Source organism: Marinactinospora endophytica (assembly GCF_054780875.1).
In genome coordinates, this window is sequence record NZ_BAAGVM010000003.1 from 57672 (window position 1) to 115342 (window position 57671).

The following is a 57671-nucleotide window of genomic DNA, read 5'->3' on the forward strand; positions in this document are numbered from 1 at the left end:
AGCTGCACGACCTGATGGCCGGGGCCGCCAACGACTACACCCGGCTGGCCGAGCTCGACGCCGAGCTCAAGACGCTCACCGCCGAGCGTGAGGAGCTGGAGGATCTCTGGCTCATCGAGGCGGAGAAACTGGGCGAGTAGCCCGCGGGGCGGCCCGGTGCCGGGCCGCCCCGCCCCGTCCTCCCCGCGCCGCGCGCTACGCCGGCTCAGGTCCCTTCGAGCGTGTCGGCGAACGTCCGGGCGATCCGCTCGGCTCCGGAGGGGCGGGGATGGATGTCCGGCCCCACCCCGATGTCGCACATCCAGGTGGTGTCGCAGATCAGTTGCGCGTTGGCGGGCAGGCCGGTCTCGCTGTCGGCGGGGACCTGGAAATCGTCGGAGTCGAAGGCCGCGGCGACGTCGGCGACCTCGATCCCCGCGGAGGCGTAGGCGTCGGTGAGCGTCGCGTTCAGCTCGGCCACGACGTCCGCCGAGTAGCGGGCGAGTTCCCCGGGGGCGCGCCCCTCAGCCAGGGGTGGGGCCGCCGTCCCGGCGCCGTCGAGCAGCAGGACGGCGAGGAACGGGTTGTAGTAGGTCATGCCGACGATGGGGACGTCCTCGCCGGCCGCGGCGCGCAGCCGCTCGGCGATCTGCGGGACATTGCGTTCGACGGCCGACAGCCCCTCGCGGACGCAGGTCTCGTCGATGCGCGCGGACGAGAGCCCCTCCGTCAGGGAGGCGCAGCGCATGACGTCGTTGGCGCCGATGTCGATCGTCACCAGCGTGGTCCGGTCACGGTGCTCGCGGAGGAACCCCTCGGCCGCGGCGAGCTGGGACCCGGCCGGGTGGTCGCATCCCGGCGCCCCTCCGCCGAGGAAGCTCGCGCTGTCCTCTCCCGAGCACCCCAGCCGCTCGTGTTCCAGGGAGGGGAGGCGTTCCCGCAGGGTGCGCGCGAGCACGTCGGGGTAGCCCTCGTCGGTCTCGACCAGGCCGCCGGTCCCGTCGGGGCGGGCCCCCACGGCCAGCGAGTCTCCCAGGGACAGGTAGTGACGCGGGAGGTCGGAGGGCGCCGTGGACGGACCTTCCGAGGCGGCGGTGCATCCGGCCAGGAGGGTCAGGGCGGCGGCGGCCATGGCGGAGGCCCATCTGCGTGGGGTCACGTCTGCTCCTCGGGACGTCCGGGCACAGGCGGTCGGGACGGCCGCGCCGGGACGCGCCCGTCCACGGTCTCAGGTGCGCTGGCGGGGGTCGGGCTCGTCGAGGGGGGACAGCAGGGACCTGAGCAGGGCGGCGAGCCGGCGCCGCTCCGAGGCGGGCATCGCTCCCAGGATCGTCTTCTCGTAGTCCAGCAGCGCGGTCAGCGCGCCGTCGACCCGCTCCCGGCCCTCATCGGTCAGGCGGACCAGGACGCCCCGCTTGTCGGCGGGATCGGGGAAGCGGCGCACCAGGCCGGCCGCGGCGAGGCGGTCGATCCGGTTGGTCATGGTGCCGGAGGTGACGAGCGTGGCGCGCAGCAGGCGGCCCGGGCTCAGCTCGTAGGGCGGTCCGGAGCGGCGGAGCTCGGCGAGCACGTCGAACTCCCACGGCTCCAGGCCGTGTTCGGTGAACACCGTGCGTCGTGCGCGGTCCAGGTGCCGGGCCAGGCGGGAGACCCGGCTGAGGACCTGGAGCGGCTCGACGTCGAGGTCGGGGCGTTCCGCCCGCCACGCCTCGACCAGCCCATCAACCTCGTCGCGCATGGCCACAGCTTATCTCTCGATATCGAGATAGTGCGGTCGGAGAGCGAGTTCCCCCTCAACCGATCCGGCGGCGCGGCTCCGGCCGGCAGGGGCACCCGGCGGCACGGCGCCGTTACGCGCTCTCCAGCCGCGGTTTGGGGTCCAGGCTCGACAGGCCGTTCCAGGCCAGGTTGACCAGGTGCGCGGCGACCACCTCGCGTTTGGGCTTGCGCACCTCCAGCCACCACTGTCCGGTGAGGGCGACCATGCCCACCAGCGACTGCGCGTACAGCGGGGCGAGCTTGGGATCGTAGCCGCGTGACTTGAACTCCTCGGCCAGGATGTGCTCGACCTGTGAGGCGATGTCGCTGATGAGACTGGCGAAACTCCCCGTGGCCGACGCGGCGTGGGAGTCGCGGGCCAGGATCCGGAAACCCTGGCTGCTCTCCTCGATGTAGCGCAGCAGTGCCAAGGCCGCGCGCTCCAGCTTGGTGCGGGCGTGGTCACCGATCAGGGCGTCGCTGACCATGCCCAGCAGCCGCTGCATCTCACGGTCCACGACGACGGCGTAGATGCCCTCCTTGCCGCCGAAGTGCTCATAGACCACGGGTTTGGAGACGCCCGCCCGAGCCGCGATCTCCTCGATCGACGTACCGTCGAAGCCGCGCTCGGCGAACAGTTCCCGCCCGATGTCGAGAAGTTGTTCTCGACGTTCCTTGCCGGTCATGCGCTTCCTGCGGGACCGGGGTTTCTGCTCGCTCACGGCTTCCATGATCGCCAATCAGATCAGACGCTGACGCGTTTGGCGGCGAGACGTTCCGCGTTGGGCCAGCGCACCTTGGTGGCCCAGCCCAGCTTCTCGAAGGCCCAGATGACGCGAGCGGAGATGTCGATCTGACCCTTCAGGACGCCGTGCCGGGCGCAGGTGGGGTCGGCATGGTGGAGGTTGTGCCAGGACTCCCCGAACGAGGGAATCGCCAGCCACCACACGTTACGCGAACGGTCGCGGACTTCGAAGTTCTCCTCACCGATCGTGTGGCAGATCGAGTTGACCGACCAGGTCACGTGGTGCAGCAGGGCCACGCGCACCAGGCCGCCCCAGAAGAAGGCGGTGAAGGCCCCCCACCAGGACATGGTGATCAGACCGCCGATCACGGCCGGGGCCAGGAGCGAGAACAACACGATCGCGCCGAACCAGCGGTCGATCTTGACGAGGTCCTTGTCCTTGAGCAGGTCGGGCGCGAAGCGCTTGGGAGAGGTCTTCTCCTCGCTGAGGAACATCCAGGCCATGTGCGCGTAGAACAGGCCCTTGGCGACCGAACGCCAGTCGTCGCCGAAGCGCCACGGCGAGTGCGGGTCGCCCTCGGCGTCGGCGTACTTGTGGTGACGGCGGTGGTCGGCGACCCACTTGATGACGCCGCCCTCGATGGCGAGGCTGCCGGCGATGGCCAGGGCGATGCGCAGCGGGCGCTTGGCCTTGAAGGAGCCATGGGTGAAGTGCCGGTGGAAGCCCACGGTGATGCCCAGGCCGCCGATGACGTAGAACACGGCGCCGATGGCGATGTCGAGCCAGGTCAGTCCCCACCCCCAGGCGAAGGGGACGGCCGCGATGAGAGCGAGCAGGGGGACCAGGACGAAGAAGAAGACCGTGATCCGGTTGCCGAGTGACTGGCCCTCCGGGTCCAGCTCCGGCTCGGGCGTGCGTTTCGTGGAGTCGAGAGCGGTCTCGGGTGCTGTGGTCATCTGCCCACCTCGTTCAAGGCCGTTGTGTGAATCGTCGCGTCCTCGCCGGGTAGGGGCGAGGACGCGACGCCCGGACGACGGCCGCGTAACCTATACCTACGTAACCGTAACCTACGCAGCCGTAGGTTTGGCAAGATGTGAGCGGGAAAACAGGCGGCAAAGTCCCGCTCGCGACAAAAGGGGAGAGGAGCGTGTCACCTCGGCGCGGCCTGACCGCGACATATGGGTGTGCTCTGGTGGGGACGACCCGCTATCGTTTGCCTCAGCGGTCGAACCCCGATCGGAAGCGACGTCGGTCCGGGTGTGCTCTGATCGCGGTCCCGGGTGGTGTAATCGGCAACACCGGCGGTTTTGGTCCGTCTGTTCTAGGTTCGAGTCCTAGCCCGGGAGCCCTTCAGGTCCGCCTCGCTGCGGGGGTAGCCGATCTCACAGGCGGCGCGCCGAGCGGGCCGCCCACGGCCCCGGCCTCCGACGGAGCCGGGCGCGGCGTCCCGTCCTCCGGGTGGGACCGCCCCCACCGTCGCATTGCCCCGGATGTATGCTGCCCATGTCGGCCCGGGCTCTTCTCTGTTCGCGCGCCCGCAAACTGCCGTCAGTTTCGCCGACACGTCACGTCGGCTTCGTGGGTTCGATCCCGTCGTGCGCCGACGCACAGATCATCCGCCAGCGACATGAGGAGTCTCCGCCAGTGAGCGTGAGCCGCCCGGCTGCCGTCATCGTCCTCGCGGCGGGCGAGGGCACCCGAATGAAGTCCCGGCTTCCCAAGGTCCTGCACGAGATCTGCGGCCGCAGCATGCTAGGCCACGTCCTGGCCGCGGCCGCCGAACTCGACCCCGAGCGCACCGTGGTCGTCGTGGGCCACGGGCGCGAGCAGGTCGTCCAGCACCTCCAGCATGTGGCCCCCGGAGTCGGCACCGCCGTCCAGGACAGCCAGAACGGCACCGGCCACGCCGTCCGCATGGCGGTGGAGTCGCTGCGTGAGCAGGGTGTCGAGCTGTCGGGCACGGTCGTGCTCGCCTACGGCGACACGCCGCTGCTGCGCGGCGCGACGCTGGCCGGGCTCGTCGCCGCCCACGAGGAGGCCGGGAACGCCGTCACCGTGCTCTCGGCCCGGGTCCCCGACCCCGCGGGGTACGGCCGGATCGTCCGCGACGCCGATGGCGTCTTCACCGGGATCGTCGAGCACGCCGACGCCGACGAGGCGCAGCTCGCCATCGACGAGATCAACTCCGGCATGTACGCCTTCGACGGCGCCCTCCTCAGCGACGTCGTCAAGCGGCTGTCCACGGACAACGCCAAGGGCGAGGAGTACATCACCGACGCCGTGGGGATCCTGCGCGGCGACGGTCACCGCGTCGGCGCGGCGCTGGCCGGCGACTGGGTCGAGATCCAGGGGGTCAACGACCGCGTCCAGCTCGCCGAGGCCCGCCGGCTGCTCAACGACCGGCTGCTCACCGCTCTCATGCGCGACGGCGTGACCATCGTCGACCCCGCCACCACCTGGGTCGACGCCGGGGTCCGCGTCGGCCGTGACGCGGTCATCGAACCGCAGACCCAGCTCCAGGGGCGCACCGTCGTCGGCGAGGGCGCCCACATCGGTCCGGCCACGGTCCTGCGTGACACCGAGGTCGGCGCCGACGCGGTGGTGTCGATGACCGTCGCCCACGAGGCGCTCATCGGCCCCGAGGCGACCGTCGGTCCCTATGCCTACCTGCGTCCCGGCGCGGTGCTGGACCGCAAGGTCAAGATCGGCACCTACGTCGAGGTGAAGAACGCCAACATCGGCGAGGGGACGAAGGTTCCGCACCTGACCTACGTCGGCGACGCCGACATCGGCCGTGGGGTCAACATCGGCGCCTCGTCGGTGTTCGTCAACTACGACGGTGTCACCAAGCACCGCACGACCATCGGCGACCACGCCCGCACCGGCAGCGACAACATGTTCGTCGCGCCCGTCCGGGTCGGGGACGGCGCCTACACCGGCGCCGGAACGGTGGTCCGCGAAGACGTCCCACCCGGCGCACTGGCGGTCTCGGCCGGTCAGCAGCGCAACATCGAGGGGTGGGTACAGCGCAAGCGCCCTGGGACGCCCGCGGCCGAGGCCGCGCGACGGGCGGACGAGAACAGCGCTGCGAGCGACTGATTGTGGGGGAAACAGCAGTGACCGGCATGAAGGCCGCAGGTCAGAAGAAACTCATGCTCTTCTCAGGGCGCAACCACCCTGAGCTGGCAGGACAGGTGGCCGAACAGCTCGGTATCGACGTGGCGCCGACGAAGTTCCAGGACTTCGCCAACGGCGAGATCTTCGTGCGTTACCTGGAGTCGGTGCGCGGCTGCGACGCTTTCGTGTTGCAGTGCCACTCCGACCCGATCAACGAGTCCATCATGGAGCAGCTCATCATGGTGGACGCGCTCAAGCGGGCCTCGGCCAAGCGCATCACCGTCGTGACGCCCTTCCTGGGCTACGCCCGGCAGGACAAGAAGCACCGCGGGCGCGAGCCCATCTCCGCCCGGTTGATGACGGACCTGTTCTACACCGCGGGCGCGCACCGGCTCATGGCGGTCGACCTGCACACCGACCAGATCCAGGGCTTCTTCGACGGCCCGGTGGACCACCTCTTCGCGTTGCCGATCCTCGCCGACTACGTCGCCTCGCAGGTCGACGTCGCCGACGCCACCGTGGTCTCTCCCGACGCCGGACGCGTCCGCACCGCGGACCGCTGGGCCGACCGGATGGGCGCGCCGCTGGCGATCATCCACAAGCGGCGCGACCCCGACGTCGCCAACGAGGTCAAGGTGCACGAGGTGGTCGGCGAGGTCGAGGGCCGCACCTGCATCCTGGTCGACGACATGATCGACACCGCCGGCACGATCGTGAAGGCCGCCGACGCGCTGTTCGAGCAGGGCGCCTCGAAGGTCATCGCCGCCGCCACGCACGGCGTGCTGTCGGGGCCGGCCGCGGAGCGCCTCCAGAACTCCCGGATCTCCGAGGTCGTCATCACCAACTCGCTGCCGGTGCCCAAGGAGCGCTCCTTCGACAAGCTGACCCAGCTGTCGATCGCCCCGCTGCTGGCCCGGGCCATCAACGAGGTCTTCAGCGACGGCTCGGTCACCAGCCTGTTCGAGGGCGCGAGCTAGTCCCACGACGCAGGCCCGGGAAAGGATCGCGTCCCGGGCCTGCCGCCCGTGTCCGGAGTCGTCCCGCGAGCCGGTAGACTGAAATGAGTGTCCCCGCGTCTGTGGGGCTCGTCCCCGCGGTCGCGTGGGCTCTCTGGGTGGCGCGGCGCGGTCGTGTTCCCCGTGAATGCGGGTCTCCCCGCCCCATGCGGGAGTGGTTCTACAGAAGTCGTGTTTCCCCGCCATTGCGGGGGTGATCCCGAGGAGTTTCGTCGTGTCCGAGGTACGCATCGCTGCCGAACCGCGCACCGAGTTCGGGAAGGGTGCCGCTCGTCGCGCCCGCCGCGCGGGTAAGGTGCCGGCCGTCCTCTACGGCCACGGCACCGAGCCGCGCCACATCCACCTGCCGGGCCACGACCTGATGCTCGCCCTGAAGACCCCCAACGTCTTGCTGCGTGTCGACGGCATCGAGGGCAAGGACAACCTGGCCCTGCCCAAGAGCGTCCAGCGCGACCCGATCAAGGGCTTCCTCGAGCACGTCGACCTGCTGGTCGTCAAGCGGGGCGAGAAGGTCGCGGTCGAGATCCCGGTGAACCTCACGGGCGAGATCGCCAAGGACGGTGTGCTCAACCAGGAGCTCGTCCAGGTCGAGGTGCTCGCCGAGGCCACCCACATCCCCGAGGGCGTCGAGTTCAACGTCGACGGCCTTGAGGTCGGCGCGCACGTCACCGCCGGCGACCTGAAGCTGCCCTCCGGTGTGGAGCTGTCCACCGACGCCGAGACCATCCTCCTCACCGTCGCCGCCGAGCGCACCGAGGAGGAGATCGAGGGCGAGGGCGCCGAGGCCCCTGCGGGCGAGGCCGCTGACGCCGAGGTCGCCGAGGCTCCCGCCGGGGAAGCCGAGTAAGCCCCGGAACGGGTCTTCCGCTGATGATGCGCGGTCTCCTGCGACGCCTGTCGGGGGGCCGCGCATTCGTGTCGGAGGACCGCTCCCCCGAGGCGCATGGGAGTGACGTGAACACCGAGAGGTGGCTGATCGTGGGTCTGGGCAACCCCGGACCCAACTACGCGGGGCATCGGCACAACGCCGGGTTCATGGTCGTCGACACGCTGGCCCGGCGTGGGGGCGAACGCTGGAAGTCCCACAAGGCGAACGCCCAGGTGGTCGAGACCCGGCTGGCGGGGGTCCCGGTCGTGCTGGCCAAGCCGCGTTCCTACATGAACCTGTCCGGTGGCCCGGTCGCCGGGTTGTGCTCCTTCTACAAGATCCCGGTCGAGCGTGTTCTCGTCGTACACGACGAGCTCGACATCCCCTACGGCACGCTCAGGCTCAAGCGCGGCGGGGGCGCCGGTGGCCACAACGGTCTGCGTTCGATCTCCGCGTCGCTGGGCGGCCCCGACTACGTTCGGGTGCGGTTCGGCGTGGGCCGGCCGCCGGGGAGCATGGACCCGGCCAAGTACGTGCTGACGAACTTCTCCTCGACCGAGGCCAAGGAGCTGGACCTCAACGTCGAGCTGGCCGCCGACGCCGTCGAGGCGGTGCTCAAGGACGGCCTGGAGCGGGCCCAGAACGTGTTCCACACCGCGCGCTGATCCGCGCCGCGGCCGACGAGGGGCCTTCCGCCCGAGCGGGAGGCCCCTCGTCGTCTGCGGGGTGGTGGAGAACTTACAGCCATCCGTTATCCGCGCTGCTCAGAGGGCTTTTCTGATTACGATCCGTCACGTCACGCGACAGAGTGATCACGTTTAGCTACTCTTTACGGGTCAGAGCGCATTCCGCGCCCCCTGATCCCCACCAATGAGACCGGCTCCGCCGTTGTGTGACGTCGTTGTGCGTGGAAACAGGGGGTCCCCGTCGAAGGTGGGAGTTTATGGCCGTATTGAGTGGCGTGCGGACCGACGTCAAACGGATACGGACCGTCGCGACGTCACCGTCCCCGGGATGGACACGTTCCTACGTTCGCGCCCTTCTCGCGGTTGACATGGGGGCGGCCGCGGTCGCCGGGCTGGGCGTGGCACAGACCCGCTTCGCCGACGTGGTCCCCGCGCCGGCGACGTCCCCCTACGTGATGCTGTCCCTCGCGCTGCCGTTGCTGTGGGCGGCGGTGATCGCGGTGGCCGGCGGCTACGAGCGCCGCTTCATCGGGGTGGGGACCGAGGAGTTCCGGCGGGTCCTGACCGCCGGGGCCATGCTGACCGCGACCGTGGCGATCACCGCCTACGCGAGTCAGACCGACGTCGCCCGCGGCTACGTGCTGGTGGCCCTGCCGGCCACCACCCTCCTCAGCCTGGTCCTGCGCTACGCGCTGCGCAAGCGCCTGCACCGCATGCGGACGAGGGGGGCGTGCATGCGGCGGGTCGTGGTCGTGGGGCACCGGGAGGCCGCGCGGGAGCTGATCCGGCAGTTCCGCTCGGAGCCCTATCACGGGATGAACGTCGTGGGCGTGTGCCTGCCCGGCTCCTGGGACGACTCCGGCGTCACCGATGTGGACGGTTGTCCCGTCTACGGGGACTTCTCGATCATCCCGGCCGTGGTGGGGGTGGTCCGCGCGGACACGGTGGCGGTGCTGTCCTGTCCCGAGATGGACGGGGTGGAGCTGCGCCGGCTGGCCTGGGAGCTGGAGAAGAGCGGCACCGACCTGACGGTCGCGCCCGCCCTGATGGAGGTGGCCGGTCCCCGGACCACGATCCGCCCGGTGGCGGGGTTGCCGCTGCTCCACGTGGAGCACCCGGAGCTGGCCGGTGTGCGCCGCCTGGTGAAGGGGCTGTTCGACCGGGTGGCCGCGGCGTGCGCGCTGGTGCTGCTGTCCCCGTTGTTCGTGGTGCTGGCCCTGCTGATCCGGATGGGGGGACCCGGACCGGCCCTGTTCCGGCAGACCCGCGTGGGCAAGGACGGGGCCGAGTTCACCGTCTACAAGTTCCGTACGATGGTGGTCGGAGCGGAGGCGCTCAAGGCGGTGCTGCGCCCCCGCAACGAGCACGACGGCGTGCTGTTCAAGATGCGCAAGGACCCGCGGGTCACCCCGCTGGGGGCCTGGCTGCGGCGCTATTCGCTGGACGAGCTGCCGCAGCTGTTCAACGTCTTGCTGGGGCACATGTCCCTGGTGGGGCCGCGGCCCCCGCTGCCCGAGGAGGTGGCCCGCTATGGTCACGACGTACGGCGGAGGCTCGTCGTGAAGCCGGGAATGACCGGGCTGTGGCAGGTCAGTGGACGTTCCGACCTCTCCTGGGAGGAATCCGTCCGGCTGGATCTGAGGTACGTGGAAAACTGGTCGTTGACCCTCGACGTCCAGATCCTGTGGAAGACGTGTTCAGCGGTGATCCGCGGGGCGGGAGCATACTGAGTCTGGTGAGCAGCATCCGAAACGACCACGAGGTGGCGCGCGACCTCGCCACCGAAGCCGGGCAGCAGTTGCTCCGGCTGCGGGACCGGCACGGCTTCGAGGAGCCCGACGTCCTGCGCACCCTGGGAGACCGACTCTCCCACGAGTTCCTCTTCTCCGCGCTGGGACGCCTGCGCCCCAGTGACGCGGTCCTCTCCGAGGAGGGGGTCGACGACCCCGCCCGATTGTCGGCCCGGCGCGTGTGGATCATCGACCCGCTCGACGGGACGCGTGAGTTCGCCGAGGCGGGACGGGGCGACTGGGCGGTGCACGTCGCGCTGTGGGAGAACGGCGACCTGGTGGCCGGGGCGGTGTCGCTGCCGGCCCAGGGCAGCACGCTGTCCACGGTCGACCCGCCGTGGCTGCCCGAGGAGCGTCCGGCCGACCAGCGACTGCGCATCACCACCAGCCGGACCCGGCCACCGGAGTTCGTGCAGCGGCTCGCGACCCGGCTCGGCGCCGAGGTCGTCCCGATGGGGTCGGCCGGCGCGAAGATCTGCGCGGTGCTGTTGGGGATCGCCGACATCTACCTGCACGCCGGTGGACAGTACGAGTGGGACAGCGCGGCCCCGGTGGCCGTGGCGCGGGCCGCCGGCCTGCACGCCTCGCGAATCGACGGCTCGAAGCTGACCTACAACGAGACCGATCCGTCGCTCCCCGATATCCTTGTATGCCGACCGGAATTGTCGAGTATGTTGTTGGCCAGTATCCGCAACGTCGCGGATCTGGACAGCGCCGGACCACACGCGGGGGGCTGAGGACTCCCGCGTCCGGAAGTGACGCGAGCGAGGCGGTTTCATGAGTCAGTCGGCGGCCCTGGGGCGTTACCAACTCTCCCAACTCGATTTCCTCGAAGCCGAGGCGATCTTCATCATGCGGGAGGTGGCCGCCGAGTTCGAGCGGCCGGTTCTGCTGTTCTCCGGCGGCAAGGACTCCATCGTGATGCTCCGTCTCGCGGAGAAGGCGTTCTGGCCGGGACCGATCCCGTTCCCGGTCATGCACGTCGACACCGGACACAACTTCCCCGAGGTCATGGAGTACCGGGACCGCCGGGTGGCCCAGGCCGGGGTCCGCCTGGTCGTGGCCTCGGTCCAGGAGCAGATCGACGCCGGCAAGGTCACCGAGCCCACCGGGCGCTGGGCCAGCCGGAACCGGTTGCAGACCGCGGCCCTGCTCGAAGCCATCGAGGACAACGGCTTCGACGCCGCGTTCGGCGGGGCGCGACGCGACGAGGAGAAGGCGCGGGCCAAGGAGCGGGTGTTCTCCTTCCGGGACGAGTTCGGCCAGTGGGACCCGAAGAACCAGCGGCCCGAACTGTGGAACATCTACAACACCCGCATCAACCGCGGCGAGCACATCCGCGTCTTCCCGTTGTCGAACTGGACCGAACTCGACGTGTGGGGCTACATCGCGCGCGAGCGGCTGGAACTCCCCTCGATCTACTTCGCGCACCGGCGCCGGGTGTTCGAGCGCGACGGGATCCTGCTCGCCGACAGCCCGTTCATCTCCCGGGACGACGACGAACCGGTGTTCGAGGCCATGGTCCGCTACCGCACCGTCGGCGACATGACCTGCACCGGCGCGGTGCGCTCCTCGGCCACCGAGCTGGACGAGGTCATGGCCGAGATCGCGGCGACCCGCATCACCGAGCGCGGACAGACCCGCGCCGACGACCGCGCCAGCGAGGCGGCCATGGAGGACCGCAAGCGCGAGGGCTACTTCTAGACCCGCCCGGCGGGACGCCCTCTCCCGCACCCCACGCTCCACCGCCGCGCCCTTATCGACCCCTGGGGACACCTGCACATGAGCACTGACATCCTGCGATTCGCGACGGCCGGGTCCGTCGACGACGGCAAGAGCACACTGATCGGCCGCCTGCTGTACGACTCCAAGTCGATCTTCGAGGACCAGCTCGACGCGGTCGAACGGACCAGCCGCACCCGAGGCGAGGAGCAGACCAACCTGGCGCTGCTCACCGACGGCCTGCGCGCCGAACGCGAGCAGGGCATCACGATCGACGTGGCCTACCGCTACTTCGCGACGCCGCGCCGGACCTTCATCATCGCCGACACCCCCGGCCACATCCAGTACACGCGCAACATGGTCACCGGGGCGTCGACGTCGGACCTCGCGATCATCCTCGTCGACGCCCGCAAGGGGCTCCAGGAGCAGAGCCGCCGCCACGCCTTCCTGGCCACCCTGCTCCAGGTCCCGCACCTGGTGCTCGCGGTCAACAAGATGGACCTGGTCGACTACGACCAGGCGCGCTTCGAGGAGATCAAGCGCGAGTTCTCGGCCTTCGCCACCAAGCTCGACGTCACCGACCTGACCTTCATCCCGATCTCCGCGCTCCACGGGGACAACGTGGTCGAGCGCTCCCTCAACATGCCGTGGTACGACGGCCCCTCGCTGCTGCACCACCTGGAGAACGTGCACATCGCCTCCGACCGCAACCTCATCGACGTGCGGTTCCCGGTGCAGTACGTGATCCGGCCGCAGCGCGCCGACGACCCCCGGCTGCACGACTACCGCGGGTACGCCGGTCAGGTCGCCGGAGGCGTGCTCAAGCCGGGCGACGAGGTCGTCCACCTGCCCTCGGGCCTGCCGACCCGGATCTCCCGCATCCTCACCGCCGACGGGGAGGTCGAGGAGGCGTTCGCGCCGATGTCGGTCACGCTCCTGTTGGAGGACGACATCGACATCTCCCGAGGCGACATGATCTGCCGGCCCAACAACCAGCCGGCCGTCACCCAGGACATCGACGCGATGGTGTGCTGGATGTCGGAGGCGCGCGACCTCACCCCGCGTTCCCGGCTGATCGTCAAGCACACGACGCGCACGGCCAAGGTGATGGTCCGCGACCTCCACTACCGGCTCGATGTCAACACCCTCCACCGGGACGAGGCCGCAGACCGCCTCTCCCTCAACGAGATCGGCCGGGTGCGCCTGCGCGCGACCCAGCCGTTGTTCGCCGACGAGTACAAGCGCAACCGCCTCACCGGCGGGTTCGTCCTCATCGACGAGGGGACGAACACGACGGTGGGGGCCGGCATGATCGTCCAGACCGGCTGAGCCGACCGTGGGCCGGGCGGCCACGGCCACCCCTTCGGACGAGGGGTCCCGCCCGTCCGGCCCGACCCGGTTCGCCGGCGGCCCCGACGGCCCGCCCTCGCCGCGAACGCTACCGAGCGTGGCAGTATGGCTACCCATGGACAACTTCCGGCTGGTCTTTGTGGGGGGCATCGGCCGCTCCGGGTCGACCCTGATCGAACGGCTTCTCGGCGAGCTTCCCGGTGTGTGCTCGGTCGGCGAGGTCGTGCACCTGTGGCGGCGTAGCCTGGTGGACGGTGAGCCCTGTGGGTGTGGGGCGCCGTTCCGCGACTGCGGCTTCTGGCGTGAGGTCGGCGTCGAGGCGTTCGGCGGTTGGGAACGCCTGGACCCGTCCGAGGTGCTGGCGCTGAAGGACTCGGTGGACCGTACGCGCTTCGTCCCCCGGCTGCTGGGGCGGGACCTGCCCGAGGGGATGGCCGAGCGCGTGGCGCGCTACACGGCCCTGTACGACCGCCTCTACGCCGCGGTGGCGGCCGTGAGCGGCTGTGAGGTCGTGGTCGACTCCAGCAAGCACGCCTCACTCGCGGCGTGCCTGCGCCGACGCTACGGCGGCGGGCTGCGCGTCCTGCACGTCGTGCGCGACCCGCGTGCCGTGGCCCACTCCTGGGGCAAGCGGCTGCCGCGTCCGGAGGCGACCGCGAGCAGCCTCGAACAGGAGATGGCGCGCTACTCCCCGCCGCGCGCGGCGGTGCAGTGGATGGCGCAGAACACGGTGTTCGCGGCGCTGGCCCGCGCCGGCGTCCCCACCCGCCGGGTGCGCTACGAGGACTTCGTCGCGGCGCCGGCGGCGGAGTTCCGCGCGATCGCGGAGTTCGCCGGTCACCGCGGGGACGTCCCCGTCGCCGTGGACGGCACCGTGCGGCTGTCGGAGTCCCATACGGTCTCGGGCAACCCCATGCGCTTCACCACGGGGCCCGTCGAGGTGCGGGCGGACACCGCGTGGCGGAGCGGGCTCGCCGTCCGGCACCGGGTCGTCGTCTCGGCGCTGACCGCCCCGGTGCGGCGGCGGTACGGCTACTGAGTCGGCGCGGGGCCGGGCGCCGTCACGGCCCGTCCGGCGGGTCTGGACCCGACCGGCGCATGGGTGGCCGGCGGCGCCGGCCGGCCTCGTCGACGTCCTCGGGGAACCCGGCGGCCCGTGTCCGATCAGGGCGAGGGGCGGCGGATCGCGCCGCCGGCGATGGCCGACGCCCCGTGCCCCGTCGCGGCCCCGGTGATCCGTGGGCGGCGCGCCCGGACCGGGAGGGACGCGGGCGCGACCACGCGCGCTGTGGGGCCGCGGGGGGCGATCGCCGGTAGAACGTGACCCGGGCTATGCCGATGGTCCGCAACTCGCCGTTTTCCGTTACTTAGCGTTACGAGAAGTGTTCATATGGTAATCAGTTGTGTATGCGCGGAAAAGATGATTCCGCGAAGACGGGGGGATCGGGCAAAGGGACGGGCCGGGTTCGGCCAGGTCGCCAACGGCACCGGGCCGCATGGTCCGGCGCCCTGTTCATCGCGGTGACACTGTTCGTCACCAGCTGCGGCGACTACACCATACGGCCCGCGAACGTGCACGACGACCCTTCGGATTCGCCCACCTACGAACCGTCCACGACCATCGGAGGGCACGACGCGCCCTCCCCGACCCCGTCACATCCGGCGCTCTCCCTGCCGCCCGGTTACGGTACGCCCTCGCCGCGGCCCTCGATCGTTCCCTCTCCCGGGACCGATCCCGACTGCCGCGTCGACGAGATCCTCGAACCGTCGTGCGGCGTCTGGTGGGGAGCCAGCCCGTGGCGGGGCAACGTCTACCCGCTGGAGGAGGCCAGCGGGCGCCGGATGGACATCGTCTACACCTGGCACGGGGTGGACCAGCACGAGCTGCCCAACGAACGGGAACGGCACCTCGCCGCCGAGGGACGCTTCATCCACGCCAACGTCGAGGCGCGCAGGTTCACCAGGAAGGGCCATCCCGCGGTGGACTACAGCGACATCATCGAGGGACGCTTCGACGACTCGCTGCGCTCCCAGGCCCGGGGCGTCGCCGAGCTCGGCGCGCCCGTGTTCATCACCTTCGACCACGAGGCCGACGCCAACCGCCGCTACAACAAGCGCGGCACCCCACGGGAGTTCGTCCAGGCGTGGCGGCACATCGTCGACCTGTACCGCGACAACGGCGCGGACAACGCGATCTTCGTGTGGAACGTGACCGGCTGGCCGCACAACTTCGACCGTCTGCCGGGCCTGTGGCCGGGCAACGACTACGTCGACTGGATCAGCTGGGAGGCCTACAACATGACCGGCTGCGAGCTGCAGCCGCGATGGGACCACGTCCTGTCGTTCGAGGAGGCCCTGGCGCCCATGTACGAGTGGGTGCAGACCGAGGGCGAGCGGCACGGCATCGACCCGGACAAGCCGGTGATGATCGGCGAGGCCGGGACCGTGCCGATCCCCGGCGATCCCGACGCAACCGCCCAGTGGTACGCCGAGATCCCCGAGACCCTGACCAAGTACGAGCGGGTCCGGGCGGTGCAGATCTGGGATGACATGACCGCTCCCACCTGCGACTTCCGGGTGCTGAAGAACGAGGCCGCCCGCGAGGGGTTCGTCGAGGCCAGCCGGCACGACTACCTCAACATCCCCGACGAGGCCCGTGAGGCGATCCTGGAGGCGTTGGAGCTCGTCGACAAACTGAAGGGGATCGGCGACGATCCCCGCCAGGAGCGCGACTGACCGCTTCCCACCCCGACCGACCCGGCCATGGGCCGGTCGGGGGACGCCCGCGACGGTCGGCGGGGAACTAGGGAAGGGGGTCGAGCCGCCCGATCCGGATCCCGATCGCCGAAGGGGGCGCGCAGGCCGCAGTCGATGCCGTAGGGGCGCCGGAGCGGCGGATCGGTGAACTCCACGCCCCGTTCGAGCAGCTCATACGTCTTCCGGCAGTCGTCGGTGGCCAGGATGAGCCGGCCGCCCATGGCGCCCTTGGCGACCATCTCACGGACCTGCCGCGCCGTCGCCTCGTCCATGGCGGGGGCTCCGGCCGCTCCAGCGGGATCTGGCGGGAGGGGCCGCCGGGGGCGTGGACGGTCAGCCGGCGCATGAAGCCCAGGTCGGCCTCGGCACCCACCTCAAGACCCAGTTCGCCGACGTGGAAATCGAGTGTCTCGTCCTGGGCCAAGACGAAGATCTGAGACCGCGCGATCGCGGTGAACACGGTGACGACGCTAGTCGTCTACCGCCGGGGCGGCTGCTCCGAGACTGCTCGGTCTCATCCAGGCCATCGCGAAACAGTTCGGCACGGCGGGCAGCGGGCCGCGCAGCCGGTAGGCACCCGGGGACTCCCCGACGATGGCGCGGAACGTGCGGCCGAACGTTCCCAGGCTGTTGAAACCCACGTCGAAGCAGATCTCGGTGATGCTGTGCTCGGTCGTGCGCAGCAGGAACATCGCGCGCTCCACCCGACGCCGTTGCAGGTAACGGTGGGGCGTCTCACCGAAGGTGGCGCGAAACGTCCGGATGAAGTGGGCCTCGGACACGTGAGCGATCCGGGCGAGGGCGGGGATGTCCAGAGGGGCACCGTAGGCGCGGTCCATCGCGTCCCGGGCGCGCAACATCCGCCGGTTGGTCTCCTCGATGGCGCGGTCCATCCGGACATGACACCACGGCGGTGTGACAGCGCACCGGTGGGGCCGCGCGACGGGACCGGGCCGTGAAGACCGGCCCGGTCCCGCGGTCACACCCCTTTGCCCCGCAGGTGCAACGCGCGCAGGACGGCGTTGGGGGACACCCCGCACGCCACTGCCAGGGCGAGGTAGGCGCGCGGCTCCCGTGGCCGGGCGCGCAGCGTGGCGGCGGCCCACGCGAGCGCGGCGCGCCGGCGACCGGCCGCCGCCTCGGCGAAGGCGATCTGTCCCGCCACCCGCGCGTAACCGGCCCGGACCAGCCGGAATTCCGGGTACTCCGTCAGCAGCCAGCGCAGGGCCGTCGAGATCGTCTGCCAACGGCCGGTGAAGTGGGAGCGTGGATGCCACAGCACCCGGACCCCCACCTCGGGGACGTTGCGGATGGCGGCCCTACGGGCCAGGCGCAGCAGCAGCTCGTAGTCCTCGCCGTAGCTGCCGGGGATCTCCTCGCTGACCGTCCCGCAGCCGTGCACCATCGCATCGCGGCGGATCACGAAGGTGGAGGGGTGCAGCTCGGTCAGCCGGGAACGCAGAAGGTCGGCGAAGGTGATCGTGGTGCGCTCCAGGATCCGATCGGCCTCGGTCGCCTCGTAGGCGACCCGGATACCACAGCACACGATCTCGGTCTCGGGCTCCGCCAGCAGCACCTCGACCTGGCGGCGCAGTTTGCTCGGCAGCCATGTGTCATCGTCGTCGCAGAACGCGACGAGGTCGGTCTCGGCGGCGAGCACTCCGGTGTTGCGCGCACCGGCGAGGCCGGGGCTGTGGGTGTTGGTCACCACCCGGACCGGCCGGTCGCCGCCGTCCTCGGCGAGGGAGTGGTCGGGCTCGTCGTGGTCGTAGACCACCAGTGTGACGATCCGGCCGGGGTAGTCCTGTACGGCGATGGCGCGCAGCGTGCGGCGCAGCAGCTCGGGCCGGTCGCGGGTGGGCACCACGACGGTCACGTCGGGCATCTCGGTGTGCTCGGCGGGCGGCGGGAGCGGGCGGTCGACGGGCCCCCGCTCCGCGGTGACCAGCAGGTCGATGAGCGAACCGGCGCGCCGGACCACGTCGGGCCGCTCGCCCTCGGTCTCCCCCAGCACGAAGTCGTCCGGCTGTTTGAGCGCCTTGTCCAGGGTCGCCCACAACTGTTGGGAGCTCGCACAGGACCGGATCATCCCCGCCTCGTCCAACCGGGCCACGAAGCGGAGCTGGTGATCATCGACGTGCTCGCCAAGCTCGGGATCGCGGGCCACCGAGATGGGCAGCCGGCCATGCCGGCGAACCTCGGTGATCGTGGCCGGGCCGCCGTGCGTGACCACGGCGGTGGCCCGCCGCATCGCGGAGTCCAGCCACTCGCGTTCGAGGAAGGCGATGCCCTCGGCGATCGAGGGGGCGCGTGTCGCACCGTGCTGGACCAGGACGCGGATGCCGGGGTGCTGCTCGGCGTAGGCGTCGATCCAGTCGATGAGCCGGTCGAAGGGATGGTGGTCGGTGCCGACCGTGACGAGGATGAGCGGCCGGGGATCGGCCTGGATGCGAAGCTCGGTCATAGCAGCGGCCCTACGGTGATCGCGGTTGGCATGAACGCGCGCTGTTCCTCCCACTGGGCGAGGAACAGGCGGGTGAACGGACGGCACAGCCGAGCGGTCAGGGTCGGGGTGTCGATGCGGTCGTAGACCTCGATGTAGACGGTGGGGATCCGCAGCAACCAGGCCAGTGCGAAGAACGGCAGGGCGACTCCGGCGCCCGTGCTGACCACGACCGAGGGTCGCGTGCGCGCGAGCGTGCGCGCGGCCAGCACCGTGTTGCGCACCAGGTTGCCGAGGTGGCGGGTGGTCGGGTGGTAGGCCCAGCGCACGTCCTCGCCGGCGAGTGCGGACTCCGCGTCGGGGGTGCGGAACGTGACCCAGGCCCGTTCTCGTTCCTCCCACCACGGCCGCAGGGCACACAGTTGGGCGAGGTGTCCCCCGCTGGACGCGACGAACAGAACAGGGGCGGAAGACATGCCGCCATGATCTCATAACAGTGAGTAATTTAAACGTCACTTCACGTGATGTCGCGTCGTCGTGGACGTGACCGCCTCGCCCCTTCCCCGCAGAGGGGCCCGTAGACCGTCCAGCGCGAGGGGGACGCGCAGCCGCCACAGGGACACGGCGTGCCCGGCGCCCCCCACGGCCAACGCCACGGCCAACGACACCACCCCGCCCCCCAGCAGCGCCTGGAGGGCGAGGGGGACCGCCCCGAACCACCACAGGCACACCCCGGCCGCGAGCGGCCACGCCCGGCTCCACGGATGCAGCCCCCGCGAACCGGCGAGCTGGACGATGGGCGCGAGGTTGCGCAGCACGATCGCCGCCGACCAGGCCAGCGCGCCGCCCACGGCCCCCCACATGGGGACCAGGAGCAGGCACAACGCCACGTTCACGGTGAGCGAGGCGAGATTGTTCAGCAGGTTGCGGCTCGTGCGCCCGGCGGTCATCAAGACGAGGTCGCCCATGCCACAGCCCGAGGCCAGCAGCATCGTCAACGTGATCACCACGAGCACCTCGGCCCCGGCCGCGTAATCCGCGCCGAACAGGCGCAACAGCAGGGGCGCGTACACCACCGTCAACAGGTACAACGGCCAGGCCAGACAGATCAGCCACGCCGTACTCGCCTGGTAGAGCCGGTTCGCGCCGTCCCGATCCCCCACCGCCAGGAGCTCGGCCAGCCGGGGCTGGACGGCGAACTGGATCGCCTGCGCGCCGAACTGGCCGACGACCATGAACCGGGTCGCCGCGGTGAACAACGCGGCGTCGGCCGCGCCGCGCAGGGCCGCCACCAGCACGATCCCGCTGCGCTGGTTGCCGATCTGGGCGATGTCGGCCAGCGAGCGGGGAAGCGCGAACGACCACAGCTCACGGCGGGCGACCGGGCGTGGGACGACGGCCCCGGCGTCGTCGGCCGACGGTCCGGCGGCGGGGCCGCGCGCGATGCGCCGCATCCACCACCAGGCCAGGACCGCGGCCGGCAGGTAGGGGCCGGCCCACGCCACCGCGAGCAACGCGGCCCCGCCGGAGGCCGTGACCGCGCCGAGCAACGCCAGCTGGGCCAGAGGGCGGGCCACCTTGTCCAACAGGGCGCTCGCCCGCATGTCGCGGAACCCGCGGGACACCGCCAGCGCAGCCTCCATGCACACGGCGAACGGCAGGAAGGGCGCGAGCAGCCGCAGGTAGGTGGCTGCCTCGGGCACCCCGAGCCAGGCGGCGAAGTCGTCGGCGAGGACGGCCAGGACACCGGCGAGCAGCACCGCGACCGCGGTCGCCGGCCCCAGGGCCGCCCGCAACAGCGCCGGCACCCGTCCGGCCGCGCCGAGCGCCCGCGATCGAGCGGTGAAGTGGACCAGCGCGTTGGGCGTGCCCAGGCCCGCGACCGCGACGACGATGAGGAACACCGAGGTGGCGGAGAAGAAGGCCCCCGCGGTCTCCTGGTCGAAGGCGCGGGTGACCGCCACGACGAGCGCCACGTTCAGCGCGGCACCCGCCGCCGCGCCGGCCATGCCAACCGCGCCGCCGCGGGCCACCCGGCCCAGTCCGGTGTCGCCGTCGCCTCCGTGCCCCATCGTCCCCTCCCGGATCTCGCCACCGCCGTGCGGCCCTCGTACGCGCCGCGGGTCAGCGCCGCCACGACGGGGTGCGCCCCCACCAGTGGGCCAGGCGCTCGTCGTGCGGTTCGAAGTACTCGGTCAGCCGGGCGCGCAGAACGGGGTCCATCCCCGCGCGGGGGCGGGCGTTGTGCCGTTCGAAGCGGATGTCGGAGTGGTGCGGCAGGCCGAGGAAGTCCTCGATCCGCGCGAACGTCTCCTCGGGCCGTTCGAAGAACTCCTCGCTGTCCACGACGTGCATCCGGCCGCGGCCCAGGTGCTTCTCCAGGCGCGCCAACTGGTCGGCGTAGCGGCCACGGGCCAGGTAGCCGTGGTGCTGGTGGCTGTGGGAGTAGGCCCAGGGCTCCGCGCGCAGCCGCTCCTCCTCGCCGCGCAGCCGCTCCTCCTCGAGCTCGAGCGCGCGCTCGAACGGCTCGGTCTCGAAACCGCGCGCGCTCTCGTGCACGTGGGCGGAGTAGGCGCGTTCGACCGGGTCGCGCAGGGCCACGATGACCTTGATCCCGGGCAGGCCGCGGGCGATCCGCTCGGCGGCCAGCGGGTGGAACATGTAGTAGGGGCTGGACTCGCCGACCTGCCGGTCGCGGGCCCGCGACCGGGTGGGGAAGTGACCCCGGTACCAGGCCGATCCCCGGTCGTAGCCGGTGTCGAAGTAGTGCACCCCCTTGCGGAGGGTGGGCCCCAAGACGTCGGGGTGTTGGAGCAGCGCCTTGAACAGCGACGTCGTCCCGCAACGCTGCGCGCCCACGATGAGGAAGGTGGGAAGCACGCGCATGGACCGGGTGGCCTGGCCGAACAGCCCCGAGGCGGATCGCGCGGTGCGCTGCAACGGGGCGCCGATCGCCGGCGGGATGGACAAGGTGGCGGACATGGGTTGGTTGCTCCTGGTTGTGAGGACCGCGTCCAACGGACGGGTGCGCGGCGGTGGATGGGACCGCCCGCCGGTGGGCGGGCGGAGCGAGGGCACGCGGGTCAACAGGACAGGCGTGCCTCGTGGGCGGCCCGCTCCTCCAGTCCGGCCAGCGCCGGGAGGAGCCAGTCGTCGATGGCGGCCAGGCGACCGCCGGCCTCGGCCTGACGGTCGCGCAGGTAGCGTGTTGCCAGGTCGATCAGGTAGAGCGCCATCACGGTGGAGACGGAATCGGGGCGCACCCCGGCACCGCTCATCAGGGGGTCGCGCAGCAGCCGCGCCCCACTGTCCAACCAGCGGTGGACCCCCGGGTGGACGCCGGCCTGCACGCACTCGTTCAGCTCGTAATGGAGCACGTCAAAACCGATGGGGACACCGAAGGTCAACCGCTCCCAGTCCCACACGAACGCGCGCCGTGGCGTACAGGCGAGATTCCACCGGGTGAGGTCGCCGTGCCAGGCCCCGAACGGCAGACGCACGTCGGGCAGTCCCTCCAGCGCGGCGCGCAGCGCCGGGGCCTCGGCGCGGTCGCCGATCTCGGTGATGCGTTCGGCCAGGGTGTGACGGTAGGCGCAGGCCGACAGGTGTTCCTCGCGCAGGGGCTCCAGCTCCGCGATCTCCAGCGCGCAGCGCAGGAGCTGGCGGCGTGTGGGGCGGTCGGTCTGGTCGCCGACCGGCAAGGGCTCTTGGACCAGCAGGGGTCGGCCGTTCCACGTTCCGGTGTGCAACGGCCGGGGCACGGTGATGCCGCTGAAACGGGTCTCGGCGAGGAGGCGCAGCGCCTCGGACTCGGCCGACACCAGTCGCGAGGTCAGCGGGTTGACCCCCACCTTGGCGTAGCCGATCGTCCGTCCGCCGGGGGTGAGCAGCAACAGCACCGGTTTGCGGTTGGCCCGCGGGGGCCCGACGTGGATCGCGATCACCACCTCGCGGTCCAGCGCGGCCGACAGGGCGTGTTCGATCGCGTGCCCCGACGCCACACGCAGCCGGTCGCGCAGGAGGAGGGGCGCCACACCGCTGGCGAACGCGCCGGTGAGCAGGACGAGGCGGACCCGGTCGCGCAGCGAGTGCCGTTGGGCGAACGCCGCCACGCCGCGCGCGGCGGCGTGGCGGTTGGCGACGGGCAGGATGATGCGCGGATTGTGCGCCGAGGGCACGGGAAGGTACTCGCGGGCCGCTCCCGACCTGAGGGGGACGGCGCCGTTGAACGGGGAGTCGTCGCGGCCGCGGCCCAGTGTGCCGCCGCAGGGCCACAGGATCTCGGCGAGCTCGGTCAGATAGGCGGCTTCGCTGGTCATCGCCCAACCCCCTCGGGAGTCGCGACGGCGCCGGGGGCGGGCGTGGACCTGCGCCACAGAAGGGCGACGGCGGTCAACGACAGGGCCAGCGGCGCCGTGAGCGCGACGTAGAAGAACATGTACCAAAACAGCAGCAGGACGGTCAGCAGCGCACCCGAACCCACCAGGGACACGTCGAACCGGTGCCGCCACACCGCCTGGGCGAAGAAGCCCAGGAAGAACGCGGTCCCGACCCACCCGTTCGCGATGAGGAGGAGCCACAGCTGGCCGTTGTTGCCGATGACGTGGTTGCCACACTGGGGGCATTCGGGGGACTTGCCGATGGCGATGGAGGTGCCGCTGCCCAGGGCTTCGCGGGTGGAGCCCCAGCCGATGACGGGGGAGTCCATCGCGGCGCGCACGGCGGCGGCGCTGGCGACGGCCCGGCCGTCGTCGCTGTGCGGGTTGGCGGCCCGGTCCTCGACGATCCCCATCAAGGGGGAGAGCAGGAGGGCCCCCGCGGCGAGGAGGCCCGCCAGGCAGCACAGCCCCACCTCGACGATCCGGCCCCGGCGCGCCAGCTGCACCAGCGCGAACAGGATCGACAGGGCCAGCCCCACCCACAGACCCCGGTTGAGCGAGTAGACGATCGGCACCACGGACAGCGCCAGCGCCAGGCAGGCGGTCCACCGCCGCCATCCCCGCCCACGGCACACCCAGCCGATGACCAGCCAGATGACCAGCAGCGACAGGTTGTTGCCCCAGGAGTTGGTGTACTCCCACGGCGCCTTGGGCCGGGGTGCCTCGTACCCCAGGACGTCCATGACCTGGGCCGCGGCGGGATGGATGAGCGTCTGGAGGTAGGGGTCGCGGGCCAGGGGGCCGGGCAGCAGCAGCTCCAGCGGCGCGGTGAACTCGAAGTAGGGCGCGAACGTGCCCAGCAGCCCCCCGGCGACGGTCGCCAGGCACAGCCAGCCCAGGGCGCGCGCGACGGCGCCGTCGGAGAACTCGGCGCGGGAGAGGTTGCCGACGTAGAGCAGCAGCACCGTCAGGGCGAGGTAGGTGAGGACCCGGACGAGCGCGCCGGCGAGTCCGGCGCTGCCGGGCAGCGCGCCGGGCGGGGTGAGCCCGAGCAGCGCCAGACCGGCCACCGACCACACCAGGAACAGCGCCCACAGCGTGAACCCCGGGGGCAGCCGCAGCAGGCCCGCGCGTTTGCGGCGCCACAGGTGCAGCGCCATGGGCAGCGCGAATACCCAGAAGGCGAACTGGCCGAGCCCCAGGGCCCACCACAGGGGGTAACCGGCGAACAGCGCGACGAACGGCCATCCGGCGGGCCAGGAGGTGAACCGGGACGGAGTAGTGGCGGTCGGGGAGAGGGACGCGGGCGCGCCCGACGTGGAGGAGACGTCCATCAGCGTCGCGAGGCCAGGTCGGCGTCGTCGCTGCCGACGTTCGTGGTGGCGTCGGGAAGGTCGTCGCCGGCGGGCTCCGACCGCGCGGGGGCCGCCGGTGACGGGGCGGCCGGGGCTGAAACGGCCTGGCGGGGCAGGACCACCGTGCCCAGCAGCCCGGTACCGCTGCCGTCCAGGCGCCGCGCGCCCTGGGTGAGGTCGGCCACGTGGGTGTGCCCCAGCTCGACCACGACCAGAACGGCGTCGGCCACGCAGGCCAGCGCCGCGGCGTCGGCCCGTTCGGACATGGGCGCGGTGGCGATGACGACGTGGCGGGTGTCGGCGCGCAGGCGCCCGACCAGGCTGGTCATCGTCTCGCGCTGGAGCAGCTCGGCCGCGCGGGAGGGGTCGTCGCCGGGAAGGAGAACGCGCACGCCGGGAAGGGCGGCCGGGCGCCGCTCCAGCGTGGTGGGGTCGGCGGCGTCGGCGAGGACCTCGGCGAGCCCGGGGCCCGCAGGCAGGTTGAGGACCCTGGTGGCGGAGGTGCCGTCGGGGTCGGCGCAGACGAGGAGGACGTCGGCTCCGGTGCGGGCCAGGGCGGCGGCGAGGTTGGCGGCCACGGTGGTCCCGGCGTGGCCGGTCGAGGCACCCGTCACCACCACGGTGCGGCCGTCCTCGCCGAGCGCGGCCCCCAGGGCGTGCGCGAGGCCGTTGAAGGCCTGACCGGTCCGGGAGCCGGACGACGAGAGCCCGATCCGGCCGCCGCCGTGGCCCTCACCGGTCAGGTCCAGCAGGAGCGCCGGCGCGTCGGCGCGCTGGAGCTCGCGGACGGTGTGCAGCCGGGGGTCGCCGCGGTCGACGAGGTAGGCGACGGCCAGTCCCAGGACCAGTCCCAGCAGGGCACCGCTGCCCAGCCACAGGTGGGGGATGGGCGAGCTGGGGGATTCGGGGGCGACCGCGGCGGTGATGATCCGGCCGGGGTCGAGGGAGTCGGCCAGCGCGGCGAGCGGGTTGATCCGCGCGTTGAGCTCGGAGATCTCGTCTTGAACCGAGGTGAGGCGGGATTCGGCGCGCAACTGGGTGGCGCCGGTGCCCGAAGCGGCGCGCTCGGCGAGCTCCTCGAGCTCCTCGTAGCGTTCGTCGCGGTCGGCGCGTAGCGCCTTCAACCTTCCCTCGATCTGGCCGCCGACCTGTTCGGCGCGGTAGTCGAGATAGGCCTCGGCGAACGCGGTGGAGCCCTCGCGGGCGTGTTCGGGGGAGCCGGCGGAGTAGGAGATCTCCAGGACGCTGCTGTTCGGCGGGACCGTGACCTCGACCCGTTCGCGGACCTCGGTGACGTCCTCGCCGGTGCCCAGCCGGGCCACCGCGGTGTCGGCGACCTCGGCGGAGCGGACGACCTGGGCCTCGGTGTCGAGGTTGACCTCGCCGTTGGTGCGGCCGGACCGTTCGCCGGTGAGTTCGGCGATGCCGGTGGGCAGGACCTGCACGGCGGTCTCGGCGGTGTAGGAGCGTGGCACGAGGAACAGGGCCGTGGTGGCCACGACGACGCCGGCCGCGGTACCGGCGGCGACCACCCACCAGCGCCGTCGCAGCAGGGCGGTGTAGTCGGCGAGCTCGGGTCCGGGGGCGGCGGTGTCCATGGGGTGCCGATCCTTTCTGGGAGGGGGCGGGGGCCGGTCACGGTCCGGAGGACGGTAATCACCAAGGGTAGTCGTTCGGGTGCGTTCCGTGGTTTACCTTGCACAGGGTTTTCGGCGTGCATGTTGAACCGGGGCTGCCCGTCTCTTTCCCGTGGCGTGGTCGAGGGCGATGGCCGTTCGCCCCTGGACGAGGACCTACCGTGGGGGTATGCGGATGACGGCTTTCACCGACCTCTCGCTGCGCATCGTGATGCGGCTTGCGGTGGCGGAAGAGGAGGAGCTGCTGACCACGCGCAGGGTCGCGGACCTCCTGGTGGTGCCCTACAGCCATGCCGTCAAGGTGGTCGCCCGCCTCTCCGACATGGGCATGGTGGAGGCCCGTCGCGGCAGGGGCGGCGGGTTGCGGTTGACCGAGGCCGGGCGGCGCGCCTCGGTCGGGATGATCGTGCGCGAGCTCGAAGGGGGCGGGGACGTCGTCGGCTGCGAGGACGACCCGCCCTGTCCGTTGCGGTCGGCGTGTCGCCTGCGCGGGGCCCTGCGTGCCGCGCAGGAGGCCTTCTTCGCCTCCCTCGACGGGGTCAGCGTCGAATCGCTGGTCGCGCCCCCGACCGGGCCGGTCCTCCACGCGCTGCGGCCCCCGGGAGACGGTCTTCCCGTCTGAAACGGGGTAAGCGGGACCCGGATGGGGGAGGCCGCGTGGGCGTCTTAATATGCATTTCAGATTCCTATTTAGGCGTCGTGTTCCGCGCCGAAGGAGGCCCAGCATGCTGTCCGCTGAATCCGCCGAACTCGTCCGCCGGACCCTGCCCGTCGTCGGTGCGGCCCTGGACGAGATCACCGCTCGCTTCTACGACACGATGTTCGCCGAGCACCCCGACCTGCTCGACGGCATGTTCAACCGGGGTAACCAGGCCAATGGCGAACAGCGGCGGGCCCTCGCCGGCTCCATCGCGGGCTTCGCCCGAGCGCTGCTGGACCACCCCGACGAGCGTCCCGACGCCCTGCTCTCCCGCATCGCCCACAAGCACGTCGCCGTCGGAGTCACCGACGACCAGTACGTCATCGTCCACAAGTACCTGTTCGGCGCCATGACCGAGGTCCTCGGCGACGCCCTGACGCCCGACGTGGCCGCCGCCTGGGACGAGGTCTACTGGCTCATGGCCGGCGCCCTCATCGCCGCAGAGGCGCGCCTGCGCGCCGTCGCCGGGATCCAGGACGGCGACGACGTGTGGCGGACCTGGACGGTCGTCGAACGTCGCCAGGAGACGCCCGACGCGGTGTCGTTCCTCCTGCGCCCCACCGCCGGCCCCGCCCCGCTCCCGCCGGCCCGGCCGGGCCAGTACGTCAGCGTCCGCGTGCGCATGCCGGACGGCCTGCACCAGCTCCGCCAGTACACCCTCTCCGGCGGCACCGGCGGGGACACCCGGCGCATCACCGTCAAGCGGGTCCGCGAGCCCGGCGCCCCCGAGGGAGAGGTCTCGGCCCTGCTCCACGACACCGTGGACGTCGGAGCCGAACTCACCCTGTCCGCCCCGTTCGGGGACGTCGTCCCCGACCCCGGCGACACCCCGCTGCTCCTCGTCTCCGCGGGCATCGGGATCACCCCCATGGCCGCGGTCCTGCACGACCTCGTCGACAGCGGCTCGCAGCGGCCCGTCCTCGCGCTGCACGCCGACCGCTCCCCCCGCACCCACGCGCTGGGCGAGGAGGTCACCGGCCTGATCGACCGGCTGCCCCGGGCGCGCGGCGTCGTCTGGTACGAAGACCCCGGGGACAGTGACGCCCGGCCCGGGCGCATGGACCTGACCGGCCTGGACATCCCCGCCGACGCCGAGGTCCTGATGTGCGGGCCGCTCCCCTTCATGCGGGCCGTCCGCGCCGACCTGCTCGCCGCGGGGATCTCCCCGCGCTCCATCCACTACGAGGTGTTCGGCCCGGATCTGTGGCTGCCCCAGGACGCCTGAACACACGGCGAGGCCCCGCGGGGCCTCGCCGTGTGACGGGTCAGGACCTGGTCGAGGCCCCGGCCAGGTCCGGCTCGAAGATGGCCTCGACCAGATCGCTGCACCACTTCAGCAGCTCCAGGTCGCGCAACGGACGGCCGCCGAGCCCCCCGGACTTGGGCGCGGGGACCAGCAGCGTGCTCGTGGCCTCCTTCAACAGCGACTTCGGATACAGCCGCCGCAACCGCAACTGGCGGGACTCCGGCAACTCCACCGGCGCGAAGCGGACCTGGTTGCCCTGCAAAACGACGTCGCTCAGTCCGGCGCTGCGGGCCAGCACGCGGAAGCGGGCCACGGCCAGGAGGTTGTCGACCGGCTGCGGAGGCTCACCGTAACGGTCGGCCAGCTCCTCGCGCACCGCCACGATGTCGTCGAGGCCCGACACGCTCGCGATCCGCTTGTAGGCCTCCAGGCGCAACCGTTCGCCGGGCACGTAGTCGTGCGGGATGTGGGCGTTGATCGGCAGCTCGACCTTGGTCTCGACCTCTTCGGCGGCCGAGGCGTCGCCCTTGAGCTCGCGGACCGCCTCGCCGACCATGCGCACGTACAGGTCGAAACCGACCCCGGCGATGCTCCCGGACTGCTCGGCGCCGAGGATGTTGCCCGCGCCGCGGATCTCCAGGTCCTTCATCGCCACGTACATGCCCGCGCCGGTCTCGGTGTGCTGCGCGACCGTCGCCAACCGCTCGTGCGCGGTCTCGGTCAGCGGTTTCTCGGGCGGGTACAGGAAGTAGGCGTAGGCGCGTTCGCGGCCCCGCCCCACCCGGCCGCGGAGCTGGTGCAGCTGCGACAGGCCGTAGGTGTCGGCGCGGTCGACGATGAGGGTGTTGGCGTTGGGCACGTCCAGCCCCGACTCCACGATGGTGGTCGAGACCAGCACGTCGAAGTTCTTCTCCCAGAAGTCGACCATGACCTTCTCGAGCTGCTGCTCGTTCATCTGGCCATGGGCGTAGGCGACCCGGGCCTCGGGGACCAGCCTGCTCAGGGACGCGGCCACGCGGTCGATCGAGGCCACGCGGTTGTGCACGAAGAAGACCTGGCCCTCGCGCATCAGCTCGCGGCGGATCGCCGCGGCGATCTGCTTCTCGTCGTAGGGGCCCACGAACGTGAGCACCGGGTGGCGCTCCTCCGGGGGCGTGAGGATCGTCGTCATCTCGCGGATGCCGGTCAGGCCCATCTCGAGGGTCCGCGGGATCGGGGTCGCCGACATCGCCAGCACGTCGACCTGCGTGCGCAGCCGCTTCAGGGCCTCCTTGTGCTCGACGCCGAACCGTTGTTCCTCGTCGATGATCACCAGGCCGAGGTTCTTGAACTTCGTCTCCGACGACAGCAACCGGTGCGTGCCGATGACGACGTCGACCTGGCCGGTGCGCAACCCCTCGCGGGTGGCCTCGACCTCGGAGTCGGTCTGGAAGCGCGACAGCGGCTTCACCGTGACCGGGAACGAGGCGTAGCGTTCGGTGAACGTCGACAGGTGCTGCTGCACCAACAGGGTGGTCGGCACCAGCAGGGCCACCTGCTTGCCGTCCTGGACCGCCTTGAACGCCGCGCGGACGGCGACCTCGGTCTTGCCGTAGCCGACGTCACCGCAGATCAGCCGGTCCATCGGGACGGGCTTTTCCATGTCGCGCTTGACCTCGTCGATGGCCGCGAGCTGGTCGGGCGTCTCGACGTAGGGGAACGCGTCCTCGAGTTCGCGCTGCCAGGGCGTGTCCGGGCCGAAGGCGTGGCCGGGGGAGGCCTGGCGCGCGGAGTACAGCCGGATCAGGTCGCCGGCGATCTCCCGGACGACCTTGCGCGCGCGGTTCTTGGTCTTGGTCCAGTCGGCCCCGCCCATCCTGCTCAGCGTGGGCGCCTCGCCGCCGACGTAGCGGGTGACCTCGTCGAGCTGGTCGGTGGGCACGAACAGCCGGTCGCCGGGCTGCCCGCGCTTGGACGGCGCGTACTCGATGACCAGGTAGTCGCGGGTGGCCCCCTGGACGCTGCGGCTGACCATCTCGATGTAGCGGCCCACACCGTGCTGCTCGTGCACCACGTAGTCGCCGGACTTGAGCTGGAGCGGGTCGACCGCGCCCCTGCGCCGGCTGGGCATGCGCCGCATGTCCTTGGTGGAGGACTTCTGCCCGGCGAGGTCGGTCTCGGTGAGCACGACGGTGCGCACCGAACGCCAGACGAAGCCGTGTTCGATCCGTCCGGTGGTCACCGTCGCGACGGAGGGGTCCGGCGCGGAGGACAGGTCCGGCTGGAGCCGGGCGCCCAGGCCGGAGTCGCGCAACATCGACACCAACCGTTCCGCCGGCCCCTGCCCCTGGGTGACCAGCGTGACCCGCCACTCGTCGTGCAGCCACGACTTGACGTCGGCGAGCGCGCGCTCGGTGTCGCCGCGGTACTCGTCGGCGGCGGTGGCGCCGATGAGGAGGGAGTCGTCCTCCTCGGCCGTCGCCGGCGCGCCCGGGTCGAACGGGGTGATCGTCCACCAGGCCAGGCCCAGCCGGTCGGCGTCCGAACGGACCTGGGCGATCGACCTGTAGGCGGAGGCGCCCAGGTCGATGGGGGCCTCGCCGCCGGAGGCGGCGTTGACCCAGGAGGCGTCCAGGAACTCCTTGCTGGTCGCCTCGAGCTCCAGCGCCCGGGTGCGGATGCGCTCGGGGTCGCAGGCCACGATGTGGGCTCCGGCCGGCAGGTATTCCAGCAGCAGCTCCATGTGGTCGGTGAGCGCCGGCGCGAACGCCTCCATCCCCTCGACCACGACACCGTCGGCGAGCTTGGCCAAGATGTCGGCCAGGGCGGGGTGGTCGGCCGCGAGCGCGCGGGCGCGTTCGCGTACCGCCGGGGTGAGCAGCAGCTCCCGGCAGGGAGGGGCGAACAGGCCCGGCGCCGAGCCGGCGCGGGTCTCGTCGGGCTTGCCGGGCAGGGAACGCTGGTCGGCCACCTGGAAGTAGCGGATCTCGTCGACCCGGTCGCCCCAGAACTCCAACCGCAGCGGGTGTTCCTCGGTGGGCGGGAACACGTCGAGGATGCCGCCGCGCACGGCGATGTCGCCCCGCTTCTCGACCAGGTCGACCCGCGCGTAGCCGGCCTCGACCAGGGCCTGCACGACGTCGTCGAGCTCGGCCTCGTCGCCCGGCCGGATGCGCACGGGCCGCAGGTCGCCGAGCCCGGCGACGAGCGGCTGGAGCACACTGCGCACGGGGGCGACGACGACCCGCAGCGGCGAGGTGAGCGGGTCGGAGGGATCGGGGTGGGCCAGGCGGCGCAGCACCGCCAGCCGGCGGCCCACGGTGTCGGAGCGCGGCGACAACCGCTCGTGCGGCAGCGTCTCCCAGGCGGGGAAGAGCGCGACCGACTCGGCGGGCAGGAGCGATCCGAGGGCGTCGGCGAGGTCGGCCGCCTCGCGCTCGGTCGCCGTGACGGCGAGGACCGGACGGTCCGCCCCCACGGGGGCCCCGGCGGCCAGCGCGGCCAACAGGAACGGGCGCAGCGCGGGCGGCGCCACGAGATCGAGACGAGGATCGTGGCCGCCGCGGGCGGTTGCGATCGCTTTCTTGAGGGCCGGATCGTCGGCGACGACGGCGAGAAGTCCAGAAAGGCTCATATCACCAGGTGGGGCGTGTGACGGTGGTACCGATGGGTGCGGCGGGCGGGACGCGCGGTGCTGGATCGGTGGGCTCCCCGTTCCTAGCCTACGCGCGGACCCGTACCACGGGGGCCGGGATCACCAGGGCCGGGACGGTGGGGGGAAGCCATCGGACATCTGATGACAACACAAGGTGGCTCACCGCTGTTCCCCTCCATCCGGGCCAAGAAGGGCGTTTCCGACCGGCCGGCCGGCACCGCGACCCCGGGTAATACGCTGGTGCGAAGCGTCTGCGCACACTGAGGGAGCGTCCATGAGCGGGTCCGCCGGCGACCGCCCGACCTTCACCCCCGACCCCCAGGCGATGGCCCACCTGGAACTGATCCTGGGCGGCGCCTGTCCGCTGGCCGGCTTCCTCACCGCGGCCGAGGCGGCCTCGGTGGTCAAGCACGGCCGGCTGCCCGACGGAACCGATTGGCCGGTGCCGGTCACGCTCCCGATCCCCGACGAACTCGCCGGTGTCGAAAGGCTGCTGCTCACCGACCCCGAGGGAGCGCCGCTGGCCGAGCTGGAGGTCACCGAGCGCTGGTGGGCGGAGGGAGGGCACCGGCTCGCCGGACCGGTGCGCCCGGTGGCACCGCCGGTCCACGGGGCGTTGCGCCACCTCCGCCGCACCGCCGAGGAGGTGCGGGCCGAGCGCGGCGACGGCGGCGGAGGCCGGCCGCTGCTCGCGGTCGTCACCGACACCCCACTGCACCACCGGGCGCTGCACCGTGTCCGGGCCGCCGCACGGGAGGCCGGTGGCGGCGTCCCGGCCGACGTCCTCGTGCTCGTCGACGCCCCTCTCGACTCCGAGGGGGCGGTGCCCATGGTGCTCGCGGCGGTCGGAGCGCTGCCCGAGGGGACCCGCGTCGTCGTGGTCACCCTGCCCAGCCCCGCCGACGGGTTCGACCCGGACGAGGACGTCGCTTCGCGCCGCGCTCTCCTCGCCGCGCACGTCGCGCGGGCCTACGGCGCGACGCACGTGCTGGTCGAACGCGCCACGCCGATGGCCGCACCTCCGGCCGACGGCGCCCCCATCCCCTTCCTGGCTCCGCCTGCGCCGCGCTACGACCTGGCCCGTGGCGCCTGGCGGCCGGCCGACCTGGTCGCACCGGGTGACGCGGCCGAGGAGCCCGACGAGGCCGAGGTCGCCCTGATGCTCGCGCGGGGCGAGGAACTGCCCGGCTGGTTCACCCCCGCCGAGGTCGCCGCGGCGCTCGCGGCCCGCCGGCCGCCGCGCGTCCGCCGCGGCCTGACCCTCTTCTTCACCGGTCTGTCCGGTTCGGGCAAGTCCACGGTGGCGCGCGGCGTGGCTGAGGCCGTCCGCGCCGCCGGGCGGACCGTGACCCTCCTCGACGGCGACGTCGTGCGGCGGATGCTGTCGTCGGGGCTGACCTTCTCCCGGGCCGACCGCGACCTCAACGTCCGCCGTATCGGCTACGTCGCCGCCGAGATCGCCCGGCACGGCGGCGTCGCCATCTGCGCCCCGATCGCGCCCTACGCCGCGACCCGCGCCGAGGTGCGCGCCATGGCGGAGGCCACGGGCGACTTCCTGCTGGTCCACGTGGCCACCCCGATCGAGGTGTGCGAGGCGCGCGACCGCAAGGGGCTGTACGCCCAGGCGCGGGCCGGGCGGATTCCGGAGTTCACCGGGGTCTCGGACCCCTACGAGGTCCCTGAGGACGCCGACCTCACGATCGACACCGCCGCCGCCACGATCGAGGAGTCCGTCGCCGAGGTCGTCACCATGCTGGGCGAGGGGGGCTGGCTGCCCCGCTGAGACGCGCGGGAGCCGGGGGTGGCGGAGCGCGTCCGGTCCGGGACTCTGCGCCACCGGCGAAGTAACGTGGTGCGCGGCGACCGCCCCGGGTCGCCTCCGCCGACCGAAAGGCCCTGCCGTGCGCCCCACCTCTTCGCGCCGCGCCCCCCTGCTCCTGACCGCCCTGGCCCTCGCCGCCCTCACCGGTTGTTCCACCGGCCAGGCCGGGGCCGCCGCCATCGTCGGCGGCGAGCGGATCGGCAACGACGAGATCCGCTCCGAGATCGCCGAGTACGAGGCCGCGCTGGCCGGTCAGGGACAGGAGGTCGCCGACGAACAGCGGCCGATGCTGGCCGGCCGTGTGCTGAGCAACCGCATCGCCATGACCCTGTTCGACCGCATCGCGAAGGACAACGGCATCGACACGGGAGCGCAACGGACCCAGGAGAAGCTCACCGAGCTGGGCGGACGCGACACCCTGCTCGCCCAGGGGCTCGCCGCGCCGCAGATCGACGACCAGGTCCGTCTCGCCGTCATCGGCGAGGAGCTGGTCGAGCGCGCCGACCCCGCCGAGATCTCCGTGCTGGCCGAGCGGGCCCGCGCCACCATGCGCGAGGACATGGCCGCCCAGGGGGCGGTGGCGGGGCTGTCCGGCGAGGAGCTGGAACGCGAGATCCAGGCGGCGCTGACCCGCAACGAACCCGTTGTGCGCCAGCAGGTCGTCAACGACTACCTGGCCCTGAGCCTCGCCCCCTACCTCAGGGACGTCGACATCGAGGTGAGCCCGCGCTACGGCGAGATCGACCCGGCCACGCTGACGATCGTCCCGGGCGTCGGTGAGCTGTCGGCCCCGGCGGTGGAGCCCCTGCCCGCCCTCCCGGGGGGCGTGGGAGGCTGAGGGCATGAGCACCGACCCGACCACGCCTCCCGGCCACCGCCTGCTCGACCTGGTCGAGGTCATGGACAGGCTGCGCCGGGAGTGCCCGTGGGACGCCGACCAGACCCACGAGTCTCTCGCCAAGTACCTGATCCAGGAGTCCTACGAGACGCTGGAGACGATCGAGCAGGGCGACTACGCGACGCTGCGCGAAGAGCTCGGCGACGTCCTGCTCCAGGTCGTCTTCCACGCCCGGGTCGCCCAGGAGCGCTCTCCCGGCGAGGGCGGGTTCACGATCGACGACGTCGCCGGCGCCATCATCGACAAGCTCACCCGCCGCCATCCGCATGTGTTCGCCGACACCGCGGTGGCGGGGGCCGACGACGTGCGCGCGAACTGGGAGACGATCAAGGCCGCCGAGCGCGCGGCCAAGGGGCAGGCCGAGGCGTCGATCCTGGCGGGGGTGCCCTTCGGGCAGCCCGCCGCCCTGCTCGCCTACGAGCTCCAAAAGCGCGCCGTGCGCAACGGCCTGCCCCAGGAGCTCATCGGTGACGACGGTGGTCCCGGCGGCGAGCTGTTCGCCGCGATCGAGGCCGAACGCCGTCGGGGCGCCGACCCCGAGATGGACCTGCGGGCCGCGGCCCGCAGATTCGACGAGCGGGTCCGCGCGGCCGAGGACGCGGCCAGGGCCGACGGGCGCGATCCTCGCGACCTGGACCCCGAGCAGTGGCGGTCCTACTGGGAGCGGGCGCGGGAGGTCGCACAGGGCTGATCCGTCGGTTCGCGCGGCGGGCGCGCCCCCGTCCGCCCGGCCGGTCCCCGGGGAAAGGGCCGGCCGGGCGGGTGGTTCAGGGGCGCAGCGCCTGGGTGGGCGGCTCCCCGGGGGGCGGTGGCGTCTCCGGGCGGCGGACCGTGTCGCTCATGCGCAGCCACAGCGCCACCGTGATCCAGCTCGACACCAGCGACGAGCCGCCCGCCGACAGGAAGGGCGTGGTCAGGCCGGTGAGCGGGATGAGCCGGGTGACCCCGCCGAGCACCACGAACACCTGGAAGGCCAACAAGAACGCGAATCCCGCCGAGGCCATCTTGATGAAGGGATCCCGGGTCGCCAGCGCGGTCCGCAACCCGCGCTCCACCAGCAGGAACAGGAGGACGACGACGGCCATCAGGCCGGTCAGGCCGAACTTCTCGCCGATGGAGACGAGGATGTAGTCGCTGTCCGCGGCGAAGATCGTCGCGGCGCGCCCGTGCGCGAACCCGGTTCCGGTGAGGCCGCCGTCGGCGAGCGCGAACAGGCCCTCCACGACCTGCCGGCTGCTGTCGGCGCCGTGGTAGAGCTCGGGCTCGAAGGCGTCCAGCCAGATGGTGACCCGTTGGCGGACGTGCCAGAAGAGCCACCACGAGACGTACGCCGCGCCCAAGAACAGCGCCAGACCGATCCCCACCCACGACTTGCGCCCCGTCGCGACGTAGAGCATGGCGAGGAACAGCGCGAACAGCAGTAACGAGGTACCGAGGTCCCTGGTGCCCACGAGCAGCAGGATCGACAGCGCCCACGCCGCGGCCATGGGCCCCATGTCGCGGAGCCGGGGGAGGCTGAACACCTTGACCGGGCCGACCATCACCTGTTTGGCCGCCAGCGACAGCACGTCGCGTTTGAGGGTGAGGTAGGAGGCGAGGAAGAGCACCAGCGTGATCTCGGCGAACTCCGAGGGCTGCACGGTGACCCCGCCCCAGCCGATCCAGCGGCGGGCACCGTAGATCTCGATGCCGACGAAGGGGACGACGGGAACGGCGATGAGCAGGATGGTCGCCACGGCCAGCAGGTAGGGGAAACGCTGGAGCCGGCGCGGTTCGCGTACGAGGGCGAGCACCGCGAGCGCGGCCGCGGCGCCGAGGACGGTCCACAGCAGCTGCCGTCCGGCGACGCCGGTCCAGTCCGCCTCGCCCCCGTGCAGCCCCCAGATCACGGCGAGCCCGATCCCGTTGAGCGCGACGGCCAGCGGCAGGAGCAACGGGTCGGCCCAGGGGGCGAGCAGCCGTAGGGTCACGTGCAGGGCGATCGCCACGCCGGCCAGCGTCCCCGCCTGGGCGGCGAACCGCGGGGGAAGGGAACCGGAGAGTTCCAGGCCGGCCAGCGCCAGACAGCAGACGCCCACTCCGAGCGCCATGAGGAGCAGGAACAGCTCCGTGGCGCGCCCGGTGTTCGGGGACGGTCTCGTCCGCGCGTCGACCATGGCCCTCCCCTCACCCTCACAGGACGCTACCCGTGTGGTCGGGGTGGTCCGCGTGGCACCTTCCGGACACGACGGCGGCCCGTTCGGGGAGGGGCGGGGCTGTGGGAGGTCGGCGTCCCGGTGGCGCCGGGGCTTCGGCGGGTTCCGAGACGGCGCGGGGGAGGGGCGCGTCCTCCCCCGCGCCGCCGGTCAGTCCCTGACCTCGACGCGGGGCTCCTCGCCGCTCGCCTGGCCGGGGACGGCCACGGCCTCGGCGGCCTCGGCCCGGCGGTCGGCGAGGTGGGCGCGCACGGACCAGGCGATGGCCCCGACCCACAGCAGCGCGATGACGAGGTAGGCGATGTTCTGTGCGGTGTCGGAGGCGCCGACCGCGTCGCTGCGCAGGATGGTGCGCACGTTGGTCAAGATGATGAGGCCGCCCACCGCCGAGCCCAGGACCCGCGGCGGGAAGTGGCGCACGATCCAGGCGGCGATCGGCGCGGCGATGACGCCGCCGATGAGCAGGACCGCGGCCCAGGCGAAGTTCACGCCGGCCGATCCCAGCCCGACGAGGAAGCCCAGGCTCGCCGCGAGCGCCACGACGAACTCGCTGGTGTCGATCGAGCCGACGACCTTGCGGGGTTCGATGCGGCCGCTGGCGAGCAGCGCGGGGGTGCCCACGGGGCCCCAGCCGCCGCCACCGGTGGCGTCCACGAAACCGGCGAGCAGGCCCAGGGGGGTGAGGAAGCGGCGCCGGATGGGCTTGCCGAGCTGGCCGCGCGGGGTTCCCCAGGCGGTGAAGCGGATCAGGATGTAGACGCCCAGGGCGAGCAGGATGCCGGACATGATGGGGGCGGCGGCCTCCGTGGAGAGCCAGCTCAGGAAGGTCGCGCCGGCGAACGCGCCGATCGCTCCGGGCAGCGCGATGCGGCGCACGACCTTCCAGTCCACGTTGCCCAGGCGCCAGTGGGACAGGCCCGATGCCAGTGTCGTGCCGATCTCGGCCAGGTGGACGGTGGCCGACGCGGCGGCCGGGTTCGTGCCCACCAGGAGCAGCAGGGTGGTGGAGGTGACTCCGTAGGCCATCCCCAGGCTGCCGTCGACCAGCTGGGCGAGCAGGCCGACGAGGCCGAGGAGCACGAGGGTTTGCATCGCTGGAGCCTTCCCTTAATTTCTACCTCTTTAGTCGGAATAGTAGAGGATCGAAGTCCCCGATCCAATGGGGCGCGGGCGGCTTTTCCGTCGGGAGGATGGGGCGGCGACACGCCGGGCGTGGACGCCCGTCGCGGCACCGGTGTCCGGCATCGTGGGAGGCGGGAGGGCGTCCGCGCGAGGAAGCCCCGGAATGGACTAAACCAATTTCGGGAGCGGGGGAGACCCGCGTCGATCGGCTCGGTAGGCTCGGGGATGGTCCACGGACGGTTGGCGCGGGGCGATCCCGGGCGCCGTCCGGCCATCAGGCCGAACGTGACCCCGTGTCCAGCGCACGGGGCCTCACGATCCGACGCCAGAAATGGAGTACAACGTTGTCGTCGATCGAGGCAGTGCAGGCGAGGGAGATCCTCGACTCCCGCGGTAACCCGACGGTCGAGGTCGAGGTTCTGCTCGACGACGGGACGACCGCCCGCGCGGCGGTCCCCAGCGGCGCGTCCACCGGTCAGTTCGAGGCCGTCGAACTGCGCGACGGCGGCGAGCGCTACCTCGGCAAGGGCGTCGAGAACGCGGTGACCGCGGTCAACGACGAGATCGCCGACGAGATCCTCGGTTACGGCCCCGAGGAGCAGCGCCTGATCGACCGCGCGCTCATCGACCTCGACGGGACCCCGGACAAGTCCCGCATCGGCGCGAACGCCATCCTCGGCGCCTCCCTGGCCGTGGCGAAGGCCGCGGCCGACAGCGCCGACCTGCCGCTGTTCCGCTACATCGGCGGGCCCAACGCCCACCTCCTGCCGGTGCCGATGATGAACATCCTCAACGGTGGCGCGCACGCCGACACCAACGTCGACATCCAGGAGTTCATGATCGCCCCGATCGGGGCGGCGAGCTTCCGCGAGGCGGTGCGGTGGGGCGCCGAGGTCTACCACGCGCTGAAGTCCGTGCTCAAGTCGCACGGCCTGGCCACCGGCGTCGGCGACGAGGGCGGGTTCGCCCCCAACCTCGAGAGCAACCGGGCCGCGCTCGACCTCATCGTCGAGGCCATCCGCAAGGCCGGCTACACCCCGGGCCGCGACATCGCGCTGGCCCTGGACGTCGCGGCGAGCGAGTTCCACAAGGACGGCGCCTACGAGTTCGAGGGCAAGAGCCGCAGCTCCGAGGAGATGGCGGCCTACTACGGCGAACTCCTCGACGCCTACCCCCTGGTCTCCATCGAGGACCCGCTGGACGAAGAGGACTGGGCCGGCTGGAAGGCGCTGACCGACGCGGTCGGCGACCGCGTCCAGCTCGTCGGTGACGACCTGTTCGTCACCAACCCCGAGCGTCTCCAGCGTGGCGTCACCGAGGGCGTCGCCAACTCCCTGCTGGTCAAGGTCAACCAGATCGGTACGCTCACCGAGACGCTGGACGCCATCTCCCTGGCCCAGCGCAGCGGCTACACCGCGATGATCAGCCACCGTTCCGGCGAGACCGAGGACACCACGATCGCCGACATCGCGGTCGCGGTGAACGCCGGCCAGATCAAGACCGGGGCCCCGGCCCGCAGTGAGCGCGTCGCCAAGTACAACCAGCTCCTGCGGATCGAGGAGGAGCTCGACGACGCCGCGGTCTACGCCGGCTTCTCGGCCTTCCCGCGGTTCAAGCACGAGGGCTGACGCGCTGTGCCGAAGGTGCCGGAACAGCCGAAGGGGTCCCGCCGCGAAGGTAAGGCGGGACCTCCGGCCTCCGGCGCCTCCGGCGGCGTCCCGCGACAGCGCGGGAACGCGAAGAAGAAGGGCGGCGCCGCGGGCGAACCGGAACGCCCCTCCACGGGGCGGACGCCCGCCGCGAAGGCCGGCGCTTCCGGGACCTCCCCGAAGGGGGCGAGCCGCGCGGGGGCGGCGAAGAAGGCGGACGCCGGGACCCCCGCCCCGCGTGGGCGGAAGGCCCGTGCCGCCACGGACGGCGCGCGCCGGGCCACGGTGGATCCGGCTCCCCGGACGGCCGGCGACCCCGAACGGGGCGGCGACGGCGCCGAACGCGGCCGGCCCGCGCTGACCAGCCGGGCGGCGATCCTCGCGCTGGTCATGTGCGTGATCGCGCTGAGCCTGGCCTACCCGCTGCGCGAGTACGTCGCCCAGCGCTACCGGATCGCCGAACTCCAGGCCGAGCAGGAGCAGATCCGGCGCGAGGTCGAGGAACTCCAGCAGCGCCAGGACGAACTCGAGGACCCCGCCTACGTCGAACGCGAGGCGCGGACCCGGCTGCACTACCAGTATCCGGGCGAGACCGCCTACGTCGTGCTCGACAGCGAGGGCGCGCAAGAGGGGGCCCGCGAGTCCGAGGTGCCCGACAAGCCGTGGTTCACCCGGCTGTGGGAGTCGATCGAGGAGGCCGACCGGGCGCGGACCGAGCCCGAGGAGATCCCCGAGGCCCAGCCCCCACGGCACTGAACCGGTCATCCAGGCCGCCGTACCGGATACCCTGAACGCGAGATGAATTCCGCCGAATCCTCCGCCCCCGATGGGCGGTTCACCAGCGCCGACCGCGCCGCCGTCGAGCTTCAGCTCGGCCGCGCGCCTCGGGGGGTGCGCGGCGTCGCGCACCGCTGTCCCTGCGGACTGCCCGATGTGGTGCGCACCGCGCCTCGTCTTGAGGACGGCACCCCGTTCCCCACGACCTACTACCTGACCTGCCCTCGCGCCGCGTCGGCCATCGGAAGGCTTGAGGCCGACGGCCTCATGCGCGAGATGACCGACCGGCTCGACACGGACCCGCAGCTGCGCGCCGCCTACGAGAAGGCCCACGAGTCCTACGTGGCCGACCGGGCCGAGCTCGCCCGGGCCGACGGGGTCGAGCCGCTGCCCGAGGGGATGCAGAGCGCGGGCGGGATGCCGACACGGGTCAAGTGCCTGCACGCGCTGGTGGGGCATGAACTCGCCGCGCCGGGCACCAACCCGTTCGGCCGCGAGGCATTGGACGCCCTGCCCGACTGGTGGGCGAAGGGGCCTTGCGTCCACGTCGACGACGACACCGAAGAATCCGAGGACGGCCAGTGAACACCGTGGCGGCCATCGACTGCGGCACCAATTCCATCCGCCTTCTCGTCTCCTCCGTCATGGAGCTGGGCGATGACGAGGTGCAGCTCCTCGACGTGGAACGGCGCATGGAGGTGGTCCGCTTGGGCCAGGGCGTCGACCGCACGGGAGCGTTCGCGCCCGAGGCGTTGGAGCGCACCTTCGCCGCCCTGCGCGGCTACGTCGAGCTGATGCGGCGCCACGGCGTCGAACCCGGGCCCGACACCGTGCGGATGGTCGCGACCAGCGCCACCCGCGACGTCGCCAACCGGGAGGAGTTCGTCGACGGGGTCCGCGCGATCCTGGGGGTCGAGCCCGAGGTCATCACCGGTGAGGAAGAGGCCGGTCTGTCCTTCATCGGGGCCACCGCGGAGCTGGAGACGGAAGAGGGGCCCGGCGCGGGGTTCGCCCGCCCCTACCTGGTGGTCGACATCGGTGGGGGGTCCACCGAGTTCGTGCTCGGCCACGAGGGGGACGGCGGGGACGAGGGGCCGGTCCGCGCGGCCCGCTCGGTCGACATCGGCTGCGTCCGGATGACCGAGCGCCATCTCCACGACGATCCGCCCACGGCCGAGCAGATCGCGGCGGCGACCGCCGACATCGACGCGGCGCTGGACCAGGCGGCCCTCGACGTCCCGCTGGACGGGGCCAAGACGGTGGTGTGCGTCGCCGGTACCGCCACGACGGTGGCCGCCATCGCCCTGGGCCTTGAGGGGTACGACCCCGAGCGCATCCACCAGGCCCGGGTCCCGGCCGCCCGGGTGCACGAGATCGCCCGGGAGCTGCTGGCCATGCCGCGCGAGCGGCGCGCCGCGATCCCGGTCATGCACCCCGGGCGGGTGGATGTGATCGGCGCGGGCGCGCTCATCCTCGACCGGGTTCTGGCGCGTACCGGGGCGAGCGAGTTCGTGGCGAGCGAGCACGACATCCTCGACGGCATCGCCTGGGGCCTGTCTCTGGGGGGCGTCGGAGAGGGATGAGCCGCGATCCGGCGGCGGGCAAGGGGCGCAAGCCCCTGGCCTGCGCGGACCGGGGTGAGACCGATCACGTTGCCGGAGGCGTGTTACTCCCTTCACAAGGGGGCTGACCTGGCATAACGCGGTCAAGTCCGGCTTTATGATGGTCTAAACCTTTCGGGATCGTCTCTTCCTTGACAGGTGATGCTTGTGAAAGAATGCACAAGCGTGTACGGGACGGGTGAGATCCCGGATCGGCGAAAAGAAAGCGCTTCTTTCCGCTGAAACAGAATGCAGAGATGACAGTCAAAGAAGACTTACCGGTTTTTTCCGCCTTGCCGGGCGGGATGAACGGGGAGCTAAGGGCGGATATGCGATGACCGAGAGCAGGAACTACCGTCTGGTCCACGGTGGTGGGGACGAATCGGAGATCCCGCACGTCCTCATCGTCGGTGGCGGCTACCTGGGCATGTACACCGCGATGCGGCTGCAGAAGAAGCTGGGAGCCGGCGAGGCCCGCATCACGGTCGTCGACCCCAACTCCTACATGACCTACCAGCCGTTCCTCCCCGAGACGGCCGCGGGCAGCATCTCCCCGCGCAACGTGGTCGTCCCGCTGCGCAAGGTCCTCCACCGGGTCAAGGTCCTGACCGGCCGCGTCATCCGTATCGACCACGCCGGCCGCAAGGTGGAGTTCGAGCCCGCCGTGGGTGAGCCGCGTGAGATCGCCTACGACTACCTCGTCATGGCCGCCGGCGCCGTCTCGCGTACCCTGCCCATCCCCGGCCTGGCCGAGTGGGGCATCGGTATCAAGACCGTCGAGGAGGCCGCCTACCTGCGCAACCACGTCCTCGAACAGCTCAACATCGCGGACTCCACCGACGACCCCGAGATCCGCCGCAAGGCGTTGAACTTCGTCTTCGTGGGCGGCGGTTTCGCCGGTGCCGAGGCCATCGCCGAGCTGGAGGACCTGGCCCGTGACGCCACGCGGATCTATCCCTCGATCAGCGTCGACGACCTGCACTTCTACCTGATCGAGGCCGCGGACAAGATCCTGCCCGAGGTCGGCCCCGACGTCGGCGCCAAGGCGCTCAACCAGCTGCGGCTGCGCGGCATCGACGTCCGGCTCTCGACCTTCCTGGAGTCGGCCGTCGACCAGCACATCAAGCTGAGCGACGGCACCGAGTTCGACGCCGGGACCCTGGTGTGGACCGCGGGTGTCAAGCCCAGCCCGGTGGTGCAGGCCTCCGACCTGCCGCTGGGCCCCAAGGGGCACATCGACACCAACGAGTTCCTCCAGGTCAACGGGGTGGAGAACGCCTTCGCCGGTGGCGACAACGCCCAGGTCCCCGACCTGGACAACCCCGGCCGCTTCTACCCGCCCAACGCCCAGAACGCGGTCCGGCAGGCCCCGGTGCTCGCCGACAACGTCATCGCGGCGCTGCGCGGCGGCAAGCCCAAGGCCTACCGGCACAAGAACCTCGGCGCGGTGGCCGGGCTCGGCATGCACAAGGGGGCGGCCCAGCTCTTCGGCAAGATCAAGCTGACCGGCCGGCTGGCCTGGTGGGCGCACCGCGGCTACCACCTGTTCGCGGTCCCCACCTTCAACCGCAAGTTCCGCGTCCTGTCGGACTGGACGCTCGGCTTCTTCCTGCGCCGTGACTTCGCGTCGCTGCCGGAGATGGGCGAGCCGCGCCAGGCGTTCGAGGAGGCCAGCAGGCCCCAGGTCGAGAACGGCCAGCTCCTGCGCCGCGTGAGCTGACCCGCGCCTCAGCGCTGACGGCCGGTCCCCGGAAGGGGGCCGGCCGTTGTCGTCAAGGGCCGCAACAGGCCACGCGCGACGACGAAGCCGGATTTGTCGGTGGCGGTATGATGGTCGGGCCCTCGTAGCCCAATGGTAGAGGCAGGCCCCCTAAAAGGGTCACAAGTGTCGGTTCGAGTCCGACCGGGGGCACCCAGCCGAGCAGCCATGACCCGGACTGCTCCCGCGTTATCCCCTCTCTCCGGGCCTCCGCGCGTCCCCAGCCCCGCCCCATGGTGACGTGGCATCGTGGGATCTCTTGGTGGGTCCGGACAAACCCTCCGCCGAAGTGTCGTCCTCCAGGACAAGCCGCCATGCCCGCGGTGGGCGTACGGTGCGTCGGACCGTGCGCGTACAGTGACGCGCCATGACCGACACCTCTCGACCGGACAGGAGCGACATGGCGACCGCGGAGAAGGGATTCGGACGGGGATCGGGGATCTTGCGCCGTAAACCGATCGACGACGGGGCTGAAGAGACCCCCGGCGGGGGTCTCGCCAAGTCGCTCGGGCTGTGGCAGCTCACCGCCATCGGCGTCGGGGCCATCATCGGGGCCGGGGTGTTCTCCCTGGCCGGCGCGGTCGCCCGCGACACGGCCGGTCCCGCGGTGCTGATCTCCTTCCTCATCGCCGGCGTGGCCAGCGCCGCCGCGGCCTTCTCCTACGCCGAGTTCGCCGGACTGATCCCGCGCGCAGGGTCGGCCTACACCTACGGATACGTCGTGCTCGGCGAGATCGTGGGGTGGTTCATCGGCTGGGACCTGCTGCTGGAGTACATCGCGATCGTCGCGGTGGTGGCCATCGGCATCTCCGGCTACTTCAACTTCTTCCTCCAGTCCATCGGCCTGGAGATGCCGCTGTGGATGATGGGGGCGCCCGGGACGGAGCCTGAGGGCGTGCCCGATGGCACCTACAGGATCAACCTGGTCGCGGTGGTGCTGTGCCTGTTCATCGCCTTCCTGCTGACCCGCGGGGTGAAGAACGCGGCCCGGTTCGAGACCGCCATCGTGGGGCTCAAGATCGCGATCGTCCTCGCCATCGTCGTCATCGGCGTCTTCTACGTCGACGCCGGCAACTACACGCCGTTCTTCCCCTACGGGGTGGGCGGCACGTTCGCGGGCGCGGCGGTGGTGTTCTTCGCGGTGTTCGGCTACGACGCGATGAGCACCGCGGCGGAGGAGTCCACCGACGCCCAGCGGCACATGCCCAAGGCGATCATCCTGTCGCTGGTCATCTCGATGGTCCTGTACGTCCTGGCCTGCCTGGTGCTGACCGGCATGCAGAACTACACCGAGATCGACCCCGAGGCCGGGTTCGCCGGGGCCTTCGCGTCGGTCGGCCTGGGCTGGCTGGCCAACCTGATCGCGGTCGGCGCGGTGATCAGCATCCTCACCGTGATGTTCACCTTCATGCTCGGTGTCACCCGGGTGTGGTTCGCGATGAGCCGCGACGGCCTGCTGCCGAAGTGGTTCGCCAAGACCGACCCCAAGCACCACGTCCCGGTCCGGGTCACCTGGATCGCGGGCGTGCTCTCGGCGATCCTGGCCGGTCTGCTGCCGATCGGCGAGGCCGCCACGCTCACCAACATCGGCATCCTGTCCGCGTTCGTGGTGGTCTGCATCGCGGTGATCGTGCTGCGCTACCGCCGCCCCGACCTGCCGCGTTCCTTCCGCTGCCCGGGCATGCCGTTCGTCCCGATCCTGGGCGTGGTGTTCTCGCTGTGGCTGATCAGCTTCCTCGACCTTCAGACCTTCCTGCGGTTCGGCGCCTGGCTGCTCATCGGCCTGGTCGTCTACTTCGGCTACTCCTACCGCAAGTCCAACCTCAATCGGCCCCGATCCGGTGGGGCCGTGACCGGGCCGCCCCCGTCCGGCGGCTGAGGTCGGGGTCCGGGGCGGGGACGCTCCGTCCCGGACCTCACCCTCCGCGCTCCATCAGCAGCTGGAGGTGGGCGAACAGACGCTCGTTGGGGTCGCCCAGATCCAGCTCGCTCACCGACACCGCCCGGCGTACCCGGTAGCGCAGGGTGTTGGGATGGATGTGCAGCCGTTCGGCCGCGGCCCGCACGTCGCCGAAGGCGTCCAGGTAGGCGATGAGGGAGAGCGCGAGCTCCGACCCGTGCCGCGCGTCGTGTTCCGCCAGCCGGGCGATCCGCGGGTCGCGCAGCCGGGGGGTGTCCCGTAGTACCGCGAGCGTCTCGCTGACCAGGACCCGGGCGCGCACGTCGGAGATCGTCGCGACGTCCATCGCCAGGTCGCGCGCCATCGCGTCGAGGATCCGGTCGGCCTCCCCGCGCGACTGGGGGACCTCGGCGAGGGAGTCCACCACCGACCCGACGGCCCCCTGCATCGTGATGTCCGAGGCGGACCGGGCCGCCGCGACGATCTTGCGGGTCAGCGCGAGGACCGGCGCTTCGGCGGAGCGCCGGGGAAGCTCCGGCAGCAGCGCGTAGACGCGCGAGCCGATGGCGGTCACCAGTGCCTTGCGGCGGTAGGCGGCGGCGTGGACCGAGACCAGGTTGGTCATCCGACGCCGCTTCAGCTCGCTCTCGGAGCGCTCGGCGTTCTCCGGCCGCAGGGTGAAGACGACGACCACGGCCGGCCGGTCGCGGTCGACGGGCACCCCGTCGGAGAGGGCCGCGGCCTCCACCCGCCCCTCCAGCAGGCCGGCCAGGAGGTCTTCGCGCAGCCGCAGCCCCGCGGTGACCTCGGTGCGGTGGCGCAGCAGGTGCAGCGCCGCGATGCGGGCCGCTCCGAGCAGGGCCTCCTCCGCCTGCTCCGCGAGCGGTTGGGAGCCCTCCTGCACCCAGATCGTCCCCAGGGGCTGGCGCCCGGCGTGGATCCCCACCGCCAGCCTGCGCCGGATCCCCAGCTCGGGGTGCTCGTCGATGCGCACCACCTCCTCACCGGCGCGCAACCGTTGGAAGACCCCCCACTCCCGCAGCAGCGCGAGATACTGCTCGGGCCCCTGCCGGCCCAGGACCGACAGGCGGCGCAGCTCGTCGACCTCCTCGCCGCTGGAGTAGGCGAGCACCCGGTTGGCCGCGTCCTCGATGCTGACCAGCCCCCTCGTCAGCGTCGCGGTGGTCTGCGCCAGCGAGAACAGGTCACCGGCGGACTCGCCCGGGTCGGTTCCGGAGAACAGGTGGGCGTCGTCCACGACGCCTCGGCACAGCGACTGCAGCTGTTCCCAGCGCACGTCCGGCGGAACGGCGAGCAGCGCGACCCCGGTGTCGCGGGCCGCGGCGCGCAGCACCTCGGCCTCCTCGTCGCTGTCCACCTTGACCGCCACCGCGCAGGCTCCGCGCCGGCCCGCCATCCTGACCGAGCGGGCCGCGATGCGGCCCCGCGCGCCGATGAGCAGCACCAGGTCCCCGGCGTAGGCGCCGGTCTCGTCCTCGGGGTCGAGGATGACGACGTCGTGCACCTCGACGTCCAGTCCGTTCGGGGCGGACAGCACGTCCAGGAGCGGTTCCCCCACGGTGAGCAGAATCCTGCGCAGTGGGATCCCCGTGGGACGCGGGGTTTCGGTGGTGATCGTGGCCTCCCTTGTTTTGTCCGATCGGACAAGACAGTCCAGCAAAGAGTGGGCTTGCCCACAAGCTTCCGATGGCTTCGTGAACATAACGTTTGTGCAGTTCAAAGATGACTCTGTAGGGGAGGCAGCCGCTCATGGACGCCGTGACGAACGTTCCCACGCCGGTGAACGAGCCCGTCCTGTCGTACGCCCCGGGAAGCCCGGAGCGGGACGAGCTCGTCAAGCAGCTGGACGCGCTGGCGAAGGAGCCGGTCGAGCTCACCATGACCATCGGCGGCGAGCGCCGGATGGGCGGCGGCGAGCGCGTCGACGTCGTCCAGCCGCACAAGCACTCCGCGGTCCTGGGCACCCTGGCCAACGCCACCCACGACGACGCCCGCGCCGCCATCGACGCCGCGAAGAAGGCGGCCCCCGCCTGGCGCGCGATGCCCTTCGACGAGCGCGCCGCGATCCTGCTGCGCGCCGCCGACCTGCTCTCGGGCCCCTGGCGCGCCCGCCTCAACGCCGCCACGATGCTCGGCCAGTCCAAGACCGCGATCCAGGCCGAGATCGACTCGGCGTGTGAGCTCATCGACTTCTGGCGCTTCAACGTCTCCTACGCGCGCCGGCTCATGCAGGAGCAGCCCCACAGCCCGGCCGGGCAGTGGAACCGGGTGGAGCAGCGGCCCCTTGAGGGCTTCGTCTACGCGATCACCCCGTTCAACTTCACCGCGATCGCCGGCAACCTGCCCACCGCGCCCGCGCTCATGGGCAACGTCGTGCTGTGGAAGCCGTCGCCGACCCAGCAGTTCGCCGCCGACCTCACGATGCGGCTGCTCGAAGAGGCGGGGATGCCCCCGGGCGTCATCAACATGGTGACGGGCGACGGGCTGGCCGTCTCCGATGTGGCGCTGGCCGACCCCGACCTGGCCGGCGTGCACTTCACGGGTTCGACCCGGACCTTCCAGCACCTGTGGCGCACGGTCGGCGAGAACATCGCCGGCTACCGTTCCTACCCGCGGATCGTCGGCGAGACCGGCGGCAAGGACTTCGTCGTCGCCCACGCCTCGGCCGACCCCGAGATCCTGCGCACCGCCCTGGTGCGCGGCGCCTTCGAGTACCAGGGGCAGAAGTGCTCCGCGGCCTCTCGCGCCTTCATCGCCCGCTCGGTGTGGGAGCGCATGCGCGACGATTTCATCGCCGAGGTCGAGTCGCTGCCCATGGGCGACGTCACCGACCTGGGCAACTTCCTCGGTGCCGTGATCGACCGGCGCTCCTTCGACCGCCTCTCCGGTGTGCTCGACCGCGCCCGCGCCGACTCCACCCTGGAGATCCTCGCCGGCGGCACCGCCGACGACTCCGAGGGCTACTTCGTGCGTCCCACGGTCCTGCTCGGCAGCGACCCCTCCAACGACGTCTTCCGCACCGAGTACTTCGGTCCGATCCTCGCCGTGCACGTCTACGAGGACGGCGACTACGACCGGGTGCTCAAGCTCGTCGACGAGGGCTCGGACTACGCGCTCACCGGTGCGGTGATCGCCCGCGACCGCGCGGCGATCATCAAGGCCCACGAGGCGCTGCGCTTCACCGCGGGCAACTTCTACGTCAACGACCGTCCCACCGGCTCGGTCGTCGGCCAGCAGCCCTTCGGCGGCGGCCGGGCCTCCGGCACCAACGACAAGGCCGGCTCGGCGCAGAACCTGGCGCGCTGGGCCAGCCCTCGCTCGATCAAGGAGACGTTCGTCGCGCCGACGGTCTCCTCCTACCCCCACCAGGGCTGAACCCGGCGCGGGTCGGACCTCGATCGGGGTCCGGCCCGTCCCGTCTCCGCTCCCGCGGGAGCCTTCCCCGCGGCCCCGGTCACCCGTCCGGGGCCGCCCTCCCACCGGTTCGAAAGGGCGAGGTCCACCATGCTTCGTACCCCACTGCTGCTCGCGGCACGTTCCACGGGTTGCCGCACCCTCGTCGAGCGCATGCCCCTGACGAAGGGGCTCGTCGACCGCTTCGTCGCCGGTTCCACGCTGGAGGAGGCCCTCCCCGCCGTGCGCGAGCTGACCGAGGACCGTTACGTCACCCTCGACTACCTGGGTGAGGACGTGACGGACGAGGCCCAGGCCGCGGCCACGGTCACCGCCTACACGCGGCTGCTGGGCGAGCTGGGCCACGCCGGCCTGGCCGGGCGCGCGGAGGTGTCGGTCAAGCTGTCGGCCGTGGGCCAGTTCCTGCCCGCCGACGGCGAGAAGATCGCGTTGGACAACGCGCGGCGCATCTGCGAGGCCGCCGCCGCGGTCGGCACCACGGTGACGCTGGACATGGAGGACCACACCACGGTCGACTCCACGCTGGGCATCCTGCGCGAACTCCGGGTCGACTTCCCCTGGGTGGGGGCCGTGCTCCAGGCCTACCTGCGCCGCACCGAGGCCGACTGCCGTGACCTCGCCCACGCGGGATCCCGGGTGCGGCTGTGCAAGGGCGCCTACGACGAGCCGGCGTCGGTGGCCTACCGGGACAAGGCCGAGGTCGACCGCTCCTACGTGCGCTGCGCCAAGATCCTCATGAACGGCGAGGGGTACCCGATGATCGCCTCGCACGACCCGCGCATGATCGCCATCGCGGGCCGGCTCGCCGAGGACGCGGGCCGTTCCCCCGAGGACTACGAGCACCAGATGCTCTACGGCATCCGCGACGCCGAGCAGGTGCGCCTCGCCGCCGAGGGGCGCCGCATGCGGGTCTACGTCCCCTACGGCGACGAGTGGTACGGCTACTTCATGCGCCGCCTCGCCGAGCGTCCCGCCAACCTCGTGTTCTTCTTCCGGGCGCTCGCGCCCAAGGGCTGAGGCGTCCGAGATCACGACGAGTCCGAGCTGTGACGGGGCGGGGGAACTCCTACGGAGGGTTCGTGCGTTACCTTGACCGCAGGACAATTACGCCCTGAAAGGCTTTGACGAACATGCGGATGCGGAGTTCGAACCCCGCTCTCAAGCGGGCTATGTCAGCTGGGCAGGGGGGCGTCGGCGCGCAGCCCTACCAGGCACCGTACGGGCAGGCTCCTTACCAGCAGCCCTACGGCCAGCCCTACCCCCAGCAGGGGTATGGCCAGCCTTATCAGCAGGGTCACCCCGGGTACGCGCCGCAGGGCCAGTACCCGGGCCACCCCCAGCCCGGCATGCCCATGGCGGGCGGCCGGAACGTGACCATCGACGACGTCGTCATGCGCACCGGGTTCACGCTCGGCGCCGTGGTCGTCGCCGCCGTGATCACCTACTTCCTGGCCCTGGCCAACCCGGGCCTGGCCATGATCATGGCCGTCGTGGGCGCCATCGGCGCGCTGGTGCTGGGGCTGGTCATCAGCTTCAAGGAGTCCACCAACCCCGCGCTGATCCTCACCTACGCGGTTCTTGAGGGTCTGTTCGTCGGCGGCATCAGCTTCGTGCTCGAGGCTTCGCTGTACGACTCCGGGGTCTCCCCCGGCGGCCTGGTGGTGCCCGCGATCTTCGGCACCCTGTTCGTCGCCGGCGCCATGCTGGCGCTGTACAAGTTCAAGGTCATCCGGGTCACCGGGACCTTCGTCAAGGTGGTCACGGCCGCGGTCCTCGGCCTGGCCATCCTGCTGCTGGTGAACTTCGTCATCAGCTTCTTCAACGGCGGCTTCGGTCTGGGCCTGCGCGAGGCCGGCCCGCTCGGCCTGCTCGTCAGCGCCGTCGCCATCGTGCTCGCCGCCCTGGTGCTGGCGATCGAGTTCAAGAACGTCGACGACGCCATCGGCATGGGCCTGCCCGAGAAGTACTCCTGGCAGCTCGCCTTCGGCCTGACGGTCACGCTGGTCTGGCTCTACGTCGAGATCCTGCGTCTGCTGTGGATGATCCAGGCGATCTTCAGCAGCGACTGACCCTCGCGTCGGTCATACGCACGGCGCCCCGCCCGGAACATCCGGGCGGGGCGTCGTCCTTTCCCGATCCGGTCGGGACGGGTGTCGGGGCCGGGCCTCAGGAACGCTGCGGCGGGACGGCGGAACGGTTGTGGCGGCGCCGGTCGTACTCCTGGACGATGGCGCGGGCGTAGCCGAGGCTGATTCCGTGCTCGTCGGCGAGCCAGTTCGAACGTTCCGAGCAACGCCTGAGCCCTGGCCCGTTGTCGAGCGTGGTGAACCACTCGTGGAGTTCGCGGCCTGTCACGGTCGGGACGCGAGCGATGAGCAGCGCGTGTGTCTCCGGCGAGTGGGTTACCGACATGGGCACCTCCGAGAGAGCGTCGTCGTAACAGTGAGACTGCAACACGATGACGATTCGGACAAGGGGGTGCGGGACAGCTTTTACGTTCGCCTCGGCAAATGCGTTCCCGGGGCGGGTCATGACACCGCGGGGCGGGACGCCCCGGACGTCCCGCCCCGCCGCGCGGCCGCCCGCCGGGCGGTGCGCCGGATCAGCTCAGCCGCTCGAACACCGCCGCCATGCCCTGGCCGCCGCCCACGCACATGGTCTCCAGACCGAAGGTCTTGTCGTGGAACTGCAGGCCGTTGAGCAGGGTGGTCGTGATGCGGGCGCCGGTCATCCCGAACGGGTGGCCCACGGCGATCGCGCCGCCGTTGACGTTGAGCTGGGAGTCGATGTCGATCCCCAGGTCGTCGGCCGACGGCAGCACCTGGGCGGCGAACGCCTCGTTGATCTCGACCAGGTCGATGTCGCTGATGGACATGTTCGCGCGGGCCAGGGCCCGGCGCGACGCCTCGACCGGCCCCAGGCCCATGATCTCGGGGGACAGGGCGCTGACCCCCGTCGAGACGATGCGGGCCAGCGGGGTGATGCCGAGCTGGGCCGCCTTGATGTCGCTCATGATCACAACGGCGGCGGCGCCGTCGTTGAGGGGGCAGCAGTTGCCCGCCGTCACCGTGCCGTCGGGACGGAAGACGGGCTTGAGCTGGGAGACCGCCTCGTAGGTGGTGCCCCGGCGCGGCCCGTCGTCAGCGCTGATCACCGTGCCGTCGGGCAGGGTGACCGGTGTGATCTCGCGTTCCCAGAAACCGTTGTCCAGCGACTTCTCGGCGAGGTTCTGCGACCGCACGCCGAACTCGTCCTGCCGCTGCCGCGACAGGCCGCGCAGCTGCACCACGTTCTCGGCGGTCTGCCCCATGGCGATGTAGACGTCGGGGAGCTCTCCGTCCTCGCGCGGGTCGTGCCACTGCGGCGCGTCCCCCTCGGCGCGCCGCGCGGTGCGGGCCTCGGCGTCGGCGAACAACGGGTTGCGGGTGTCGGGCAGGGAGTCGCTGTTGCCCTTCACGAACCGGCTCACCATTTCGACCCCGGCCGAGACGAAGACGTCGCCCTCACCGGCCTTGATCGCGTGGTAGGCCATGCGGGTCGTCTGGAGCGAGGAGGAGCAGTAACGAGTGATCGTCGCGCCCGGGACGGTGTCCAGGCCGAGCTGCACCGCGACCACCCGGGCGAGGTTGTTGCCCTGCTCGCCGCCGGGCAGCCCGCAGCCGAGCAGCAGGTCGTCGATGGTCGTGGGGTCGAGTTGCGGAACCTTCGCGAGCGCGGCGGAGATGATCTGGGCGGCCAGGTCGTCCGGGCGCAGGTCCTTGAGGGAACCCTTGAACGCCCGCCCGATCGGGGAACGCGCGGTCGCGACGATGACGGCTTCGGGCATGCTCGCGGCCCTTTCTGGAGATGACAGACCGACCAGGCGGTCGGACGCTTTGCTACCGGCACGTTAACGTGCCGGACCGGGTGAGTCCCCTTCAGGGGTCGGCTCGGCGGCGTGCGCGTGCTCGGCCGGCTCCACCGCTTCCCAGCCGAGACGGCGGCGTATGAGGGTCGCCCAGCGGCCCCGTGGCCCCCGTTCGCGGCCGGCGATCCGGGTGGCGTTGACCTCCGTGCCGGACGTCTCGGCGGCCTCGACCGCGGCGAGGTCCACCGGCAGCACCCCGCGGTCGCGTGTTGCCTCAGACGCCACGGCCAGGTCGGGCAGCAGGCCCAGCGCCGCGCACGCCGAGGGGAGCACCGCCGAGGCCGCCTGCGCGTAGCCGCGCGCGGAGGGATGAAAACGGTCGGGGCCGAACATCTCGTCGGGGTAGGTCAGGAAGTCGTCGGCGAGCAGGCTGCCCAGCGACACGGTCCGCCCGCCCTCCTCGACCACCGCGATCGTCTGGGCCGCCGCGAGCTGGCGTGACGCCCTGCGGGCGACGTAGCGCAGGGGCTGGGCGATCGGCTGGACCGTGCCCAGGTCCGGACAGGTTCCCACCACGACCGCCGCACCCATCCCGACCAGCTCGCGCACCACGTTCTGGAGGTAGAGCACCGAGTCGGCCGGCCGGACCCGGCGGATCACGTCGTTGGCGCCGATGAAGATCACGGCCAGGTCGGGCGGGTCGCGGCGGATCCGATCGAGCTGACCCGGCAGGTCCTTGGAGGTGGCCCCCACCCGGGCGACGTTGCGCAGCCGGACCGGGCCGTCGGCCACGGCGGAGATCCCCTCGGCCAGCATGCCCGCGGGGGTCTGGAGGACGTCGGTGACCGCGAAACCCGCGGCCGTGGAGTCGCCCATCATCGCGAACGAGATGACGGCGCCGTCCCCGGAACCGTAGAGCCCGTCGGCCCTGGGTGAATCCCAGGCCGTGAAACCGATCGTCCGATGGGCCCGCCGGGCCTGCAGGTACAGGAGCGCGACGGTGCTCGCCCCCAAGACGGTCAGCCCCCCGCCACCGAAGGCGGTCGCGGTGGCGATCCTCCGAGCTCGTGCGGCGCGCAGCAGCATACCCTCGCCTCCGAACCTGTGAGTGCTTGCTTCCACGTCCGGACCTACTCACCAGTAAGGTTACGGCACGCTCCCTCACTTCGCCCGGGGCCGGACAGTCCCCTCGATCCTGTCCCCGCACAATGGCCAGGGCGTTAAAGTCGGGGAAACGGGGCCGACCGGCCCACGGGCGGCGCAACGGGCCGCATTAGGTCGACAACCGGCCGCGAGAACCGCGGCGGTGAATGTGAGGGGGAGCCGCTGATGCGGGTGCACGACTCTTTGATCGAGCTGGTCGGGGACACCCCGCTCGTGCGCCTCAACAAGGTGGCCGCGGGCCTGGCCCCCACGGTCCTGGCCAAGGTCGAGTACTTCAACCCGGGCGGTTCGGTGAAGGACCGGATCGCCCTGCGCATGGTCGAGGACGCCGAGAAGAAGGGGCTGCTCAAGCCGGGGGGCACCATCGTCGAACCCACCTCGGGCAACACCGGCGTGGGCCTGGCCATCGTCGCGGCCGAGAAGGGGTACCGCTGCGTCTTCGTCTGCCCCGACAAGGTCGGCTCCGACAAGCTGGCGGTGCTGCGCGCCTACGGGGCCGAGGTCGTCGTCTGCCCCACCACCGTCGCCCCCGACCACCCCGACTCCTACTACTCGGTGTCGGACCGGCTCGCCGCCACGATCCCGGGAGCCTGGAAGCCCAACCAGTACGAGAACCCCAACAACCCCGAGTCGCACTACCACGGCACCGGACCGGAGCTGTGGGAGCAGACCGACGGACGCATCACCCACTTCGTGGCCGGCATCGGCACCGGAGGCACCATCACGGGCACCGGCCGCTATCTCAAGGAGGTCTCCGGCGGCAGGGTGAAGGTCATCGGCGCCGACCCCGAAGGCTCGGTCTACTCCGGGGGGACCGGGCGTCCCTACCTGGTCGAGGGGGTCGGCGAGGACATCTGGCCGAGCACCTACGACCCGGCGATCTGCGACGAGGTCATCGCGGTCAGCGACAAGGACTCCTTCCTCATGACCCGCCGGCTGGCCAGGGAGGAGACGCTGCTCGTCGGCGGCTCCTGCGGCCTGGCGGTCGTGGCCGCGCTGAAGGTCGCCGAGACCGCCGGACCCGACGACGTCATCGTGGTGCTGCTGCCCGACGGCGGCCGGGGCTACCTGGGCAAGATCTTCAACGACGAGTGGATGGCCGACTACGGTTTCCTCTCGGCCGAGACCGAGGAGGCCACGGCGGGCGACGTGCTCGCGAGCAAGGGGAGCGACCTCCCGCAGTTCGTCCACGCCCACCCGCACGAGACGGTCGGGACCGCGGTGGCCATCATGCGCGAGTACGGGGTGTCCCAGCTTCCGGTCATGAAGGAGGAACCGCCGGTCATGGCCGCCGAGGTCGTGGGGGCGATCGCCGAACGCGACGTCCTCGACGGCCTGTTCAAGGGCAGCGTCAACATCGACGACCCGGTCGAGAGCCACATGGGCCGTCCGTTGCCGATGGTCGGCTCCGGTGAGCCGGTGAGCCGCTGCGTGCAGGAGCTGGAGCGCTCCGGCGCGCTGGTCGTGTTGGTCGACGGCAAGCCCGCCGGCGTGCTCACCCGGCAGGACCTCCTGGCCCACCTCTCGCGCTGAGCGGAGTCCGCCCCCGGGATCGAGGGGCGGGGCGTCCCGGATAACGGGACGCCCCCGCAGCCGAGCCCACCGTGGGACGGGCCGGCCGGACACGCGGAACGGTCGTGGGAGCGGTGTCGTCGGGGTTTTCCGTCCGTCCGGACGGGAGCCCGGGCGGTTCCGTTCGTCCCCGTCCGGCGGGCCGGGACGTTCACCGACGCGGCACGCGCGGGCCCCCGGCCGGCCGGGCCGTGCTCCTGATCGTCCCTCATGGGGCCGCCACGGCGTCGTAGCGCCTTCGGGTCGGAAGCACGCTCGGTCGCGCAGGGACGGCCCGGCGCGGAGGCGAGGGGAGCGGGTGGCCAGGGACCGCGCCGCCCGGCCTTCGTCCCCTGGAACGGGCCAGCGTCGCGCTCGACGGGTCCGGCCCCGGCGAGACGAGGTGGGTCCGCGAGGACGTGGCGTGGAACCCGGCGTGGAACGGCCCCGAGCGCCGTGACATCCCGCCGCCACGGAGCCGGGTCCTTTCGTCGGACCATCCCGTTTCCCGGTGTTCCCCGTGGTCGCCCTCTTGGGGCAGGGGAGGGACGAGAAGCGTGAAGTGGACCCAATACGGTGTTCCTCGTCGTTACCCACTAGTAGACCTGGGGGTCAGGTGTCGAGGCTGCTCTCCTGGATAGTGCGCTCGACGTGGTCATGGGCTCGACGCAGGGCCGACATCCGGGCGGGGTCACGCGCGGCGCGCCGCTTCGCCTCCTACGGGCCGGGCACCTCCATCGCCTTCCCGCCGGCCACGATCTTCGGTGAACCCTGGATCGTGATCGGCGCGCACACCCTGATCGGCGCCGACATCACGCTCACCGCCGGTTTCGTACCCGGCCTGGATCTCGGTCCACGTCCGCTGCTGCGCATCGGTGACGGGTGCACGATCGGCCGTGGATCCCACGTGGTCGCGCACACGTCCATCGAGTTCGGCGACGACGTCTTCACCGGCCCGCACGTCTACATCACCGACCAGAACCACGTCTATGCCGACACCGAGACCCCTGTGGGACGGCAGTGGCCGGCCGATGATCCGGTCCGGATCGGATCGGGCAGCTGGATCGGAGCCAACGCGGTGATCCTGCCGGGGGTCAGGCTGGGCCGTAACTGCGTCGTCGCGGCGAGCTCGGTCGTCCGGCCGGGGGACTACCCCGACCACAGCGTCATCGCGGGTGTTCCCGGGCGGATCGTACGTCGCTACGATCCCGCGGCCGGCTGGATCCCCCCGTTGCGCCAGGCGCCCGTTCCCAGGACCGGGGTGGTGGGCGACGACAGGATCGTGGCCCCTGAGTCCTAGCGGGTGGCCGGTCGCGGATTCGCGCGATAACCGTGGGACACACGGCTACCCTGGGGCCCATGACGTTTGAGGGCTTTGAGACGCTGGCCATCCACGCAGGCCAGGAGGCCGACGCCGAAACCGGTGCGGTCGTGGTCCCCATCTACCAGACCAGCACCTACCGTCAGGACGGTGTGGGGGGCCTGCGCGGCGGCTACGAGTACACCCGTACCGGCAATCCCACCCGTACCGCGCTGGAGGAGTGCATCGCCGCGCTCGAGGGCGGCGCGCGCGGTCTGGCGTTCGCCTCGGGGATGGCGGCCGAGGACACGCTGCTGCGCACCATCGCCAAGCCCGGCGACCACGTGATCATCCCGGGTGACGCCTACGGCGGTACCTTCCGGCTCTTCTCCAAGGTGCTCCAGCGCTGGGGGGTCGAATGGGACGCGGTGGCGCAGTCCGACGTGGCGGCGGTACGGGCCGCCGTGCGACCCGAGACCGTCGCCATCTGGACCGAGACGCCGACGAACCCGCTGCTCAACATCTCCGACATCGCCGCACTGGCCGACGTGGCGCACGGAGCCGGGGCCCTGCTCGTCGTCGACAACACCTTCGCCTCGCCCTACCTCCAGCGACCGCTCGCGTTGGGCGCCGACGTCGTCGTGCACTCCACGACCAAGTACCTGGGCGGACACTCGGACGTCGTGGGCGGCGCGCTGGTGGCCGCCGACCCGGAACTGGGCGAGCGGCTGGCCTTCCACCAGAACACGATGGGCGCGGTGGCCGGTCCGTTCGACGCCTGGCTGACGTTGCGGGGCATCAAGACGCTGGCGGTGCGGATGGACCGTCACTGCGCGAACGCCGAGCGGATCGTCGCCGAGCTGGTGGGGCACCCCGCGGTGACGGAGGTCCTCTACCCGGGCCTGGCGGAACACCCCGGGCACAAGATCGCCGCGGAGCAGATGCGTGGTTTCGGGGGGATGGTCTCCTTCCGTCTGCGCGGGGGCGAGGAGGCCGCGCTGCGGGTCTGCGACCGCACCCGGGTGTTCACCCTGGCCGAATCGCTGGGCGGTGTCGAGTCGCTGATCGAGCATCCGGGGCGCATGACCCACGCCTCGACGGCGGGGTCGGCCCTGGAGGTCCCCAACGACCTGGTGCGGATCTCGGTGGGGATCGAGTCGGCCGACGACCTGACCGCCGACCTGCTTCAGGCCCTGGAGGGGTAGCGTCGCAGCCGGGCCGGCGTCCGGCGCGAGCCGGTCAGCTGGCCCGGCGCCGTCGCTCCAGGAAGTCGTGCACCACGTAGGAGCCCAGCCGCGCGGGATCGGGGCGCGCCACCTGTCCCCCGTTGCGGCGGGCGACCTCGTCCACGAACGCCCGCAGGCGGGGGTCGTCGGCGAGCAGGAACACGTTGAGGGCGGCGCCCCTGCGGGTCATCCGGTCCACCTCGGCCAGGGTGAGGTCGGTGGTGCGTGCCGACGGAGGCCAG

Annotated in this window: 48 protein-coding genes and 2 tRNA genes (2 of these 50 cut by a window edge); 30 read left to right on the top strand and 20 right to left on the bottom strand. The window is 71.6% G+C overall.

Translation table 11 applies throughout. The features are described from left to right. Window positions 1–140, top strand: the 3' end of a protein-coding gene (locus ACYVHU_RS06890; RefSeq protein WP_498947876.1) for an ABC-F family ATP-binding cassette domain-containing protein. The gene continues 1645 nt to the left of window position 1, outside the view; only the last 140 of its 1785 coding nucleotides appear in the window; its start codon lies beyond the left edge, outside the window; it ends in the stop codon at window positions 138–140. A 65-nt stretch (window positions 141–205) separates the two neighbouring features. On the opposite strand, the gene ACYVHU_RS06895 is transcribed toward ACYVHU_RS06890, so the two are convergent. The 4 genes from ACYVHU_RS06895 to ACYVHU_RS06910 form a co-directional block, all read right to left on the bottom strand. Beyond that, window positions 206–1138, bottom strand: a complete 933-nt coding sequence (locus tag ACYVHU_RS06895) for an SGNH/GDSL hydrolase family protein (RefSeq protein ID WP_235001127.1) — start codon at window positions 1136–1138, stop codon at window positions 206–208. A gap of 69 nt (window positions 1139–1207) precedes the next feature. Continuing rightward, entirely contained in the window at window positions 1208–1717 is a 510-nt protein-coding gene (locus ACYVHU_RS06900; RefSeq protein ID WP_078763503.1) for a MarR family winged helix-turn-helix transcriptional regulator, read from the bottom strand. Between the two features lie 112 nt (window positions 1718–1829). Beyond that, the gene (locus tag ACYVHU_RS06905) at window positions 1830–2468 is read right to left on the bottom strand and encodes a TetR/AcrR family transcriptional regulator (protein ID WP_078763441.1); all 639 of its coding nucleotides are present in this window, start codon (window positions 2466–2468) and stop codon (window positions 1830–1832) included. Window positions 2469–2482: 14 nt separating this feature from the next. Further along, complete coding sequence (locus ACYVHU_RS06910) at window positions 2483–3439, bottom strand: acyl-CoA desaturase (protein WP_078763440.1); 957 nt, start codon at window positions 3437–3439, stop codon at window positions 2483–2485. A 318-nt stretch (window positions 3440–3757) separates the two neighbouring features. Here ACYVHU_RS06910 and ACYVHU_RS06915 point away from each other — a divergent pair. The 11 genes from ACYVHU_RS06915 (at window position 3758) to ACYVHU_RS06965 (ending at window position 15768) form a co-directional block, all read left to right on the top strand. After that, window positions 3758–3829: transfer RNA gene (locus ACYVHU_RS06915), tRNA-Gln, on the top strand. A 298-nt stretch (window positions 3830–4127) separates the two neighbouring features. After that, window positions 4128–5582: a bifunctional UDP-N-acetylglucosamine diphosphorylase/glucosamine-1-phosphate N-acetyltransferase GlmU gene (glmU, locus tag ACYVHU_RS06920; RefSeq protein WP_078763439.1), complete on the top strand. Its 1455-nt coding sequence runs from the start codon at window positions 4128–4130 to the stop codon at window positions 5580–5582. A 17-nt stretch (window positions 5583–5599) separates the two neighbouring features. Then, window positions 5600–6577 (top strand): ribose-phosphate diphosphokinase, encoded by a 978-nt coding sequence (locus tag ACYVHU_RS06925; RefSeq protein ID WP_078763438.1) that lies wholly within the window; start codon window positions 5600–5602, stop codon window positions 6575–6577. A gap of 253 nt (window positions 6578–6830) precedes the next feature. After that, window positions 6831–7463 carry a 50S ribosomal protein L25/general stress protein Ctc gene (locus tag ACYVHU_RS06930; RefSeq protein WP_498947879.1) on the top strand — a complete coding sequence of 211 codons (633 nt, stop codon included), beginning with the start codon at window positions 6831–6833 and terminating at the stop codon, window positions 7461–7463. A 26-nt stretch (window positions 7464–7489) separates the two neighbouring features. Then, a complete protein-coding gene (gene pth, locus ACYVHU_RS06935; RefSeq protein WP_078763502.1) occupies window positions 7490–8149 on the top strand; it encodes an aminoacyl-tRNA hydrolase in 660 nt (219 codons plus the stop codon). 278 nt (window positions 8150–8427) lie between these two features. Further along, window positions 8428–9900, top strand: coding sequence for a sugar transferase (locus tag ACYVHU_RS06940; protein WP_498947881.1), 1473 nt, complete (start codon window positions 8428–8430; stop codon window positions 9898–9900). A 5-nt stretch (window positions 9901–9905) separates the two neighbouring features. After that, complete coding sequence (locus ACYVHU_RS06945; RefSeq protein WP_078763435.1) at window positions 9906–10697, top strand: 3'(2'),5'-bisphosphate nucleotidase CysQ; 792 nt, start codon at window positions 9906–9908, stop codon at window positions 10695–10697. 40 nt (window positions 10698–10737) lie between these two features. Next, window positions 10738–11664: a sulfate adenylyltransferase subunit CysD gene (gene cysD / locus ACYVHU_RS06950; protein WP_078763434.1), complete on the top strand. Its 927-nt coding sequence runs from the start codon at window positions 10738–10740 to the stop codon at window positions 11662–11664. Between the two features lie 54 nt (window positions 11665–11718). Then, the gene (gene cysN, locus ACYVHU_RS06955; RefSeq protein ID WP_268805606.1) at window positions 11719–13011 is read left to right on the top strand and encodes a sulfate adenylyltransferase subunit CysN; all 1293 of its coding nucleotides are present in this window, start codon (window positions 11719–11721) and stop codon (window positions 13009–13011) included. 136 nt (window positions 13012–13147) lie between these two features. Further along, window positions 13148–14071 carry a sulfotransferase family protein gene (locus ACYVHU_RS06960; protein WP_498947883.1) on the top strand — a complete coding sequence of 308 codons (924 nt, stop codon included), beginning with the start codon at window positions 13148–13150 and terminating at the stop codon, window positions 14069–14071. A 482-nt stretch (window positions 14072–14553) separates the two neighbouring features. Beyond that, on the top strand, window positions 14554–15768 hold the full coding sequence (locus ACYVHU_RS06965) for a glycoside hydrolase family 26 protein (protein ID WP_498947885.1): 1215 nt from the start codon (window positions 14554–14556) through the stop codon (window positions 15766–15768). A gap of 491 nt (window positions 15769–16259) precedes the next feature. On the opposite strand, the gene ACYVHU_RS06970 is transcribed toward ACYVHU_RS06965, so the two are convergent. From ACYVHU_RS06970 to ACYVHU_RS07005, 8 genes are all read right to left on the bottom strand, one after another. Then, window positions 16260–16682, bottom strand: a complete 423-nt coding sequence (locus tag ACYVHU_RS06970; RefSeq protein WP_078763431.1) for a helix-turn-helix domain-containing protein — start codon at window positions 16680–16682, stop codon at window positions 16260–16262. An 86-nt stretch (window positions 16683–16768) separates the two neighbouring features. Beyond that, on the bottom strand, window positions 16769–18253 hold the full coding sequence (locus ACYVHU_RS06975) for a glycosyltransferase (protein ID WP_078763430.1): 1485 nt from the start codon (window positions 18251–18253) through the stop codon (window positions 16769–16771). Further along, window positions 18250–18708, bottom strand: a complete 459-nt coding sequence (locus ACYVHU_RS06980) for a glycosyltransferase family 28 protein (RefSeq protein ID WP_078763429.1) — start codon at window positions 18706–18708, stop codon at window positions 18250–18252. Before ACYVHU_RS06980 ends, ACYVHU_RS06975 begins: the two co-directional genes overlap by 4 nt. A gap of 36 nt (window positions 18709–18744) precedes the next feature. Further along, complete coding sequence (locus ACYVHU_RS06985; protein WP_078763428.1) at window positions 18745–20304, bottom strand: lipopolysaccharide biosynthesis protein; 1560 nt, start codon at window positions 20302–20304, stop codon at window positions 18745–18747. 52 nt (window positions 20305–20356) lie between these two features. Continuing rightward, a complete protein-coding gene (locus tag ACYVHU_RS06990) occupies window positions 20357–21214 on the bottom strand; it encodes a sulfotransferase family protein (RefSeq protein WP_078763427.1) in 858 nt (285 codons plus the stop codon). Window positions 21215–21315: 101 nt separating this feature from the next. Then, window positions 21316–22551 (bottom strand): phosphotransferase, encoded by a 1236-nt coding sequence (locus tag ACYVHU_RS06995; RefSeq protein WP_078763500.1) that lies wholly within the window; start codon window positions 22549–22551, stop codon window positions 21316–21318. Next, window positions 22548–23945, bottom strand: a complete 1398-nt coding sequence (locus tag ACYVHU_RS07000) for a ligase (protein ID WP_498947889.1) — start codon at window positions 23943–23945, stop codon at window positions 22548–22550. The genes ACYVHU_RS06995 and ACYVHU_RS07000 overlap by 4 nt, the downstream gene beginning before the upstream one ends. Next, entirely contained in the window at window positions 23945–25564 is a 1620-nt protein-coding gene (locus ACYVHU_RS07005; protein ID WP_498947891.1) for a Wzz/FepE/Etk N-terminal domain-containing protein, read from the bottom strand. The genes ACYVHU_RS07000 and ACYVHU_RS07005 overlap by 1 nt, the downstream gene beginning before the upstream one ends. 208 nt (window positions 25565–25772) lie before the next feature. On the opposite strand from ACYVHU_RS07005, the gene ACYVHU_RS07010 reads away from it, so the two are divergent. Both ACYVHU_RS07010 and ACYVHU_RS07015 read left to right on the top strand, forming a co-directional pair. After that, window positions 25773–26225, top strand: a complete 453-nt coding sequence (locus tag ACYVHU_RS07010; protein ID WP_498947893.1) for an RrF2 family transcriptional regulator — start codon at window positions 25773–25775, stop codon at window positions 26223–26225. Window positions 26226–26328: 103 nt separating this feature from the next. After that, a complete protein-coding gene (locus tag ACYVHU_RS07015) occupies window positions 26329–27528 on the top strand; it encodes an NO-inducible flavohemoprotein (RefSeq protein WP_498947894.1) in 1200 nt (399 codons plus the stop codon). A gap of 40 nt (window positions 27529–27568) precedes the next feature. Here the strand turns inward: ACYVHU_RS07015 and mfd are convergent, their stop codons facing one another. Beyond that, window positions 27569–31162, bottom strand: coding sequence for a transcription-repair coupling factor (gene mfd, locus ACYVHU_RS07020; protein WP_498947896.1), 3594 nt, complete (start codon window positions 31160–31162; stop codon window positions 27569–27571). A gap of 295 nt (window positions 31163–31457) precedes the next feature. Here mfd and cysC point away from each other — a divergent pair, with 295 nt between their 5' ends. From cysC to mazG, 3 genes are all read left to right on the top strand, one after another. After that, window positions 31458–32966, top strand: coding sequence for a bifunctional sulfate adenylyltransferase/adenylylsulfate kinase (gene cysC, locus ACYVHU_RS07025; RefSeq protein WP_498947897.1), 1509 nt, complete (start codon window positions 31458–31460; stop codon window positions 32964–32966). Between the two features lie 118 nt (window positions 32967–33084). Beyond that, entirely contained in the window at window positions 33085–33843 is a 759-nt protein-coding gene (locus ACYVHU_RS07030) for a SurA N-terminal domain-containing protein (protein WP_078763420.1), read from the top strand. A 4-nt stretch (window positions 33844–33847) separates the two neighbouring features. Next, the gene (gene mazG, locus ACYVHU_RS07035) at window positions 33848–34594 is read left to right on the top strand and encodes a nucleoside triphosphate pyrophosphohydrolase (protein ID WP_498947899.1); all 747 of its coding nucleotides are present in this window, start codon (window positions 33848–33850) and stop codon (window positions 34592–34594) included. A gap of 76 nt (window positions 34595–34670) precedes the next feature. Here mazG and ACYVHU_RS07040 read toward each other — a convergent pair whose 3' ends face one another. Next, window positions 34671–36059 (bottom strand): FtsW/RodA/SpoVE family cell cycle protein, encoded by a 1389-nt coding sequence (locus ACYVHU_RS07040; RefSeq protein WP_498947901.1) that lies wholly within the window; start codon window positions 36057–36059, stop codon window positions 34671–34673. Between the two features lie 189 nt (window positions 36060–36248). Beyond that, entirely contained in the window at window positions 36249–37190 is a 942-nt protein-coding gene (locus tag ACYVHU_RS07045) for a sulfite exporter TauE/SafE family protein (protein WP_078763417.1), read from the bottom strand. Window positions 37191–37564: 374 nt separating this feature from the next. On the opposite strand from ACYVHU_RS07045, the gene eno reads away from it, so the two are divergent. The 7 genes from eno (at window position 37565) to ACYVHU_RS07080 (ending at window position 44885) form a co-directional block, all read left to right on the top strand. Further along, window positions 37565–38848: a phosphopyruvate hydratase gene (eno, locus tag ACYVHU_RS07050; protein ID WP_078763416.1), complete on the top strand. Its 1284-nt coding sequence runs from the start codon at window positions 37565–37567 to the stop codon at window positions 38846–38848. Window positions 38849–39154: 306 nt separating this feature from the next. Beyond that, window positions 39155–39625, top strand: coding sequence for an FtsB family cell division protein (locus tag ACYVHU_RS07055; RefSeq protein ID WP_498947904.1), 471 nt, complete (start codon window positions 39155–39157; stop codon window positions 39623–39625). Window positions 39626–39667: 42 nt separating this feature from the next. Then, complete coding sequence (locus ACYVHU_RS07060) at window positions 39668–40231, top strand: DUF501 domain-containing protein (RefSeq protein WP_498947906.1); 564 nt, start codon at window positions 39668–39670, stop codon at window positions 40229–40231. Continuing rightward, window positions 40228–41229: a Ppx/GppA phosphatase family protein gene (locus ACYVHU_RS07065; protein ID WP_078763414.1), complete on the top strand. Its 1002-nt coding sequence runs from the start codon at window positions 40228–40230 to the stop codon at window positions 41227–41229. Before ACYVHU_RS07060 ends, ACYVHU_RS07065 begins: the two co-directional genes overlap by 4 nt. A gap of 352 nt (window positions 41230–41581) precedes the next feature. Further along, window positions 41582–42967: an NAD(P)/FAD-dependent oxidoreductase gene (locus tag ACYVHU_RS07070; protein ID WP_078763413.1), complete on the top strand. Its 1386-nt coding sequence runs from the start codon at window positions 41582–41584 to the stop codon at window positions 42965–42967. A 118-nt stretch (window positions 42968–43085) separates the two neighbouring features. Further along, window positions 43086–43159 (top strand) — tRNA-Leu (locus ACYVHU_RS07075). Window positions 43160–43373: 214 nt separating this feature from the next. Further along, entirely contained in the window at window positions 43374–44885 is a 1512-nt protein-coding gene (locus ACYVHU_RS07080) for an amino acid permease (protein ID WP_235001125.1), read from the top strand. Between the two features lie 37 nt (window positions 44886–44922). Here ACYVHU_RS07080 and ACYVHU_RS07085 read toward each other — a convergent pair whose 3' ends face one another. Beyond that, window positions 44923–46485 (bottom strand): PucR family transcriptional regulator, encoded by a 1563-nt coding sequence (locus ACYVHU_RS07085; protein ID WP_394330074.1) that lies wholly within the window; start codon window positions 46483–46485, stop codon window positions 44923–44925. 191 nt (window positions 46486–46676) lie between these two features. Between ACYVHU_RS07085 and pruA the strand changes: the two genes are divergently transcribed. The 3 genes from pruA (at window position 46677) to ACYVHU_RS07100 (ending at window position 50410) form a co-directional block, all read left to right on the top strand. After that, a complete protein-coding gene (pruA, locus tag ACYVHU_RS07090; RefSeq protein ID WP_078763411.1) occupies window positions 46677–48302 on the top strand; it encodes an L-glutamate gamma-semialdehyde dehydrogenase in 1626 nt (541 codons plus the stop codon). Window positions 48303–48431: 129 nt separating this feature from the next. Continuing rightward, window positions 48432–49358 carry a proline dehydrogenase family protein gene (locus ACYVHU_RS07095; RefSeq protein ID WP_498947909.1) on the top strand — a complete coding sequence of 309 codons (927 nt, stop codon included), beginning with the start codon at window positions 48432–48434 and terminating at the stop codon, window positions 49356–49358. 113 nt (window positions 49359–49471) lie between these two features. Beyond that, window positions 49472–50410, top strand: coding sequence for a Bax inhibitor-1/YccA family protein (locus tag ACYVHU_RS07100; RefSeq protein WP_498947911.1), 939 nt, complete (start codon window positions 49472–49474; stop codon window positions 50408–50410). Between the two features lie 97 nt (window positions 50411–50507). On the opposite strand, the gene ACYVHU_RS07105 is transcribed toward ACYVHU_RS07100, so the two are convergent. From ACYVHU_RS07105 to ACYVHU_RS07115, 3 genes are all read right to left on the bottom strand, one after another. Continuing rightward, window positions 50508–50753 (bottom strand): DUF4287 domain-containing protein, encoded by a 246-nt coding sequence (locus ACYVHU_RS07105; protein WP_432938494.1) that lies wholly within the window; start codon window positions 50751–50753, stop codon window positions 50508–50510. A 190-nt stretch (window positions 50754–50943) separates the two neighbouring features. Continuing rightward, on the bottom strand, window positions 50944–52167 hold the full coding sequence (locus tag ACYVHU_RS07110) for an acetyl-CoA C-acetyltransferase (RefSeq protein WP_498947912.1): 1224 nt from the start codon (window positions 52165–52167) through the stop codon (window positions 50944–50946). 63 nt (window positions 52168–52230) lie between these two features. After that, window positions 52231–53271, bottom strand: coding sequence for an SGNH/GDSL hydrolase family protein (locus ACYVHU_RS07115; RefSeq protein WP_200813734.1), 1041 nt, complete (start codon window positions 53269–53271; stop codon window positions 52231–52233). A 246-nt stretch (window positions 53272–53517) separates the two neighbouring features. Between ACYVHU_RS07115 and ACYVHU_RS07120 the strand changes: the two genes are divergently transcribed. The 3 genes from ACYVHU_RS07120 (at window position 53518) to ACYVHU_RS07130 (ending at window position 57408) form a co-directional block, all read left to right on the top strand. Further along, on the top strand, window positions 53518–54885 hold the full coding sequence (locus tag ACYVHU_RS07120; RefSeq protein ID WP_078763405.1) for a cystathionine beta-synthase: 1368 nt from the start codon (window positions 53518–53520) through the stop codon (window positions 54883–54885). Window positions 54886–55519: 634 nt separating this feature from the next. Beyond that, window positions 55520–56203: an acyltransferase gene (locus ACYVHU_RS07125; protein WP_498947914.1), complete on the top strand. Its 684-nt coding sequence runs from the start codon at window positions 55520–55522 to the stop codon at window positions 56201–56203. 59 nt (window positions 56204–56262) lie between these two features. Continuing rightward, window positions 56263–57408, top strand: a complete 1146-nt coding sequence (locus ACYVHU_RS07130; protein ID WP_078763403.1) for a cystathionine gamma-synthase — start codon at window positions 56263–56265, stop codon at window positions 57406–57408. A gap of 34 nt (window positions 57409–57442) precedes the next feature. On the opposite strand, the gene ACYVHU_RS07135 is transcribed toward ACYVHU_RS07130, so the two are convergent. After that, on the bottom strand, window positions 57443–57671 hold the end of the coding sequence (locus tag ACYVHU_RS07135) for a hypothetical protein (RefSeq protein WP_498947916.1). Its footprint extends 1727 nt past the window's final position; only the last 229 of its 1956 coding nucleotides appear in the window; the start codon falls outside the window, past its right edge; the stop codon is at window positions 57443–57445.

What these genes read in the sequence shown, in the direction of transcription:
- ACYVHU_RS07010 (WP_498947893.1), top strand. Translation starts at nt 25,773, where the DNA reads ATGCGGATGACGGCTTTCACCGACCTCTCGCTGCGCATCGTGATGCGG.
- pruA (WP_078763411.1), top strand. Translation starts at nt 46,677, where the DNA reads ATGGACGCCGTGACGAACGTTCCCACGCCGGTGAACGAGCCCGTCCTG.
- ACYVHU_RS07040 (WP_498947901.1), bottom strand. Translation starts at nt 36,059, where the DNA reads ATGGTCGACGCGCGGACGAGACCGTCCCCGAACACCGGGCGCGCCACG.
- ACYVHU_RS06990 (WP_078763427.1), bottom strand. Translation starts at nt 21,214, where the DNA reads ATGTCCGCCACCTTGTCCATCCCGCCGGCGATCGGCGCCCCGTTGCAG.
- ACYVHU_RS06940 (WP_498947881.1), top strand. Translation starts at nt 8,428, where the DNA reads ATGGCCGTATTGAGTGGCGTGCGGACCGACGTCAAACGGATACGGACC.
- ACYVHU_RS07100 (WP_498947911.1), top strand. Translation starts at nt 49,472, where the DNA reads ATGCGGATGCGGAGTTCGAACCCCGCTCTCAAGCGGGCTATGTCAGCT.
- ACYVHU_RS06900 (WP_078763503.1), bottom strand. Translation starts at nt 1,717, where the DNA reads ATGCGCGACGAGGTTGATGGGCTGGTCGAGGCGTGGCGGGCGGAACGC.
- ACYVHU_RS07080 (WP_235001125.1), top strand. Translation starts at nt 43,374, where the DNA reads ATGACCGACACCTCTCGACCGGACAGGAGCGACATGGCGACCGCGGAG.
- cysC (WP_498947897.1), top strand. Translation starts at nt 31,458, where the DNA reads ATGAGCGGGTCCGCCGGCGACCGCCCGACCTTCACCCCCGACCCCCAG.
- cysD (WP_078763434.1), top strand. Translation starts at nt 10,738, where the DNA reads ATGAGTCAGTCGGCGGCCCTGGGGCGTTACCAACTCTCCCAACTCGAT.
- ACYVHU_RS07015 (WP_498947894.1), top strand. Translation starts at nt 26,329, where the DNA reads ATGCTGTCCGCTGAATCCGCCGAACTCGTCCGCCGGACCCTGCCCGTC.
- ACYVHU_RS07130 (WP_078763403.1), top strand. Translation starts at nt 56,263, where the DNA reads ATGACGTTTGAGGGCTTTGAGACGCTGGCCATCCACGCAGGCCAGGAG.
- ACYVHU_RS07000 (WP_498947889.1), bottom strand. Translation starts at nt 23,945, where the DNA reads ATGGACGTCTCCTCCACGTCGGGCGCGCCCGCGTCCCTCTCCCCGACC.
- ACYVHU_RS07095 (WP_498947909.1), top strand. Translation starts at nt 48,432, where the DNA reads ATGCTTCGTACCCCACTGCTGCTCGCGGCACGTTCCACGGGTTGCCGC.
- ACYVHU_RS06910 (WP_078763440.1), bottom strand. Translation starts at nt 3,439, where the DNA reads ATGACCACAGCACCCGAGACCGCTCTCGACTCCACGAAACGCACGCCC.
- ACYVHU_RS07060 (WP_498947906.1), top strand. Translation starts at nt 39,668, where the DNA reads ATGAATTCCGCCGAATCCTCCGCCCCCGATGGGCGGTTCACCAGCGCC.
- ACYVHU_RS07070 (WP_078763413.1), top strand. Translation starts at nt 41,582, where the DNA reads ATGACCGAGAGCAGGAACTACCGTCTGGTCCACGGTGGTGGGGACGAA.
- ACYVHU_RS07110 (WP_498947912.1), bottom strand. Translation starts at nt 52,167, where the DNA reads ATGCCCGAAGCCGTCATCGTCGCGACCGCGCGTTCCCCGATCGGGCGG.
- ACYVHU_RS06975 (WP_078763430.1), bottom strand. Translation starts at nt 18,253, where the DNA reads ATGACCGAGCTTCGCATCCAGGCCGATCCCCGGCCGCTCATCCTCGTC.
- ACYVHU_RS06980 (WP_078763429.1), bottom strand. Translation starts at nt 18,708, where the DNA reads ATGTCTTCCGCCCCTGTTCTGTTCGTCGCGTCCAGCGGGGGACACCTC.
- pth (WP_078763502.1), top strand. Translation starts at nt 7,490, where the DNA reads ATGCGCGGTCTCCTGCGACGCCTGTCGGGGGGCCGCGCATTCGTGTCG.
- ACYVHU_RS06960 (WP_498947883.1), top strand. Translation starts at nt 13,148, where the DNA reads ATGGACAACTTCCGGCTGGTCTTTGTGGGGGGCATCGGCCGCTCCGGG.
- mfd (WP_498947896.1), bottom strand. Translation starts at nt 31,162, where the DNA reads ATGAGCCTTTCTGGACTTCTCGCCGTCGTCGCCGACGATCCGGCCCTC.
- ACYVHU_RS07005 (WP_498947891.1), bottom strand. Translation starts at nt 25,564, where the DNA reads ATGGACACCGCCGCCCCCGGACCCGAGCTCGCCGACTACACCGCCCTG.
- ACYVHU_RS07105 (WP_432938494.1), bottom strand. Translation starts at nt 50,753, where the DNA reads ATGTCGGTAACCCACTCGCCGGAGACACACGCGCTGCTCATCGCTCGC.
- ACYVHU_RS06970 (WP_078763431.1), bottom strand. Translation starts at nt 16,682, where the DNA reads ATGGACCGCGCCATCGAGGAGACCAACCGGCGGATGTTGCGCGCCCGG.
- mazG (WP_498947899.1), top strand. Translation starts at nt 33,848, where the DNA reads ATGAGCACCGACCCGACCACGCCTCCCGGCCACCGCCTGCTCGACCTG.
- ACYVHU_RS06905 (WP_078763441.1), bottom strand. Translation starts at nt 2,468, where the DNA reads ATGGAAGCCGTGAGCGAGCAGAAACCCCGGTCCCGCAGGAAGCGCATG.
- ACYVHU_RS06985 (WP_078763428.1), bottom strand. Translation starts at nt 20,304, where the DNA reads ATGGGGCACGGAGGCGACGGCGACACCGGACTGGGCCGGGTGGCCCGC.
- ACYVHU_RS06995 (WP_078763500.1), bottom strand. Translation starts at nt 22,551, where the DNA reads ATGACCAGCGAAGCCGCCTATCTGACCGAGCTCGCCGAGATCCTGTGG.
- ACYVHU_RS07120 (WP_078763405.1), top strand. Translation starts at nt 53,518, where the DNA reads ATGCGGGTGCACGACTCTTTGATCGAGCTGGTCGGGGACACCCCGCTC.
- ACYVHU_RS07045 (WP_078763417.1), bottom strand. Translation starts at nt 37,190, where the DNA reads ATGCAAACCCTCGTGCTCCTCGGCCTCGTCGGCCTGCTCGCCCAGCTG.